The 42681-nt window shown below is 61.7% G+C and carries 36 protein-coding genes and 2 pseudogenes (1 of these 38 running past the window's edge); 19 read left to right on the forward strand and 19 right to left on the reverse strand.

Annotated elements, in window-relative coordinates:
* A protein-coding gene (locus HEP69_RS04260; RefSeq protein ID WP_290557279.1) for a hypothetical protein crosses the window boundary here: on the forward strand, window positions 1–348 show its 3' portion. The gene continues 21 nt to the left of window position 1, outside the view; the window shows 348 of its 369 coding nt (coding positions 22–369); the start codon falls outside the window, past its left edge; its stop codon occupies window positions 346–348.
* Between the two features lie 6 nt (window positions 349–354).
* Here HEP69_RS04260 and HEP69_RS04265 read toward each other — a convergent pair whose 3' ends face one another.
* From HEP69_RS04265 to HEP69_RS04280, 4 genes are read right to left on the reverse strand one after another with little or no spacing between them, the layout of a single operon-like run.
* Window positions 355–1890 carry a Ppx/GppA family phosphatase gene (locus HEP69_RS04265; protein WP_290557280.1) on the reverse strand — a complete coding sequence of 512 codons (1536 nt, stop codon included), beginning with the start codon at window positions 1888–1890 and terminating at the stop codon, window positions 355–357.
* A 54-nt stretch (window positions 1891–1944) separates the two neighbouring features.
* Complete coding sequence (locus tag HEP69_RS04270) at window positions 1945–4119, reverse strand: RNA degradosome polyphosphate kinase (protein WP_290557281.1); 2175 nt, start codon at window positions 4117–4119, stop codon at window positions 1945–1947.
* A 45-nt stretch (window positions 4120–4164) separates the two neighbouring features.
* A complete protein-coding gene (locus tag HEP69_RS04275) occupies window positions 4165–4845 on the reverse strand; it encodes a DnaA/Hda family protein (RefSeq protein ID WP_290557282.1) in 681 nt (226 codons plus the stop codon).
* Entirely contained in the window at window positions 4845–5912 is a 1068-nt protein-coding gene (locus HEP69_RS04280) for an AI-2E family transporter (RefSeq protein ID WP_290557283.1), read from the reverse strand. The genes HEP69_RS04275 and HEP69_RS04280 overlap by 1 nt, the downstream gene beginning before the upstream one ends.
* A gap of 330 nt (window positions 5913–6242) precedes the next feature.
* Between HEP69_RS04280 and pufB the strand changes: the two genes are divergently transcribed.
* From pufB to HEP69_RS04300, 4 genes are all read left to right on the forward strand, one after another.
* On the forward strand, window positions 6243–6401 hold the full coding sequence (gene pufB / locus HEP69_RS04285) for a light-harvesting antenna LH1, beta subunit (RefSeq protein WP_290557284.1): 159 nt from the start codon (window positions 6243–6245) through the stop codon (window positions 6399–6401).
* A 10-nt stretch (window positions 6402–6411) separates the two neighbouring features.
* Complete coding sequence (locus HEP69_RS04290) at window positions 6412–6747, forward strand: light-harvesting protein (RefSeq protein WP_290557285.1); 336 nt, start codon at window positions 6412–6414, stop codon at window positions 6745–6747.
* Window positions 6748–6862: 115 nt separating this feature from the next.
* On the forward strand, window positions 6863–8377 hold the full coding sequence (locus HEP69_RS04295; RefSeq protein ID WP_290557286.1) for a PucC family protein: 1515 nt from the start codon (window positions 6863–6865) through the stop codon (window positions 8375–8377).
* Window positions 8374–8964 (forward strand): hypothetical protein, encoded by a 591-nt coding sequence (locus HEP69_RS04300; RefSeq protein WP_290557287.1) that lies wholly within the window; start codon window positions 8374–8376, stop codon window positions 8962–8964. Before HEP69_RS04295 ends, HEP69_RS04300 begins: the two co-directional genes overlap by 4 nt.
* A 76-nt stretch (window positions 8965–9040) precedes the next feature.
* Here the strand turns inward: HEP69_RS04300 and HEP69_RS04305 are convergent, their stop codons facing one another.
* Window positions 9041–9556, reverse strand: coding sequence for a fasciclin domain-containing protein (locus HEP69_RS04305; RefSeq protein WP_290557288.1), 516 nt, complete (start codon window positions 9554–9556; stop codon window positions 9041–9043).
* Here HEP69_RS04305 and HEP69_RS04310 point away from each other — a divergent pair.
* The 6 genes from HEP69_RS04310 (at window position 9546) to HEP69_RS04335 (ending at window position 15656) form a co-directional block, all read left to right on the forward strand.
* A complete protein-coding gene (locus tag HEP69_RS04310) occupies window positions 9546–9686 on the forward strand; it encodes a hypothetical protein (RefSeq protein ID WP_290557289.1) in 141 nt (46 codons plus the stop codon). The two genes, HEP69_RS04305 and HEP69_RS04310, sit on opposite strands and share 11 nt — an antisense overlap.
* Before the next feature lie 126 nt (window positions 9687–9812).
* Entirely contained in the window at window positions 9813–11210 is a 1398-nt protein-coding gene (proS, locus tag HEP69_RS04315) for a proline--tRNA ligase (RefSeq protein WP_290557290.1), read from the forward strand.
* A gap of 519 nt (window positions 11211–11729) precedes the next feature.
* Window positions 11730–12656 carry a Hint domain-containing protein gene (locus HEP69_RS04320; protein WP_290557291.1) on the forward strand — a complete coding sequence of 309 codons (927 nt, stop codon included), beginning with the start codon at window positions 11730–11732 and terminating at the stop codon, window positions 12654–12656.
* A gap of 55 nt (window positions 12657–12711) precedes the next feature.
* Window positions 12712–13998, forward strand: coding sequence for a lipoprotein-releasing ABC transporter permease subunit (locus HEP69_RS04325; RefSeq protein ID WP_290557292.1), 1287 nt, complete (start codon window positions 12712–12714; stop codon window positions 13996–13998).
* The gene (locus HEP69_RS04330; RefSeq protein ID WP_290557293.1) at window positions 13991–14677 is read left to right on the forward strand and encodes an ABC transporter ATP-binding protein; all 687 of its coding nucleotides are present in this window, start codon (window positions 13991–13993) and stop codon (window positions 14675–14677) included. Before HEP69_RS04325 ends, HEP69_RS04330 begins: the two co-directional genes overlap by 8 nt.
* A 1-nt stretch (window position 14678) precedes the next feature.
* Window positions 14679–15656, forward strand: coding sequence for an Ldh family oxidoreductase (locus HEP69_RS04335; RefSeq protein WP_290557294.1), 978 nt, complete (start codon window positions 14679–14681; stop codon window positions 15654–15656).
* Between the two features lie 58 nt (window positions 15657–15714).
* On the opposite strand, the gene HEP69_RS04340 is transcribed toward HEP69_RS04335, so the two are convergent.
* Both HEP69_RS04340 and rimO read right to left on the reverse strand, forming a co-directional pair.
* Window positions 15715–16992: a hypothetical protein gene (locus HEP69_RS04340; protein ID WP_290557295.1), complete on the reverse strand. Its 1278-nt coding sequence runs from the start codon at window positions 16990–16992 to the stop codon at window positions 15715–15717.
* Window positions 16993–17350: 358 nt separating this feature from the next.
* Window positions 17351–18739 carry a 30S ribosomal protein S12 methylthiotransferase RimO gene (gene rimO / locus HEP69_RS04345; RefSeq protein WP_290557296.1) on the reverse strand — a complete coding sequence of 463 codons (1389 nt, stop codon included), beginning with the start codon at window positions 18737–18739 and terminating at the stop codon, window positions 17351–17353.
* Between the two features lie 107 nt (window positions 18740–18846).
* Between rimO and HEP69_RS04350 the strand changes: the two genes are divergently transcribed.
* Window positions 18847–20784, forward strand: a complete 1938-nt coding sequence (locus HEP69_RS04350) for an AsmA family protein (RefSeq protein WP_290557297.1) — start codon at window positions 18847–18849, stop codon at window positions 20782–20784.
* 154 nt (window positions 20785–20938) lie between these two features.
* Here HEP69_RS04350 and HEP69_RS04355 read toward each other — a convergent pair whose 3' ends face one another.
* The 5 genes from HEP69_RS04355 to HEP69_RS04375 all read right to left on the reverse strand — a co-directional run bounded on the left by HEP69_RS04355 (window position 20939) and on the right by HEP69_RS04375 (window position 27146).
* Window positions 20939–22435, reverse strand: a complete 1497-nt coding sequence (locus HEP69_RS04355; RefSeq protein WP_290557298.1) for a phosphomannomutase/phosphoglucomutase — start codon at window positions 22433–22435, stop codon at window positions 20939–20941.
* A 15-nt stretch (window positions 22436–22450) separates the two neighbouring features.
* The gene (kdsA, locus tag HEP69_RS04360) at window positions 22451–23284 is read right to left on the reverse strand and encodes a 3-deoxy-8-phosphooctulonate synthase (protein WP_290557299.1); all 834 of its coding nucleotides are present in this window, start codon (window positions 23282–23284) and stop codon (window positions 22451–22453) included.
* A complete protein-coding gene (locus tag HEP69_RS04365; RefSeq protein WP_290557300.1) occupies window positions 23285–24997 on the reverse strand; it encodes a capsule biosynthesis protein in 1713 nt (570 codons plus the stop codon).
* Window positions 24954–25634, reverse strand: a complete 681-nt coding sequence (locus HEP69_RS04370) for an ATP-binding cassette domain-containing protein (RefSeq protein ID WP_290557301.1) — start codon at window positions 25632–25634, stop codon at window positions 24954–24956. The genes HEP69_RS04365 and HEP69_RS04370 overlap by 44 nt, the downstream gene beginning before the upstream one ends.
* Before the next feature lie 228 nt (window positions 25635–25862).
* Entirely contained in the window at window positions 25863–27146 is a 1284-nt protein-coding gene (locus HEP69_RS04375) for a Na+/H+ antiporter NhaA (protein ID WP_290557302.1), read from the reverse strand.
* A gap of 192 nt (window positions 27147–27338) precedes the next feature.
* Between HEP69_RS04375 and HEP69_RS04380 the strand changes: the two are divergent.
* Both HEP69_RS04380 and HEP69_RS04385 read left to right on the forward strand, forming a co-directional pair.
* A pseudogene (locus tag HEP69_RS04380) lies at window positions 27339–27617 on the forward strand (uracil-DNA glycosylase family protein); the annotation flags it as partial.
* 50 nt (window positions 27618–27667) lie between these two features.
* A complete protein-coding gene (locus HEP69_RS04385; protein ID WP_290557303.1) occupies window positions 27668–28591 on the forward strand; it encodes an IS1595 family transposase in 924 nt (307 codons plus the stop codon).
* A gap of 281 nt (window positions 28592–28872) precedes the next feature.
* Here the strand turns inward: HEP69_RS04385 and HEP69_RS04390 are convergent, their stop codons facing one another.
* A complete protein-coding gene (locus HEP69_RS04390; RefSeq protein WP_290557304.1) occupies window positions 28873–29370 on the reverse strand; it encodes a hypothetical protein in 498 nt (165 codons plus the stop codon).
* 133 nt (window positions 29371–29503) lie between these two features.
* On the opposite strand from HEP69_RS04390, the pseudogene HEP69_RS04395 reads away from it, so the two are divergent.
* From HEP69_RS04395 to HEP69_RS04410, 4 genes and pseudogenes are all read left to right on the forward strand, one after another.
* A pseudogene (locus HEP69_RS04395) lies at window positions 29504–29824 on the forward strand (uracil-DNA glycosylase family protein); the annotation flags it as partial.
* Window positions 29821–30612, forward strand: a complete 792-nt coding sequence (locus tag HEP69_RS04400) for an SseB family protein (RefSeq protein WP_290557305.1) — start codon at window positions 29821–29823, stop codon at window positions 30610–30612. The pseudogene HEP69_RS04395 and the gene HEP69_RS04400, both read left to right, overlap by 4 nt.
* Before the next feature lie 202 nt (window positions 30613–30814).
* Window positions 30815–31336 carry a YHS domain-containing (seleno)protein gene (locus HEP69_RS04405; RefSeq protein WP_290557306.1) on the forward strand — a complete coding sequence of 174 codons (522 nt, stop codon included), beginning with the start codon at window positions 30815–30817 and terminating at the stop codon, window positions 31334–31336.
* A 1043-nt stretch (window positions 31337–32379) separates the two neighbouring features.
* The gene (locus tag HEP69_RS04410; protein ID WP_290557307.1) at window positions 32380–34989 is read left to right on the forward strand and encodes an HWE histidine kinase domain-containing protein; all 2610 of its coding nucleotides are present in this window, start codon (window positions 32380–32382) and stop codon (window positions 34987–34989) included.
* A gap of 172 nt (window positions 34990–35161) precedes the next feature.
* Here HEP69_RS04410 and HEP69_RS04415 read toward each other — a convergent pair whose 3' ends face one another.
* The 3 genes from HEP69_RS04415 to HEP69_RS04425 all read right to left on the reverse strand — a co-directional run bounded on the left by HEP69_RS04415 (window position 35162) and on the right by HEP69_RS04425 (window position 37547).
* Window positions 35162–36124, reverse strand: coding sequence for an aminoglycoside phosphotransferase family protein (locus HEP69_RS04415; RefSeq protein WP_290557308.1), 963 nt, complete (start codon window positions 36122–36124; stop codon window positions 35162–35164).
* 211 nt (window positions 36125–36335) lie between these two features.
* On the reverse strand, window positions 36336–36959 hold the full coding sequence (locus HEP69_RS04420) for an NUDIX hydrolase (RefSeq protein WP_290557309.1): 624 nt from the start codon (window positions 36957–36959) through the stop codon (window positions 36336–36338).
* An 18-nt stretch (window positions 36960–36977) separates the two neighbouring features.
* Complete coding sequence (locus tag HEP69_RS04425; RefSeq protein ID WP_290557310.1) at window positions 36978–37547, reverse strand: GcrA family cell cycle regulator; 570 nt, start codon at window positions 37545–37547, stop codon at window positions 36978–36980.
* A 131-nt stretch (window positions 37548–37678) separates the two neighbouring features.
* Here HEP69_RS04425 and HEP69_RS04430 point away from each other — a divergent pair, with 131 nt between their 5' ends.
* Window positions 37679–38482: an ABC transporter permease gene (locus tag HEP69_RS04430; protein ID WP_290557311.1), complete on the forward strand. Its 804-nt coding sequence runs from the start codon at window positions 37679–37681 to the stop codon at window positions 38480–38482.
* Here the strand turns inward: HEP69_RS04430 and HEP69_RS04435 are convergent.
* The 3 genes from HEP69_RS04435 to HEP69_RS04445 form a co-directional block, all read right to left on the reverse strand.
* Complete coding sequence (locus HEP69_RS04435; protein WP_290557312.1) at window positions 38472–39362, reverse strand: DMT family transporter; 891 nt, start codon at window positions 39360–39362, stop codon at window positions 38472–38474. The two genes, HEP69_RS04430 and HEP69_RS04435, sit on opposite strands and share 11 nt — an antisense overlap.
* Window positions 39363–39527: 165 nt before the next feature.
* Window positions 39528–40949, reverse strand: a complete 1422-nt coding sequence (locus HEP69_RS04440; protein WP_290557313.1) for an amidase family protein — start codon at window positions 40947–40949, stop codon at window positions 39528–39530.
* Window positions 40950–41050: 101 nt separating this feature from the next.
* A partial coding sequence (locus tag HEP69_RS04445; RefSeq protein ID WP_290557314.1) for an AMP-binding protein occupies window positions 41051–42681 on the reverse strand: 1631 nt, incomplete at its 5' end.

A 42681-nucleotide genomic window follows, 5' to 3' on the forward strand; every position in this document is an offset into this window, starting at 1 on the left:
GTTTGCCTGGCCCTGACCAGTCCCGCCCTTGCCGAAGAGACGGACCCGCCCGGCCTGATGGAGCGGGGCGCGCAGATGTTTCTGGAAGGGTTGATGCAGGAGGTGGAGCCGCGGCTTGACGACCTTCAGGGGTTGGCGGACTCCTTTGGCCCAGCGATGCGCGGGTTTTTTGAGGAGATGGGCCCCGCCCTTGCCGATCTGGTGGAGCAGGTGGAGGATTGGTCTGTCTATCACCCGCCCGAGATTCTGCCCAACGGCGATATCATCATCCGGCGCAAGCAGGCTGCGCCAGAACCTGAGGACACGCCCGGTGAGGATTCCGATCCAAGCGGACCGGTTGAGCTCTGAGCGGTTTCAGGTCGGCATCATCCGCACACGCACCTCCGCCTCCAGCGAGGCGGCGAGTGACATCAGGCGGGCTTCTGCCACCTCTCCGTAAAGTGCGCTGGCGGCTTTGGGAAAGCGGAGCTCCAGCACCTTTTTCTGTGGGAACCACCGGAACTCTCCCATGGGGACATCCGGCTGCATCCAGAACATCGCGCCGAAGCGCATGGCCTTGCCCAGAATCTCGGCCTGCAACTGTTCTTTGTCGCAGACCAGATTATAGAGATCCTCGAACCGCGTCCCCTCGCGCTTGTTGCGATAGCGGTGCAGCAGGGCAAGCCCCAGAAACACCCGTTCGGCATGTTTCAGACCGCCCAGATTGGCGCGGGTGGCATTGTCAAAACACGTCTCCGCCCGGTAGTCGGGATGCGCACGCCAGCTCACGTCGTGCAACAGGCACGCAGCCCGGATCAGCCGCAGCCGCGCGGGTGGGGCAGACCGAAAGAGCGGCAGGACGAAATCGTAAAGCGTCTTGCCGAACCCGGGCAGGCGGGCGTCCTTGGCCTCGGCAAACCGGCAGGCTTCGATCAGCGGATCGCGGTCGCGCAGCCGTTGCGGCATCTGCTCATAGAGCATGCCCTCGCGGATGCCATAGCTTGAGATCGCGATATCCTTGGGCCGGAAGGTGCGCACCAACCGTTTGAGGACTTCGGCGGCGTAGGGCACCAGCGCCATGCGTGTCGATGAAATGCCACAGGCCGCGCGCAGCGTCTCGGGGTCGGAATCGGCGATATACTTGGCCGTAGCCGATACCGAACTGGCCGTCATGCGGTATTCGTGCAGCACATGCAGGGGGTAGCCGCGCCGTTCCATGTCGATCCGGGCAATCGCGCGCCAGGACCCGCCGACCAGAAACAGCCGGTCACGTTGCGGGCCCATGCGATGGGCAAGATCCTCCATCACCTGACGGATATGGGCCTTGCGCCCGGCCTTGCCACCCGCGACCGCCTGAAGCTTCAGCGGGCCGAGGTTGGATGTCACGCGGCGGCCCACCCGACCCTCGCGGATCTCGGCCAATTCCATCGACGAGCCGCCGATATCGCAGACCAGACCGTAAGAACCCGGCCAGCCCAACAGCACGCCCTGGGCCGAAAGCCGGGCCTCTTCCTCTCCGTCGATGACCCATATGCGCAGGCCGGTCTCGCGCTGGACGTCCTCGCGAAAGGCCGGACCGTCTTCGGCATCGCGCACGGCGGCCGTGGCCACGGCCGTGAGCGGCGGCAAGTTCATTCCCTGTGCAAGAAGCTGAAACCGCTTGATCGCGGCCAGCGCCCTTTCGCGTCCACTTGGGTTCAGGCGCCCGGTCTCGGACAGGCCGGCACCCAGACCGCACATGATTTTTTCGTTGTAAAAGTAGGCCGGGCTGCGTGCTGCGCCGTCAAACACCACCAATCGAACCGAATTCGAGCCAACATCAATCACTCCCACGCGCGACAGCGCGCGCGCGGACGGATCGTCGAACAAGGGCCTGCCAAACGGTTCCCACTGATCTGACAAGTCGTTCATTCATCCCCCGGACCTGCACCGCCACCATGCGCATTGCAGGGTGCCCGGTCAATCTTACTCCTCGGTATGCGTCAGTTTGGGCACATCCGATGCTCCCGCCGATCCCCGACCCGACAGCGACGGGTTCTCCATGAAGAACCGGTGGCAGTTAAACGCAAATGCCCCCTCGGGCACTTGTGCGCGGGTGAAACTGCCGTCGGGGTTCATCACCCAGCTTTGCGCGACATCGGCCAGATTGGCAGCCATCACCTGATTGACGATCTGCGCCTTGACCGTTGCATTGGTGGTTTCAACCAGGGTTTCAACCCGCCGGTTGAGGTTGCGGCCCATCCAGTCTGCCGAAGAGATAAAGACCCGCGCCTTTTTCGACGGCAGGCCCGCGCCATTGCCGAAACACACGATGCGGGAATGTTCCAGAAACCGGCCCACGATGGATTTCACGCGGATGTTTTCCGACAGACCCTTGATGCCGGGACGCAACCCGCAGATGCCCCGGATGACCAGGCTGATCTTGACGCCCGCCTGTGAGGCGGCATAAAGCGCGTCGATGACCTCGCTTTCGATCAGCGAGTTCATCTTGGCCCAGATCTCTGCCGGACGCCCGGCCTGCGCATGCTCGATCTCGGCCGCGATCCTCTCCAGGAGGCGCGGTTTGAGCGAGGTCGGCGAAATCGCCAGGTTTTCCAGGCTGTCGGGCTGGGCATAGCCCGACAGATAGTTAAAGACCTTTGTGGCATCGCGCCCCAGGGCGGTATCGCAGGTGAAAAAGCTCAGATCGGTATAGATGCGCGCCGTGATCGGGTGATAATTGCCGGTGCCGTAATGGGTATAGGTGACCAGGTTGTCGCCCTCGCGCCGGACCACGGTTGAGATTTTCGCATGCGTCTTGAGGTCCAAAAACCCATAGACCACATGCGCGCCCGCCCGTTCCAGACGGCGCGACTGGCGGATATTGGCGGCTTCGTCAAAGCGCGCTTTCAACTCCACCAGAGCGGTGACGGATTTGCCATCCTCGGCGGCCTCACACAGCGCCTCGACCACCGGGGAATTCTTCGACGTTCGGTACAGCGTCTGTTTGATCGCCACCACGTCAGGGTCGCGCGCGGCCTGTTGCAAGAACCGGATAACCATGTCGAAGGTCTCGTAAGGATGATGCAGCAGCATGTCCTTTTGGCGGATTGCCGCGAACATATCGCCGTCATGATCCTGCACCCGTTCGGGCACGCGCGGGGTAAAGGGCGGCCAGAGAAGATCGGGGCGCTCGTCCAGCACCAGCTCGCTCAGGTCCGCGACACCGATCATGCCGTCAATCTCAACCAGCTCATCCTCGGTCACGTGGAGCTGATCCATGATCAGGCTTTTGAGCTTGGGCGGTGCGCCCGCAGAATGGGTCATGCGCACCACCTCGCCCCGGCGGCGGCGCTTGAGGGCAACCTCGAACTCGCGCACCAGATCCTCGGCCTCCTCCTCGACCTCCAGATCGCTGTCGCGCAGCACACGAAAGGCAAAGTGGTTTTTGACTTTATAGCCGGGGAACAGATGGTCGATCTTCAACAGCAGCAGATCTTCGAGGGGCAGGAAACGTTGCGTTCCCGGCTCGGACGGCAGGCGCACGAACCGGTTCACCTGTGCCGGGATCGGGAGAAGAGCCTGCAAGGGCCGCTTGTCTCGGATCCGCTCCAGTTGCAGGGCCAGCGAAAAACCGGTGTTGGGCAGGAACGGAAAGGGGTGGGCGGGATCGATCGCAAGCGGCGACAGAACGGCAAACACGCGATTGAGAAACACATCATCAAGGTGCTGGCGATCCGTCTGTGTCAGCGCGTCGCTGTGCAGGATGGAAATCCCCTGCGCCTCCATTTCGGTCTTGAGAGTGGCCAGCACCGCCTGTTGCGACATCAAAAGACGCCGCGCGTCCTCGCTGATCAGCACCAGTTGCTCTGCCGGGGTCAGCCCGTCGGCGGCCGGCGTTATGTTGCCAGCATGGGCCAGTTCGCGCAGGCCCGCCACGCGCACGGTGTAGAACTCATCGAGATTGGTGGCCGAAATCGACAGGAACCGCAGCCGCTCCAGGAGCGGCACACGGGGATTTTCGGCCTCTTCCAGAACGCGCCAGTTGAAGCCGACCCAGCTCAGTTCACGATTGAAGAACCGGCCCGGGCCCGTTGGGTCCAGATCGGCCAGTTCCGCAGGTTCAGGGAACGGGGATTTCAGAAAATCTGCAAGTGTCATAGGCGCTTGATCGCGGGGGGATGTGTCAGGAGCATGACGACGATGTTACGCGGTCTTGTCGGCAGGGCCAAGCACATCCGCAGCAAGTCGCCGCGTGAGAGGCCGCCCCTTGGACAGGCTGGCGTGATCGAGGCGATCAACAACGCTCTGGGCGGCGGCAAAGGACCGTTCCATCCGTTTGACCAGATATGGGATCAGGTCCGGTTTCGGGGCAATCTGGCGATCTGCGAACAGCTTTGCCAAAAGCGCGGACAGCAGCAGATCGTCGGGGGGCTCAAGCGTGACAGACTGTGTCCCCTCCATCCGGCTTTGCAGATCCGGCAGGGTCAGCCCCCAATGGCGCGGTGTGCCTTGCCCGGTCAGCAACAGTGTATGCCCATTGGCCAATATCAGATTGTGAAGGTGAAACAGGGCCTCTTGCGGTCCGTGCTGCCCCGCGAGGGCAGGGATATCCTCGACGCACACGGGCCCCTCGGCCAGCTCTGCGATGTCTGCCTCCGCAAGAGCCGTCGCCGGTACGATCCGGGCATTGGTCTGGGCGGCCCAGACATGGGCCAGATGGGTTTTGCCTGCGCCTTCAGGCCCGCTCAGGATCAGCTTGCCGCTTGACCAGCGCGCACTGTTTTCCACCATCGCGACGGCCAAGGCGTTCGACGGGGCAACAAAGAAATCCTCCCGCCCCAGCGCCGCCTTGCCGGGCAGATCGAAACTCAGCTGTTCGGGCATCAGCTCTTGTCCTGGTCCGAAAGCCCACGGTAAAGACGGCTGTCTTTGTATTGATCCACGGCAAATCGGGTGAGTACACCCAGCGCTGCGGCCACCGGCACCGCGATCAACATCCCGACAAAGCCAAAGAGCGTGCCAAACACGCTGAGCGCCAGAAGCAGCCAGACAGGGTGCAGCCCGACCGAGCTGCCTACCAGCTTGGGGGTCAGCACATTGCCCTCGACCACCTGGCCCAGCATGAAGATGCCCGCCACCAGACCCAGCGAGATCCAGTCCCCCCAGAACTGAAAGAGACCCAGCCCCAGCGCCAGCGCCCCGCCCAAGAGGGCGCCCAGATACGGAATAAACGTGATGAGCCCGGCAACAAATCCAACCACCATCCCGAATTGCAGCCCGACCAGCATCAGCGCGATGGCGTAATACGTGCCCAGGATCAGGCAAACCGTTCCCATCCCACGGATGAACGAGGCCAGGGTATCGTCGATCTCGGCCGCCAGTCTGCGGATCACCGGCGCATGATCGCGCGGCAGCATCTCGTCGATGCGCGCGATCATCCGATCCCAATCCAGCAGCAGGTAAACCGCCACCACCGGCGCCACCACAAGCAAGATCACGACATTCAGCACACCCATCGCCGAACTCAGCAGCGTATTGAGCAACTCACCGCCTCGGGACTGGATCGTCTCACCGATCGAGGTCAGCGTCTGGCGCAGGGTTGACCCTTCGTCCAGCGCGGAGGGAAAGCGCTCACTGACCACGGTGTGCAGATCGCGAAAGAGCTGCGGCGCCGTGTTCACAAGCTGGACCGACTGGCTGACCAATGTCGGGATCACCAAAAGCGCCATGATCACAAAAATCAGCACGCCAACAATGGTGATGACCGCCGTCGCGATCGCGCGCGACAGGCCCATTCGTTCCAGTCGGTCCGCCACCGGATCGAGGAAATAGGCGATTGCTCCGCCGATCACAAAGGGCAGCAGGACATCCCCCAAAAGCCATAACAACAGCACGAAAAGCGCTGTCGCAAGTCCCCAGTATTTCAGCTGATCCCGAACGGGCAGCGCCATGACATATGCTCCTCTTTCCCAAGAGATGACCCAGCCTGCGCGGCGGTGCAACCCGATCCTTGATTCCGTGCGCGGCATAGTGATGTTAGCGTTAAACTCCACCCAGAGCGTCTGAAAAAGGGCTGGGTTTACCGTCCATTACAGCGAATATCGCCGAAACTGTAACGAAATATTGACACATATATATGTCAAGCTAAGCTTACACTAGCGAGATCCGGCCCAACATCGCAGGCTGTCTGTGTTGGCTCGGTGGGGTGTGACGGCGGGAGCGAGACCGATCCAGATACCTGCACATCTGAAGTACAGCCTATGGACACGGAGGATACGAACATGTCCGATAACGATCCCGACAAAGTCTGGCCAACCGGTCTGACGCTGAGGGAAGCTGAGGAGGTTCACAGCTATCTCATTGACGGAACCCGGGTCTTCGGGGTGATTGCGCTTCTGGCGCATGTCCTCGTTGCGGCCACCACACCGTGGCTGGGATAAGGAGAGCGTCATGAACAATTCGAAAATGTGGCTTGTGGTGAAGCCGACCGTTGGCGTTCCGCTGTTTCTGTCGGCAGTGGCCATCGGCTCTTTTGCTGTGCATGTGGCGGTTCTGACGAACACCTCGTGGGTGTCGGATTTCCTGTCCGGCGTGCCGATGGGGACGGGCGATCAGACTGCGGCTCTGGAACGGGATGCGGCAACTGCGCAGGCATCGTTCGATGCCCAGGCGATGGATGGTCAGGCCATTCTGGTCACGCTTCCCGATGGCACCACGGCGCGCGCGGTCATCGAACTGCCCAAGGCTTTGGCCGCGGCACAGTCCGGAACGTTGCCCGACGGGTAACGCGCAGCGGTCTGCGTCAAGATCAGAGCGTCTGACCCGGCGAGAGTGCGTCGGGCCGGGCCTCATCCCTCACATGTGATGTGTTTTTCGCGCGGTGAGGGACGGGGAGGACGGCATGTTTAACTACCGACAATTTGCCTATAATCGCTTGGCGCGGATCGCGCCGCGATACCTTCCTTTTGCCGATGTCGCGACCGAGGATGTGCCGCTGTCGCGGCTTTTGCGTCTGTCGCTGTTTCAGGTCACGGTCGGCATGGCGCTTGTGTTGATGGTGGGTACGCTCAACCGTGTGATGATCGTCGAACTGAATGTCCCGGCCTCTTTGGTGGCGGGGATGATCGCGCTGCCTTTGGTCTTTGCGCCATTTCGCGCGCTGATCGGCTTCAAGTCCGATACCTTTACATCTGCGCTGGGCTGGCGACGGGTGCCGTTCATCTGGAAGGGCTCGATGTGGCAGTTCGGCGGCTTTGCCATCATGCCCTTTGCCCTTCTGGTGCTCTCGGGCTATGGCGAGGCGGTGGATGCGCCGCGCTGGCTGGGTCTGGGATCGGCCGCGCTGTCGTTCCTGCTGGTGGGGGCGGGCATGCACACAGTGCAGACCGTGGGCCTTGCGCTGGCCACCGATCTGGTGCCCGAAGAAGATCAGCCCAAGGTCGTGGGACTGATGTATGTGATGCTCCTTTTGGGGATGGTCGTGTCGGCCTTCGTCTTCGGAGCCTTGTTGGAGAATTACACGCCCGGACGCCTCATTCAGGTCATCCAGGGCTGCGCGGTGGTCACGATCGTGCTCAACGCGATTGCCATGTGGCAGCAGGAGCCGCGCGACCGCGTGCGCGCTCAACAGATGCGCAACCGCACCAGCACCCCGTCCTTTGCCCAAAGCTGGCGTGGCCTGGTGCGGTACGATGGGGCGATGCGGCTGCTGGTGGTGATCGGGCTGGGCACCTTCGCCTATGGCATGGCCGATGTGCTGCTGGAACCCTATGGCGGTCAGGTCCTGGGGATGAGCGTGGCCCAGACCACGAAACTCACCGCCGTTCTGGCGGGGGGCACGCTGATCGGCTTCGCGCTGGCCTCTTACACGCTGGGGCGGGGGGCCAATCCGCTGCGCCTGGCGCGGCTGGGGGCGCTGGTGGGCGTTCCGGGCTTTGTGGCGATCGTGCTGGCGGCGCACAGCGGCGATCTGTCGATCTTTATTCTGGGCACTTTCGCGATCGGGTTCGGCGCGGGGCTTTTCAGCCATGGCACGCTGACGGCCACGATGCGCCGCGCCCCGCGCGACCAGATCGGTCTGGCGCTGGGCGCCTGGGGGGCCGTGCAGGCGACCGCGGCGGGCGTCGGCGTCGCGCTGGGCGGGATCTTGCGCGATATCGTGCTGCATCTGCCCATCGCCGAGGCTGTGGATGCCGCCACGCCCTATATCACTGTCTTTGCGCTGGAGGGGGCGGTGCTGCTGATGGCTCTGATCGCGTCGCTGCGTCTGACTGGCGCCGGGCGCGTCGCATCCGGCCCCGAAGGCACTGTATCAAATTTCGAGTTGCAGCTCGAACCTGCGAGGAGGGGTGAGGGATCACCGCAGGGTCTTAACCGACCTCACACGCAGTCACCGCGACCACAGGAGGTAACATGACCACAGTAATTTCACGCCTTTATGCGGATGAGGCCACCGCGCACGGGGTCGTTGACGCCTTGCGGGCCGAAGGATTTCCGCAAAACACGATCGACACGATCACACAGAAAGACGCGGACGCGATTGCCGCCACCCGGATCAATGCGGATGACGCGGCAATCTACGCCAACCGGATGGAGGCGGGCAATGTCCTCGTCGTGGTCCGCGCGCCGCTCACGCCCTTTGGTGCCGCGCGCCGGGCCATGGCCATCGTCGACGAGGCCCAGAGCATTCCGGCAGGCATAGCCAGCCCCAACCTACATATCACCGAGGCTGCCGATCCGCGCTTGTTCCTGAGCATTCTGCCCGATCATCCAAGGTTCTTGTCGAGCGATGTCGGCCCGGATTCGCCGCGGGTCCGTGGCACCGTTTCGGACGGGCTGGGTTGGCCGCTTCTGAGCAAACATCGCACCAAACGCTCGGCGTCCAGCGGCTGGTTCACCTCAACCAAGCTTTTGCCGTTCCCGCTGCTCTCGGGTCACCGCACGAAACGCTCGGCGATTTCGGGCGGCAAGCGGATGCTCTATAACCCGTCAAAGAGCACCTGATCCGTCCCATCGGCGCAAGAAGAGAGCCGCCTCCGTTCGGGGGCGGCTCTTTGTTTTCTTACACGCGCGGGCGCGATCAGTGGCAGGCAGGCCGCGTGCCGGGCAACAGGACCTTGTCGACCACATGGATCACGCCATTATCGGCCTCGATATTGGCGATCACCACATTGGCGACATCGCCGGTGCCATCTGCGATGGTCACGCCGCTGGCGCCTTTGGTGATGCACAGACGCTCGGACGCGAGGATCGGCTTGAAGAAATTCGAGCCTGCCGGGATCATCTCGGCAGTCAGCTTGCGGTCATCCACATGATACAGCAGTACATTGGTCAGCTGATCCTTGTTTTCGGGCAAAAGCAGCGTCTCGACCGTGCCCTCGGGCAAGGCGGCAAAGGCGTCGTTGACCGGCGCATAGACGGTGAACGGCCCGGGGCCTTGCAGCGTCTCCACCAGACCTGCGGCGCTGACGGCGGCGACCAGGGTCGAGAACCGCTCGTCTCCCGATGCGATGTCGACGATCGAAGCCGCGTTGGCAGCCGTGCCCAGCGTTGCGGCGGTCAGCGCCGCGGCGGCCAGAGTGCGAATGGATGTCATTGTCTTTCTCCCCATGGAAATTATGCCTGCCGAAGTGGCAAGTGATCAGGAATACGGCAGTTGGCCGGGGTTGGACCTGACCGAACACGGTTTCGTCAGACGTCGTGAGACGGCGCTCCTCATTCCGTGATCGCGTCGGATCGGGTCTCGGGTTCGCCTGCGTTGGCTTTCAGATCGCCGATTGCCTGCCTTGCTGGGATGGCTTAGACCGCAAGGACTGTTTCAAGAACGCACACACCGCCAGAAGAGAGAGCCGATGCGCCTGACCCGCTATTTCCTGCCCGTTCTCAAGGAAACTCCGTCCGAGGCACAGATCGTCAGCCACCGGCTGATGCTGCGCGCGGGCATGATCAAACAACAGGCCGCAGGGATCTATTCCTGGCTGCCGATGGGGTTCAAGGTGCTGAAAAACATCGAAAAGATCGTGCATGAGGAACAGATGCGCGCGGGCCATATCCCGATGTTGATGCCGACGCTTCAGCCTGCGGATCTGTGGCAGGAATCAGGCCGCTATGACGCTTATGGTGCCGAATTGCTGCGCGTGCGCGACCGCCATGACCGCGATATGCTTTACGGCCCCACGAACGAGGAAATGATCACCGACATTTTCCGCGCGCATGTGTCGTCCTACAAGGATCTGCCTCTGACGCTCTATCACATCCAGTGGAAATTCCGGGACGAGATCCGGCCCCGTTTCGGTGTGATGCGGGGGCGCGAGTTCTATATGAAAGACGGCTATAATTTCGACCTGACCAAAGAGGACGCGCTGCACGCCTATAACCGCCATCTGGTCACATATCTGCGCACCTACGAACGGATGGGCCTGCAAGCGATCCCGATGCGCGCCGACAGTGGGCCCATCGGCGGCGATAACACGCATGAGTTTCTGGTGCTGGCCGAAACGGGCGAGTCGGAGGTCTTTTATGACAGTGCCGTCACCGATATCCGCCTGGGCGAGCGTGACATCGACTATGACAACGTGGATCAGTGCCGCGCGGTGATGGAGGAGTTCACCTCGCTTTACGCGCGCACCGATGAGACCCATGACGCCGAGGCCTTTGACGCTCTGCCCGAAGACCGCCGCCGCCAGGCCCGTGGGATCGAGGTGGGGCAGATCTTTTACTTCGGCACCAAGTACTCCGAGGCGATGGGCGCCGTGGTTCAAACCGACCAGGGAGATCAGGTGCCCGTCCATATGGGATCGCACGGCATCGGGGTCAGCCGCCTGGTTGGCGCGATTATCGAGGCCAGCCACGACGAAAACGGCATCATCTGGCCCGAAGGGGTGACGCCGTTCCATTGCGGAATTGTGAACCTCAAACAGGGTGATGATCAGGCGGATAAGGCATGCGAGCGCCTTTATGCCGCGATCACCGCGCTGGGGCTGGAACCGCTTTACGACGACCGGAACGAACGGGCCGGTGGCAAATTCGCGACCATGGATCTGATCGGCCTGCCCTGGCGGATCACGGTCGGCCCGCGCGGACTGAAGAACGGTGTGGTTGAACTGACAAGCCGCCGTACCGGACAAAGCGAGGAACTGAGCCCCGAGGACGCGGTAACGAAACTGGCCGCGATCTATGCGCCGCACAGGCCCGGTCAGGACGAGCATCCCGAACCGATGGCCAAGCGCAGCTTTCACACCTGGCTGTAACTCTCGACAGTCACGCTTTCACGCGACCACGCGCGTGAATGACCCGGCCTTTCGCGCAGCTGACGCCTGTGCGTGCGTCCAGAGGGCGCCGCATGGTTCGGTCGGAAAACTGCGGCTGAGCGACGACACAGCCTCTGCCGCCAAGACCGGATGCGACGCCGAAAGGCAGCCCGCCGCGCCCCAGTTGTCGGCTGACCTTGAGCGCGACTATTCGCGCAATCTCCTGGGCTGTGTCATTTTGCAAAATTTGGCGCTCAAACGGTGCGGCCAGAGTTATCCACAGGGTGTCTTGCAAGGCACTTCGGCCACTGCCCTGTGGATAACGGATACCTCTGACACTGATGTCGGGTGCCATGCCTTGGGGCGTTGCCCCAGAGTCGCATCTGCACCGCTCTGCAAACATCGGAACACAAAGGTATTTCACAAACGCCACGCTAACGGCTAGAGTTGTGGATAAATGACGCGAACCGGATCGAAGACAGATCTGGACGCTGGCGAGGCAGATCGAGGAGAAATGGCGTGCCCACGTTCTTTTCTGACATTTTTTTTGTGATTGATCCATCGAGCCCGCCGGCCGACGGGACGTCCCTGACAGCGCAGACCTTTACCATCGAGGACCGCAACGATAACGACTCGATCTCACGGTCCGGTGGGGACAGAATTGACAATGTCGATATTCGCAATGTCTATCCCGGCGACACGGTCACCATCGAAACGGCGGATGGAACCCAGATCACCTATACAGGTGCCACCTTCTATCTGGCGGATGGGCGCGAACTGTTCTCGCCGATTGACGGCCAGACGCTTCAGGATGGCAGCCTGGAAGGTACAACATGGGTGTCGGCCCAACAGGCCGTCACACCCGAACAGCTTGAAGCGGCCCCCTGTTTCACGCCCGGCACTTTGATCAACACACCCGGCGGACCGCGCGCGGTCGAGACGTTGCGCGCAGGCGATCTGGTCACAACCCAGGATCACGGTGCGTGTCCCGTCAGATGGGTCGGCAGGCGTACCGTTGTGGGCCGGGGCGCGCTGACCCCGGTTCGGTTCATGGCCGGAGCGCTGGGCAATGTGCATGACCTCATCGTTTCGCCCCAGCACCGCATGATGCTGAGCGGTTGGCAGGCGGAGCTGCTTTTCGGTCAGGATGAGGTGCTGGTTGCCGCCAAACATTTGATCAACGGCGACACCATCCACAGCGCGCCGTGCCGCTCGGTCGATTACATCCATCTTATGTTTGACCGGCACGAGATCATCTTTGCCGAAGGTGTGCCGACCGAAAGCTTTCATCCCGGTGACTTTTTTCTGGAAACCGACGCCGCGGCCCGTGCCGAAATCCTGTCGATCTTTCCAGATCTGGAGGCCAGGCTGTCATGCTCGTGGCCAACTGCGCGACAGGTTGCCAAAGCACATGAAGCGGCGCTGATCTGGTCTGCGGCCGCTTGACGCCGAGGGGGCAAATCCGCACTGTCCGCCGACCGCGCCCCATCAGGATCTGACCATGGCCAAACAGCCTGCGCCCTTTGCCCCGTTTGAGTGGATGATCGCCTGGCGATACCTGCGCGCCCGACGCGCCGAAGGTGGGGTCAGTGTGATGACCTGGATCAGCCTGATCGGGATCACGCTGGCGGTATTTGCGCTGATCGCGACGCTTGCGGTTCGCTCGGGGTTCCGGGCCGAGTTCGTCGGCACGATCCTGGGGGCCAATGCCCATGTCACGATCTATAACGCCGGTGAAGTGACCGCGCAGGGTGGAATTGACCGGACCATTCGCGAATATGACGCCATGGCTGCCCGCATCGCCGAGGTGCCAGGTGTGACCCGCGTGGCCCCTTTGGTGCGCGGTCAGGTCATGGTCAATCTGCGCAGCCGAAACTCCGGGGTCGAAATCTATGGGATCAAGCCCGAGGATCTGCGCACGCTGCCGGGGATTGCCAACCCCGACACGAGCCAGGGCGATATTGCCCGGTTCGATCAGGGCATCGCACTGGGGTCTGGTGTGGCCCGCGAGATCGGGGCGCAGGTGGGGGACCGGGTACGGCTGATCTCGCCCAACGGTGTGCGAACCGCTTTGGGGACCAGTCCGCGGATCAACGCTTATGAGGTGGTCTATGTCTTCTCCGCGGGCCGATACGATATCGACCGCACGCGCGCTTATCTGCCCTTTTCAGAAGCTCAATTGTTCTTTAATCGCGATGGTGTGGCGGATGAACTTGAAGTGATGGTTGAAGAACCCGAGCGCGTTGACGGGATGATCCTGCCCTTGATCCGCGCGGCAGGTGAGCGGGCCCAGGTCTGGACCTGGCAAGATGCATCGGGCGGCTTCCTGCGTGCGCTGGAGGTTGAGGATAATGTCATGTTCATTATCCTGTCGATCCTGGTTCTGATCGCTGCGATGAATATCGTGTCGGGCCTGATCATGCTGGTCAAGAACAAAGGGCGCGACATTGGCATTCTGCGCACCATTGGCCTGTCGCAAGGGTCGGTCTTGCGGGTGTTCTTTATCTGTGGCGCGTTCACCGGGATCATCGGGACGGTGTGCGGGGTCATTCTGGGTTGCCTGTTCGCGATCTATATCGACCCGATCTTCTCGTTCGTGAACTATGTGATGGGCGGTGGCGTTTGGGACCCGTCAATCCGGGGGCTTTATCAACTGCCCGCGCAGTTGCGGCTCGAGGATGTGCTGTCGGCCGTGGCGCTGTCTTTGGGCCTGTCCTTTGTCGTGACGATTTTCCCCGCGCGCCGGGCGGCACGGCTCAATCCGGTCGAGGCTTTGCGGTATGAGTGAGGCCGCGCTGAGCCTTGCAGGCCTGACAAAGACCTACAACCGCGGCCAGCCCGGCGAGGTCGAGGTATTGCGCGGCGTCGATCTGACCATAGCGGCGGGCGAGGTCGTGGCGCTGGTCGCACCCTCTGGCGCGGGCAAATCCACGCTTTTGCATATCGCCGGATTGCTTGACACGCCGGATGCGGGTGAGGTGGCGATCAGCGGCCAATCCGTTACCGGCCTGCCGGACCGGGCCCGCACGGCGATGCGACGCGCGCAGGTGGGATTTGTCTATCAGTTTCACCACCTGCTTGCCGAATTCACCGCCGCCGAAAACGTGGTTATCCCACAGCTTGCGGATGGGACTTCACGTCGGGATGCGCAGGCTCATGCCGCCGATCTGCTCCGCCGCGTGGGGCTCGAGGATCGCATGGCGCACCGGCCCGCAGCCCTGTCAGGCGGTGAACAGCAGCGCGTCGCCTTTTGCCGGGCGCTGGCCAATCGTCCCCGGCTGCTGCTGGCGGATGAGCCGACGGGCAATCTTGATCCGGCGACCTCGGATCAGGTCTTTGACGCGCTGATGGAACTGGTGTCGGACACCGGATTGTCGGCCCTGATCGCAACCCATAACCCCACGCTTGCGGCGCGCATGGATCGGACCGTGCGGCTGGAGGCAGGACGTCTCACAAATGAGCCATGACATGACAGAGATATCTCAGAACGACATTCACCAGGTAACGGCACGGGCGCTTGAGCGGCACGGGGCTCTGCCCTGGATTGCCGATGCGGTCGCCGCGGCGGTGACCGAAGCCGAAGCAACCGGGAACCGGATTTGCGGCCTCTATTATCTGGAGAGCTATTGCCAGCAGTTGCAGAGCGGGCGCGTGAAGGGGGATGTTGAGCCTGCCGTGACCCGTCCCCGCCCCGGCGTCGTTCAGGTGGACGGGCGGATGGGGTTTGCCCAGGCGGCGTTTCTGAAAGGCCTGCCCGTCGCGTTGGAAGCGGCGCGAGACTGCGGGGCCGTGCAGTTTGCCGTGGGGCACACCCATACCTGCACATCGGTGGGGTTTTTTACCGGGCAGATCGCGCGGGCCGGGATGATCGGGCTGGGTATGACCAACGCCTCGCCGATTGTCGCCCCTCCGGGCGGAAAGACCCGCGTCATCGGCACCAACCCGATCGCCTTTTCAGTGCCCGATGGACATGGCGGGGTGGCGATGCAGTTCGATCAGTCCACCAGCACGGTCGCACTGGGCAAGATCACCATGGCCAAGGCCGCGGGGGAGCCGATCCCCGAAGGCTGGGCCGTGGATGCGCAGGGCCGCCCAACAACCGATCCCGATGCCGCCTTGGCGGGATCGCTGGTTTCGGTGGGGGGGTACAAAGGTTGGGGATTTGGCCTGATGGTCGAGCTTTTGGCAGCCGGAATGACTGGCAGCGTGACATCGCGCGATGTCAGACCGCTTAAGGCGCCGGAAGGGCCGCCGCATGATCTTGGCCAATTCTATCTGTTGATCGATCCAGGCGCGTCGTCGGAGTTCTTTGAGACTGTGACAAAGGTCGCCGAGGCGGTGGCGATTGACGAAGAGGCCCGCATGCCCGGGCAGGGCCGCGTTCTGGCGGATCCGGTGCGCGTTGATCCCGCAGCCTGGGAGCTGGCCCAGAAGCTGGCGGTCTGAGCGTTTTACAGCGCCGAGCATGAGAGTGCGCAGAAACCAAAACCCGGTGCGGCAGGTCTTAAATCACAGAGACACCTGGGCCGGGCCGCTGGTCGATTTGGCGTGCGAGTTGGAAGACCTTTTGCGCCTTGCGCTGGATGATGGCGTTCTTTGCAGGCACGCTGCCTTTTGAGAGCGTGCTCTCAAGCTTGTTCAGACAGCCCTTGATGATTGATTTGGCCAGGGCGACAAGACCGGTTCTGCGCCGCGCATTGAGTTGACGCGAGAGGCGAAGAAGCTCTTCGGTCTTCCATTCAATGACAAGGTCTTTGGCGCCCAGAACACCGATGGTGAGCTTGTCTTGAATGATATGCAATCCGCCTGCGATCTGTGACCGCGTTTCGGGATCCAACAAGGCGTGCCGACTCAGATCGTCAATCTCGTAGACAAGTGCCTGATAGGACGCAGGCAAATCGTCGTCTGGCTCGATACACTCGAACCGCCGACGGATCATGTTCATTGCAAAAAGAAGGTGGGCCTTGGCCGCGTCCGGATCCTTTTGGTAGAGCGCAAAACGGGCCTTGTCGACCCCATGCAGGATGTCGTGAAAGTTGCTGAGATAGTCGGAGATGGTGACTTTGACGCCGTTGTTCAACCGAGGGATCTGCTCGAGGGTAAAGACCTTGGACGCCTTGAGCCCGAGCTGAGTGTTGACGAAATGGATCTCCTGGACGCCGGCCTCGGCGGCCAACTCTTGCGCGCGAAGCAACTGTTCGGGGCTGTCGTTGCAATCAAACAGGATGTACTTCCAGATCGTCTTGATGTGCCGACCTTCATTGGCAGCCCCCTGGCAGAAGGATTTCATGAAAGTGTAAGCCTTCGCAAAATCGCCCCTGACGCGGTTTTGTTCAAAGCTTTGCTGGTCAACGCCATCAATCGCGAACATGACCTCATCAATGCCTGAATGTACCTGACTGGGATCGTACCGCCCATGCGCGTTGGTGCACATTGTGATATTGGCATCCGGGAAATAGGATTTCGCAAGACCCGCCATTTTCCACACGTCCCGGTTGATCAGGGGTTCGCCGTGCCCTTGAAAGTCGATCGTCCGGATCGAGACCCCGTCGGCTTTGAAATCCGAGAGATATTTCTCGAAGATCCCGATATCGAGGTTCCAGGGCGGCCCGTGCCGCGCCTTCCTCACAGCCAGCGTCATGCAGCCGGGGCATTCGAGGCTGCACGCGATAGATGGTTCGATCTGGAAGATCAGGATTTCCTTTTTCTCTGCCCAGAGCGGGTTGAAACACGCTCCGCTCGCCAGAACCATGCAACCCTGGCAATACTGGGGGAATGGCATTTCCCCCTTTCGAAGGCTGTCTCGGATCCCTGAAAAGATCTCCCCAAAAACGACATCCTTGGAATGGTCGATATCAGGCTGAAAGGCCGTCAGGGTCAGCTTGCTGCCAGCATCATCCCAGCAAGCCAACGACCCGTCTGCGCGCAGAAACACGCTGTGGTTGGAATGGCAATCCACTTGTCAGCCCGAGCAGAGTATTGGAGTTGGAGTTGTTCGGTCGATTGCGATCATGTCACGGGCGCTCCGCACTACAAATGAAGCGTGTCCTACCAGAGCACAGCGGTCAAGCGTGGTGAGCGTTCAGCCTGGCGCTTTCGCCGCGTCTTGAGCAGGCGATTTGACGCAAATGTCACACCGTTCAGACCCGCGTACCCCAAAGGTCGTATTCTCCGGCTTCATCCACCTCAACCGTGACGATATCGCCGGGGCGCAACCCTTCGAATCCTTCGTCGACAAAGAGGTTTCCGTCGATCTCGGGCGCATCCGCCTGGGTGCGGCAAGTGGCGGCCTCGTCATCCACCTCGTCCACGATCACCTTGATCCGCTGGCCAACCTTGGCGGCGAGCTTGGCTTCGGAAATGGCCTGCGCCTTGGCCATGAACCGATCCCAGCGGTCCTGTTTGAGGTCCTCGGGCACATGATCGGGTAGCGCGTTTGAGCGCGCTCCGTTCACATTCTCGTATTTGAAGCACCCGACACGGTCGAGTTGCGCTTCATCCATCCAGTCGAGCAGCGTCTGAAACTCGGCTTCGGTTTCGCCCGGATACCCCACGATGAAGGTCGAGCGCAGGGTGATGTCCGGGCAGGTGGCCCGCCAGGCGGCGATCTCGTCCAGGGTACGCTCTGCGGCGGCAGGGCGCGCCATGCGCCGCAGCACATCCGGGTGGGCATGCTGAAACGGGATGTCGAGATAGGGCAGCAGACCATTGTCGGGATCAGCCATCAGCGGCACCAGATCGCGCACATGCGGGTAGGGATAGACATAGTGCAGGCGGATCCAGGCGCCCAACCGTCCCAACTCGCGCGAGAGGTCGAGGATATGGCTCCGCACCTCGCCGTCTTTCCAGGGGGTCTGGTCGTATTTGCGATCCAGCCCATAGGCGGAGGTGTCCTGGCTGATCACCAACAGCTCCCGCACCCCGGCCTCGACCAGCTTTTCGGCCTCGCGCAGGACCGCATGGGCCGGGCGGGAGGCGAGACGACCGCGCATATCCGGGATGATGCAGAACTTGCACTTGTGGTTACAGCCCTCGGAGATCTTGAGATAAGAATAGTGTCGCGGGGTCAAGGACACGCCGGTGGCGGGCAGGAGATCGACGAACGGATCCGGTGCGGGTGGAACAGCGGCATGCACTGCGTCCAGGACCTGTTCATATTGCTGCGGCCCGGTCACGGCCAGCACCTTTGGATGGGCGCCGGTGATGTACTCGGGCTCCGCGCCCAAACAGCCTGTCACGATCACCCGGCCGTTTTCGCTTAGGGCCTCTCCGATCGCATCCAGGCTTTCGGCCTTGGCGCTGTCGAGAAACCCGCAGGTGTTCACGATCACCGCATCGGCCCCGGCATAATCGGGCGACACGCCATAGCCTTCTGCGCGCAGCCGCGTGAGAATGCGCTCGCTATCGACCAGCGCCTTGGGACAGCCCAGAGACACCATCCCGATGCTGGGCTGGCCGGAACGTAAGTCTCTCTCAAGCCGGACGGCGGGAGCGAGATCGGGGCGGAGATTCGGCGGGTTCGTGCTCATCGGTCCGCATATAGGCCAAGTGCCGCGCGCTGCCCAGAGCGGGTTGCCAATTGCACGGACGGCGATCTGCAGGCATCCTTGGCCAAAAGAGCTGGAGGACGGGCGCGATGCGCTGGATTTTTCGATTGTTGGGACTGGTGGTCCTGCTTGCTGTCTTTGCCGTGGGCGCTGTCTTTTTCCTGCCAAAGGAGCGGATCGCGGCCATCGCCGCCGATCAGGTGCGCGCCCAGACCGGGCGCGAACTGGTGCTGACCGGGGACCTGAGCCTGAGCTTTTGGCCGGTTCTGGGGGTGAGCACGGGGCCGATGATCTTGTCAAATGCCGACTGGGCCGGTGCAGAGCCGATGGTGTCGGCCAAGAGCCTTTCGATCGGGGTGGATGCGGCGGCCCTGTTGGGCGGAAATGTCCAGATCAAGCATATCGAGGCCGAAAGCCCGACTGTCCGTCTGGCCACGCGCGCCGACGGGCGCGGCAATTGGGAGTTTGGCGCAGCACCGGTTGCCGCAGAGGCGACCAGCGAAGGATCAACCACCCGGTCCTTTACGCTCGAGAGGATCAGCTTGAGCGATGCGAGCCTGATTTATGTGCCCGCCGAGGGCGATCCGCGGGCCTTTTCCGGGGTGGATGCCGTGCTGAACTGGCCCGTGCCGGAGGGTCCTGCGGCTTTTTCGGGATCTGTGACTTTGGGGACGGCCCCTTTGGAGCTGTCAGGCAGCATCGACAGCTTTGCCGCCTTCCTTGAAGGCGCCGTGGCGCCGCTGCGTCTGGCGGCGGCAACCGAGGGTGGCCGCTTCAGTTTTGACGGACGGGCCAATATGGCGGGCGAGGTGGCCGGCCGTATGGAGATTTCGACAGAGGCAACCGATGCCTTTCTGGCCGGCCTTGGCGCAGGCGGTGCCGCTCCGCCCGAGGGGTTGGGCCGCCGGATGCAAGCCGCGGCGGATGTGACTGTTACTGGCGGAAACAGGATATCGTTGCGGGATCTGTCGCTGGATTTGGATCAAAATCGTCTGGCCGGGGCGGCGGATCTCGTCTTGGGCGATGTCCCGAACGTGACGGCACAACTGACCGCAAGGGCCCTGGACCTCTCCGGGCTGGTCGAGGGCGGCACGGCGGATGGCGCAGCAGAGGCGGGATCCGCGACATCGGGCTGGTCGACCGCGCCGATTGATGCCAGCGCGCTGGGATTGATCAACGGGGACATCAGCCTGGTGGCCCAGAGCATTGATCTGGGACCCCTCGCATTGGGGACTTCACGGCTGGGCCTGACCATCGACCGATCGCGTGCGGTTCTCAACCTCAATCAGATCGAGGTCTTTGACGGGGTGGTGACCGGCCAATTGGTCGCAAATAACCGAAGCGGGCTGTCCGTCGGTGGTGATGTGCAGGCCAGCGAGATCGAGATGGAGCAGATGCTGGGCGATCTGATCGGTGTCACACGGCTTTCCGGCAGGACCGATACCCAGATCGAATTTCTGGGCGTGGGTCAGTCGATGGATGCGATCATGAAATCGCTCTCCGGTCAGGGATCGGTCGCGATGGGGCGGGGCGTGATATCCGGCTTTGACCTTGATCGGTTGATGCGCACCGGTGACGGCTCGGGCGGGACCACAGTCTTTGACAGCCTGACGGCCGGATTTTCGATGCAAGAGGGAAATCTGCTGAATGACGACCTGCTGGTCCTTCTGGCCAATTTCCGGGCCGAGGGCGCGGGTCGGATTGGGCTGGGCAGCCGTGATATCGACTATCTGTTTACACCGATCGCACTGCGCGCCAATTCCGGGCAAGGCCTGGCGATCCCGGTACGGATCCGTGGCCCCTGGTCTGCGCCCCGGATCGTGCCCGATCTCAGCGAGGCGCTGCAATTGGATGTCGATGGCAAGGTCGAGGAGATCAAGCAGGATGCCCGCGATCAGGTTCAGCAAAAGCTGGAGGAGGAGCTGGGCGTGACCCGCCAGGACGGGCAATCGACCGAAGACGCGCTCAAGGACGCCCTGGAAGAGCGGGCACGCGACGGGCTGCGGCGGCTGCTGGGCGGGGAGTGATCCAATTGCCAGATCAAAGGCGGTCCTACGCCCCCCGACTTACCTGTGAAGACGGGATCGGCGGCGGCTTGGCCCTGAAACCGCAGAGATTGGGGTGCACAGGGACATGTGGGACCTCATGCACCGTCTTTGATTGCCGTTCAGCCGCTCCCTCTCAGAGGGTCTGATCGTATTCCCCAACGCCGGGCTCGGTGCGGATGACCGCATCGATATCGGCGAAGATCGCACGCAGCTCGGCCTCGCTTTCGGGGCTTTCGCAGACAACCACCAGATTGGGCGTGTTGGATGAGGCGCGCACAAGGCCCCACCCGCCATTGTCGAGGATCACGCGGGCGCCGTTGACGGTCACAACCTCTTTGATGGCGCGGCCGCCAACGGTTTCGCCTGCATCGTGTTTGGCCACCAGTTTATCGACCAGCCGTTCGAGGATGCCGTATTTCTCGGTGTCGGCGGCATAGGGCGACATCGTGGGGCTGGAATAGGTTTTTGGCAACGCGCGGCGCAGATCGGACATCTTCATGTCCGGGTTGCGGTCCATCAGCTTGCAGATCTCGACCGCAACGCGCATGCCGCAATCATAGCCGCGCCCGATCGGTTCGGCGAGAAAGTAGTGGCCCGATTTTTCGAACCCGGCCAGCGCGCCGATTTCCTTGACGCGGCGCTTCATGTGGCTGTGCCCGGTTTTCCAGTAATCGGCCGTGACCCCATGTTTTTGCAATTCGGGGTCGGAGGCGAAAAGCCCGGTGGATTTCACATCCGCCACAAAGGTCGATCCGGGATAAAGCTTGGCCAGATCGCGGGCCATGATCACGCCTACCTTATCGGCAAAGATCTCTTCGCCCTCGTCATCGACCACGCCGCAGCGGTCGCCATCCCCGTCAAACCCCAGGGCGAAATCGGCGCCGGACGCCTTGACGCTGGCGGCCATGTCATGGAGCATTTCCATCGCTTCGGGGTTGGGGTTGTAGTTGGGAAACGTGTAGTCGAGCATGTTGTGGCTGGGCACGACCTCGACGCCCAGACGCTCGAAGAGCTCAGGCGCAAAGGCCGAGGCGGTGCCGTTCCCGGTGGCGCAGACCACCTTGAGCGGGCGGGACATCCGGAAATCGCCGACCAGATCGTCGAGATAGGCTTCGCGCACACCCTCGACCATCTCATAGCTGCCGCCCGGGCGCGGCTCCCCGCGCCCCTCCAGCACGATATCGCGCAGCTCGGACATCTCATCGGGGCCGTGGGTCAGCGGACGCTCAAAGCCCATCTTGACCCCGGTCCAGCCATTGGGATTGTGCGAGGCCGTGACCATCGCCACCGCAGGCACATCCAGGTGGAACTGGCTGAAATAGGCCATCGGCGACAGGGCAGGGCCGATGTCGCGGACCTGGATACCTGCCTGCATCAGACCGATCACCAGCGCGTTCTTGATCGCCACGGAATAGTCACGGTAATCATTGCCCACAGCGATGACCGGGGCGATGCCGCGTTTGTGCATCTGAGTGCCCAACCCCAGGCCGAGTGCGGTCATGCCGGGCAGATTGATCTCGTCGGGATATTTCCACCGTGCGTCGTATTCGCGAAACCCCGTGGGCGTGATCATCGCATCACGCAGAAACTCCCAGGTGTTCGGCGTGACGGTGGCGGCAGGTTTGGTCATCTTAAATCTCGTTGCTTACAAATGAATGGGGTTTGCCTTGGCAATCTGGTCAAGGCTCATCAAGGTTTCGACCAGCGCGGGCATGTTGTGCAGGTGGATCATGTTCGGCCCGTCGCAGGGGGCCATATCGGGGTCTTCATGGGTTTCGACAAAGACCGCCGCAACGCCGACGGCCACGGCGGCGCGGGCCATCACAGGGGCAAACTCGCGCTGCCCGCCCGAGGAGCCGCCCTGGCCGCCCGGCTGTTGCACCGAATGAGTGGCGTCCATCACCACCGGGTATCCGGTGGCGGCCATCTGGGGCAGGGCGCGCATATCGGCCACCAGCGTGTTATAGCCGAAGGAGGTGCCGCGTTCGGTCAACAGGATGCGTTCATTGCCGGTGCTTTCGATCTTCGAGATCACATTGGGCATGTCCCAGGGCGCCAGAAATTGCCCCTTTTTGACGTTGATCGCGGCCCCTGTCTTGCCAGCCGCAACCAGCATATCGGTCTGACGGCTGAGAAAGGCGGGGATTTGCAGGATATCCACAGCCTCGGCCGCGGGGACGCATTGGCTTTCCTTATGGACATCCGTGAGGACCGGCACCTCCATCACCTTGCGCAGATCCGACAGGATCGCGAGACCCTGATCGATGCCGGGGCCGCGACTGGACAGGACCGAGGTGCGGTTGGCCTTGTCGAAGGAGGCCTTGAAGACATATTGCGCGCCCGCTTTGGCACAGATCTCCTTCATCCGGCCGGCGATCATCTGGGCGTGATCCGCGCTTTCCAACTGGCACGGGCCTGCGATCACCGTCAGCGGGCAATCATTGCCAATCGTCAGATCGGCGACGGATACCTGTTTCATTTATGAACTTACCTGTTCCCGAAGAATGGACGCTGTCAGAGACACAAGCAGGTAAATGCCGCCAAAGACCATGAATGCCAAGAGCGTATTCTCGAATGCGCGGGGATAGGACGGTTCTTCGCTTGAGACCGGCTCAACCGAGATGGTCAGATAGCGAACTTGGCGGTTGGCTTCGGTGCGCGTGCTCTCGACCGCCTGAAGGGCGGATTGCAGCAACATATCCCGCGTCACCAGATCGGCCTGGGCCATCTGGATGCGCACGGCAAGCTGGGCCAGCGAGTTTTCGCCCTGGCTGACATCGGTCATGCGGGCATTCAGCTCGGCCAAGAGCGTCTCCAGCCGGCGGATATCGCCTTGGGTCCCATCGACCCGCGACTGGTTGGGCCGCGCATTGTCCATCAGCGCGGCAAGTTGCAGCCGCTTTTCCTGAAGCTGCACTTCGAGATTGTTGATCTGGGTTCGGATCGAGGCAATCACCGCCTCGGGGTCCAGAATGGAGCCTTGCACCTGAAGATCGACAAGCTGTTGCTGGGCGGTGCGGCGTTCGGCCTGGGCCTCTTCAAAGCTGATCAGTGCTTCGCGCATCTGATCAGAGCGTTTCTGCTCGCTCAGGCTGTTTACGCGTTCCTCGGCATAGGAGATGAGCTTGCGCGAAAACGCCGTCGCGATCAGCGGATCGGCGGCAATCACCTCCATACGGATCACGCCTTCGGTCGGATCGTAGCCGATTTTTACGTTCTTCTTAAAGGTCTTATAGGCCTCTTCATTGGTGGGGTCGGGAGACAGACGCTGGATCGGGTCAATCTCATCTTGGGTGAAATGCGCCTTGAAGCCGGCATCGTCGTTCAGCCGCAGCATCGCATCCTTGGATTGCAGATAGGATTGCACCGCGATGGAATCCTGATTTGTGGCAAACTGCGTGCCCGACAGCAGCCCGCCCATGCCGCCTGCCGCCCCACCATCGGCTTGAAGGATGAGAAATTCCGACTTGGTCGAATACATCGGGGTGGCGACAGAGAAAAAATAGTATCCCGCGATGACCGTGGGCAAGAACACAAAAAACGAGAGCCGCGCCAGCAACAGGCCCATCCGGCGACGGCGGCGCTTGGCCAGGTCCCGCTGGATCTTGCTGATCTCATCCTCGCGCGCGCGCGCCGGGCTGAAATCGGTGGAGGGCACGTAGGTTGGATGCACCGGAACGGTCTGGGGCAGTTGCGTCTGGTCGCCTTCGGTCTTGGCCGGGACCTGCGCATCATCTTTCTTGGGCACCACCAGTTCCAGCATATTGGCGCGCTGGAACGGGTCGATCCCTTTCTGGCGCAACAGACGGACCGCGTCGAAATCAGAGGTGGCGGGCAGGCCGTGGCGCTGCGCGACACGGCGGGCCATGCGCAACTGACGCCCCGTGAGCCCTTCGCGGCGAATGGCCTCGATATCGGTGTCGGAGGCGGTTTCGCGCGCCGAGGAGACCTGTCCGGTCATCCCTTGTGCGGGTGCAGCGGTTGGACCCGCTGTCGCGGCCCGTGGCGGCTGGCCCGCGGCGGCCTTGGGTTGGGCGGCAGCGGACGGCGCCGGGCTTGGCACGGCGCGCGGAACAGGCGGTGTCTGCCCGCTATTGGATGGCGCGCCGGTCGACGCGGCGGATGTCGCCGCAACGCCGGATGTTCCGCTACGCTTGATGCGGAAACGCTTGGCCTTTGGTTTCGTAGTCATAAAGCTGCTTGGCCTCTTCCAGAGAGTCGAACATGTGCAGTTTGCCGTTCATCAGAACGCCTGCTTTTTGGACGAATTGTTCCAGGATGCGCGGGCTGTGCGAGACGATGACCAGAGTGGTGGTTCTGAGCTTCTCTTGCAAAAGCGCGCCTGCGCGTTTGTTGAATGCCGCGTCGGTGGAGCCGGGCATGCCCTCGTCCACAAGGTAAATGTCGAAATCGAGCGCCAGCATCAGCGCAAAGGAAAACCGCGCGCGCATGCCCGAGGAATAGGTGCCGAGCGGTTGCTCGAAATACTCGCCCAGATCGCAGAGCCAGCGGCAAAAGCTTTCGACATAATCGGGGTCCAGCCCATAAAGCCTCGCGATATAGCGGCTGTTTTCCACGGCCGAGACCCGGCTGACAACGCCCCCCATGAATCCCAGCGGGAAGGAGGTTTTGCTGTCGCGGATGATTTCGCCCTCATCGGGCTTTTCAAGGCCCGCGATCATGTTGATCAGAGTTGTCTTGCCGGTTCCGTTCGGGGCCAGAATACCCAAGGACGTTCCGATATCCACGCGGAACGACGCGCGATCCAGAATCACCTTGCGCTGAGAGCCGGTCCAAAAGGATTTGCTGACGTTTCTGAATTCAATCATTCCTAGATCCGGATCTGCCCAATCCGGCCCTCGCTACGATCACACGACTGCCCTTATACGCCTCGCTCCTGACGTTATTGTTGTTTCTATTAACTGATTTTGGCCACATTATGTCTAAATGTGAAACAAAATCTCTTAATTGGCCCGACTGGGGCCAATTCGGATCCGCCGGGGCGGATGGTGCCTGTCACTATGGCGCGCCACGCGTCCCTGATCGGCACGCGCGGGTCAGAGCGTCTGTTTCTCGACCTTCAGCAGTTTGCCCGCCACGATGGCGATGAGTGCGGCGCCAAAACTAAAGAGCGCGCCCATCTTGGCGGCATCCTGAACCGGACCGCCCTCGAACGCGACGGACGCAACAAAGAGAGACACGGTAAACCCGATTGCCGCGACAAAGCCAATCACGATCAGGTCAATGAGCCGCATGCCCGACGGTATCCCCAGCCCCAGCGGCACCGCCGCCAGCCAGCCAAACAGGAAGATGCCCACCGGTTTGCCGATCAAAAGACCCGCTAGAACCAGCCATGTCGCGTCCCCCATGGAGCTGAACTCGACCCCGGCATTGAGCAGGCCGAAGAAGAAAAGCACGATCTCGACCGGTGTCTTGAGCGCATGTTCGATTTGATTGAGCAGATCATGCAGGTATTTTTCGGCATCTGCAAAGATCCCAAAGGCCCGGTCGGCATGCGGGATGGTGGGCACGATGGGCAACAGGCCCAGCGCCGGGTGCAAGCCCGACATCATAAAGCCGTACCAGCTGGCGCAGCCTGCCACCAGATAGGGCAGGAAATGCAGGTTCTGGCGCACCCAGGTCGAGTTTGGCCGCGCCTGATTGCCCCGGTCCAGATAGCGCGGCAACCAGTTGAAGAGGACAAACACGCCCACCGCCGCGCCCAGAGACAGCAAGAGCCAGACCGGCGCCAGTTCGGCGGAAGGGTAGAAGATCGCCAGAATGATCAGCCCCGCCGCATCGTCGGCAATCGCCAAGAGCAGCAGGAACCGCACCGCCGGGTGGCCCGCACCAAAGACGATCCGCCCCACCAGATAGGAAAAGGCGATATCGGTGGCCGTCGGGATCGCCCAGCCATTGGCCACCGCGTCATATGTGTCGGACCCCAAGATGGCAGCCAGGCCCAGATAAACGGCGATGGGGCCGAACATGCCGCCCGCAGTCGCAAAGAGCGGTGTCGCGGCCCGGCGCCCCCGCAGCGAGCCATTCTTGAGGATCACGGCCTCCCACACTTCCTTGGCGGCAATCGCGAAAAAGAGCGCCATAAGGACGTCATTGACCAGATAATGCAGCGTGAGCGTGCGGTGGCCGTCATGGTAGTGACCGATGGGCGCATGGTCCCAGATCACAAACTCGACAAAATGGTGGTAGCTTTCCGCCCAGTAATGCGGCTGCCCCGCGACCGGGGCAAGCGCATCGAGATTGGCCCATATCAGGGCCGTCAGTGCGCCGAAAATCAACAAGAGCGAATAACTGGTGAGAATATTCCAAACGCGATACATCTATCATCGGTCCTTGAACGTCATATTCCTGGATGCCTATGCGATTTGTGCAGGCGGGGCAATTGCCGCAATTGCCGCGCGGCTTCTCCGCCGTGTTCGACCAAAGGCCGCGGGGCAGGGAGCCCTTGCGCCGCAGGTTGCCAGCAGCCCGCCGCTCTGGTCTGAGCTGCGCAAGTGTGGCAGGCAGGGCGGATGAGCGAGGCAAACACATTAGCCCAGGACATTCGCGGTTGCCGGATTTGCGCCGACCGTTTCGCGGCCACGGGGACACGCCACGCGCCCCGCCCGGTGGTCTGGTTCCGGCCAGGTGCGCGTATTTTGATCGCGGGACAGGCGCCAGGTGCGCGGGTGCACCAGTCCGGCAAGCCCTTTACCGACCCCTCCGGTGATCGGTTGCGCGATTGGCTGGGGATGGATGAGGCCTCTTTTTATGATCAGAGCCGGGTGGCGATCATTCCCATGGCATTTTGTTTGGGGTGTATCCCCTTGACGCAAGTAGTCTGAATTGCTATCTATGATGCATGGAAAAGAGCAAATCAGCATCCCCCGACTTTAGCGTCCGCGACTTCTTCAAGCGCTTCCCGAATGATGAAGCTTGCCTTGAGCACATCTTTAACGTCCGCTTTGGTGAGCGTCACGAGTGCCGCGCTTGCGGTGTTGAAAGCACCTTTCACCGGATCGGATCGGCAGATAAGCGCAATAAAGAAGGCAATGCACGCCGTGCATGGGCTTGCGCCGCTTGCGGGGATCACGTCTACCCCACTGCTGGCACGATCTTTCAAGACACTCGCACACCGCTGCAATCGTGGTTTTATGCGATCTATCTCTTTGTCACGACGCGCCACGGCGTTTCTGCGAAAGAACTGCAGCGCCAACTTGGCGTGACTTACAAAACCGCTTGGCGGATCGGCCACAAAGTCCGTGAACAAATGGACAAGAACGAACTCAAAGCGATGCTGCAAGGCCACGTTGAGATTGATGAAGCCTACGTTGGCGGCAAGCGCCCCGGTAAGCGTGGTCGCGGTGCTGCTGGCAAAACCATCGTCATGGGCTTCAAAGAGCGCGGCGGTCGTCTTGTGACGGAGATCATCCCCAACGTGAAGCTGGCAACCCTGCGCGCAGAGACGCTCAAGACTGTTGAGGCAGGCACAACCGTTTCGACAGACGAACTCTACAGCTATCGCTTACTGAAAGAGTACGGATATTCGCACGTTGCGGTTAAGCACGGTGCGAAGGAGTGGGCGGTTTACGATGCTGAAACCGATACGCTGCACCACACAAACCACGTTGAAAGCTTCTGGCGTCACTTCAAGCACTCGATCCGTGGCACTCACGTTTCGATCAGTCAGCAACACATGCGTAAGTATCTAGATGAGTTCACTTTCCGCGCGAACCATCGCGGCGAGGTGAACCAGATGTTTGATCGTCTGATTGCCGCGTTTTGATGACAGCAGAGGCAATTTCATTGAACTCTCCCTCATTTATCGGGCCTACTCCACGGGCTTCCTCCTGAGCGATAAACTCTTGTAAACGCCCGCTTTCCATGGCTTCGCGCAAAGATAACATGCTGGATTCGCTCCGAGATTCTTGACTTGTAATCGATTGTAGCATAGAAAAATCGGGAAGGCACCGCAGCGCCAACCCGATCCGCCTTTCGGCTTCAGCCGGATTTCTTGATCAACGGCCCTGGCGTATTAAGACGGCTTGCCACATAGGGATGCTCCTTTCATTGCCCGTCACGGCTTGGTTGGAGATTTAGAAAGTCCGGTTCGCCGCCAGCGAACCGGACTTTCGCTTCTTCAAAACCTGCGGGTTCTGAATTCTCGTGTTGAGGCGTTGCGGACGGCAACCCATCGCCTGCCCCAGAATGCTTTGCAGAGCGCCAAGTCTTGGTTGACATATCAAGACTAACAACCCCGTCAGATTTTGCTCTCGACAACTGAGACGACATACTTGCTTGAGAAATTTCTACGTCAAACCTTGCGTTCACCCACTCTATTACCTTATCAGACGTGCCGCCCTCCGGGCGATCATCAAGCACGGCGACGATCATATCGCGGTGGGTGATGCGGCTTGATGGTGCGCGTTGCGCACCCGCTGCGGAAGTACCGTCAATGGCAGATTTAGCGGCGCGGAGTTCGCGCAACTCATCATTCAGCGCTTTGATCGACGCCCTAACCTCGCTTTCGCGAGCACTAATAAAATCTCTCAGGGTTTGCGACATAACGAATCTTGCCTATTCAGCTTGGGCCTCGTTGTGCCTTGATTGAAAAGATGCGTCAAGCGCAAGCGGGCGGGGTTGACGCAATCAATCAATCCGGAACAATCATGAAACTTGCGTCAAGGGGATATACCCCTTTTGTTTTCCGGGCTATGACGCGCGCAAGGCCGATCTGCCACCGCCCGCGATTTGCGCTCAGACCTGGCACCGGCGTGTGATGGCGGCTCTGGGCGAGGTTGCGCTGGTGGTGCTGGTGGGCGGCCATGCACATCGCTGGCATCTGGGCCAGAACGGCAGTGTGACCCAGACTGTGCAGGGGTGGCGGGCGCATGCGCCGCGCGTCTTTCCCTTGCCTCACCCTTCCTGGCGGAATACGGGCTGGCTGAAGAAAAACCCATGGTTCGAGGCCGAGCTGGTGCCGGTCTTGCGCACCCGGGTCAAGGAGGTGTCGAGGTGACCGACGAGACCGCCCTGGATAGGGCGCATGCCGCGATGGAGGCGGCGCCCGATCAGGATGCCGCGCGGCTGCGGTTTTATGAGCGGCTGGCCGATAGTGAGTTGTTCCTGCTGCTGACCGGAGAGCCGGAGGGTGATCAACTTGCGCCCGAGATGTTCGAGCTGGCCGATGGCCGGTTCGTGCTGGCCTTTGACCGGGAGGCGCGGCTGGCGGCGTTTGTCGGGCGCACGGCGGCTTACGCCGCGCTTTCGGGCCGGGTGATCGCGGCGATGCTGGCGCGCGAAGGGATCGGGCTGGGCGTGAACCTGGAGGTTGCGCCCTCGTCGATCCTGATCCCGGCCGAGGCCGTCGCATGGCTCGATAGAACCCTGGGCCATGGCCCCGAGGAGGTCGAGGCGCGGATGGAGGCATTTTTGCCCCCCGCCGGTCTGCCCGAGGTGCTGCTTGGCGCGCTCGATACCAAACTGGCCACTGCGCGCGGGCTGGCACAGGCGGCCTATCTGGTCGGCGTGACCTATGCAGGTGGCGGGCGAGGCCATCTTTTGGGATTTGTCGGCGCGTTGCCCGAGGCCCATGGCGCGCTGGCGCGTGCGGTGAGCGAGGCGCTGACCTTTTCGGGGATAGAGGCGGGCGCGCTCGATGTCGGGTTCTTCTCCGCCACCGATCCTGTGGCCGCGCGGATGGCACAGGCCGGGCTGCGGTTCGATCTGCCGGAGCTGAATGTTGAAGATCGGGCAGCACCGGTGGCACCGGGCAGCGATCCCGACGCCCCGCCGCGCCTGCGTTGAGGGGGACATGCGAGGCTCTGCCTCGCGCTCCGGGAATACTTTTGGCCAGAAGAAGCCGGGGGGGCGGTAACGCCATCTTCACGCGCGGTCCTGTTTCATCACATCGGGGAGAGGGGGGCTTTGGTTTGGGCTGACGTTGGGACAAGTATCAGGGCAGGCGCCGTCGCGCCGTGACCAAAAAAACCGCATCAAGGAATGTCAGATGTTCAAGAGACTTGCCGTGGCGACCGTCGCCTCTTTCGTTTTCGCAACCACCGCTTTTGCCGGCGATCAGTATATCGACGAGACCGGCTTTGCCGTCTCGGGCTATGACGTGGTGGCGTATCGCACGCTTGCTCAGTCGCCCGTTGGGACAGCGCAGCCCCAGGCGGTGCCTGGCCGCGCCGACATCACGGCGGATTTCAACGGCGCGACCTTTGCCTTTGCCACAAGCGAGAACCGCGACCGGTTTGTGCAGAACCCTGAGTTCTACGCTCCGCAATATGATGGTCACTGTGCCTATGGCGTGTCCAAGGGCGGCAAGGTCCCGGGCAATCCCAACCTGTGGCGGATCGTGGACGATCGCCTGTATCTCAACATCACGGCCAATGTGGTCGGGTTCTGGGAGGAGGATATTCCCGGCAATATCGACCTGGCCGAGGGCAACTGGACCGGGATTGAGCAGAACGCCGCATCCGACAGCACCATCCCCAATTTCTCATCGCCCGCACCTGTGACCAATTAGGGCGCGCGCGCAAACAGACGGGTGCGGCGGATCTGGCGCCGCCGCACCCATGCGGTGTTTCTTTGGCTTGTCTTGCCACGCGATGGCCCGTCGGTCCGCGATCCGCAACGGGTGCGCAAATATCCACCCCTGTGACAGCTGCGCTGGATCCATCCAAGGGTAGTTGGCCCTTTCGGGGATCTTGCCGACCGGGGTAATGCGCAAGACAGGTGGACCGGCCGCGGTGGCTTTGCGAAGGTCTTTGGTCAAGGAAGGATCGGTGCATATCGGAGGGCGCCAACGGAACCGACAGCCGACTTGAATGACAAAGGCTCCGTACCGCACGCACGCGTCGATGAAAATCCGGTCCTTAGGTGAGGTAAGTGTTTCCTGGTCTGGGCTGGTTCGGCGCGGCCGCGGATTGTTCTGGGTGCTAGACGCTTTGTTAATCGGCATGCGCTAAAGCTGTGATTTCTGCATACCTTTTGGCGGCCTGATTGCGAGCGAGCGAACCGTGTTTCTACGAGAGCGACTCAGACCTGAAATACGATCATCACATGATCCGGTGGGCGCTCTGAAGCGCGCGTCTGCCATCGCGGACACACGGGAAGATCATGGGGTTCTGGCGGCCCATTCCCGGCCGCTGGACAAGGTTGCGCAAGCGACCGGTCCGGCCCCGCCAGCTGACCTTGAGATGGATCGTGCGGAACCGTCGCCTCGCGTCCGCAGTGATTTTGAAACATTGGCACATGAGGCGCCGTGTCTTCCGGCACCCCCAGAAGCATCGCATCGCCTCGACCCGGCGCGATATGGGATGTCGGTATCCCGGATCGGCATGCCGCGCCTTCACATGGTTTGGGCAGGTCGAGCAGAGGATGAGGTTCGCCTGGCCGGGCAGGCTCTGGCCTTTCCGGCCGATTGCCGAGGTTGGCGGTCCCTTTGCGACAGGCCCAAGGCGCTTGCCGGGCCGGAGCGGGTCGTCAGGGACACCAGGGCTGTCCTGGCGGCTGACCCGGTCGCCGCGGCTCAGGCCGCACCGGGTGCCCTTGCGGTGGATGGTCAGCATGGCGTCAGCTGAAGCCACCGATCCGATCGACAGCACGTCCTGTGACCGGGAACCCATCCACCTGCTGGGTCACGTTCAATCCTTTGGCTGCCTTCTGTCCGTCTCTGACGACTGGATCATCACACACGCGTCCGAGAACACATCCGACATCCTGGGGTTCACGGCGCGAGACAAGATCGGAACCCGGTTCTGCGCGCTCTTTGACGAACCCGTGTCGCATATGTTGCGCGGCAAGAGCCAGCTGTTGCAATCGGGTGTGACAACCAGCCGGGCCTTTGGGGTCGAACTGTTTGAAGATGGGCGGCACTTTGATATCTCCGTCCATCCCTCCGGCGAAGGGTTTATCTATGAGTTCGAGCGCAAGGTGGAAGGGGCCCATCGCAACGATATCGATCTTGTGCAAAACCTGATGGCGCAGCTGCGCGTGCAGCCCGATGTCAAGGCGCTGACCGATCAGGCCGCCACTGCGCTGCGTGGCCTGTGCGGATTTGACCGTGTCATGGTGTATCAATTCGAAGATGACGGATCGGGCCACGTCCTTTCAGAAGCAATCGACACGGACATGGAGAGTTTTCTGGGACTGCATTACCCCGCCAGCGATATTCCCAGGCAGGCCCGGGCGCTTTACACCAAGAACCCCTTGCGCCTGATCGCCGATGTCGACGGGCCGGTCTTTCCCATCCTTCCCGCCCAGGGCGCTGGCGCGGCTCCGATCGATCTGTCCTTTGCGGTCACGCGCGCCGTTTCGCCGATACATCTCCAGTATCTGCGCAACATGGGCACGGCTGCGTCGATGTCGATATCCATTCTGAAAGATGGCCAGCTTTGGGGCCTGCTTTCATGCCACCATCGCACTCCGATTTATGTGGATTATGAACGCCGAACAGCTGTCGAGCTGTTTGGGCTTCTCTTTTCGTGTGAGCTGTCGGATCGGCTGAACGCGGTGGCGCGCATTCAGGAGAGAGAGGCCAAGGCCCTCCATGATCGCATTTTGACCCGCGTATCAAGGGGTCTTGGTCTGTTCGAGGATTTCAATGCCTTTGCCGCAGAGGTTTGGGATGTCATCGATTTTGACGGCATCGGGGTCTATTCCGATGGCAGCTATATCTCGTTGGGTGCCGCCCCCAACGAAGCGGAGTTCCGGGGTCTCGCGCGGTTTCTCAACAAGACGACCGGAGGAGAGGTGTTTGCGACCGAAAACCTCTCTGCCCGATACGACAGAACGTCCGAGATCGCCGATCGGGTTGCCGGGATTCTGGTCTTGCCGATCTCGCGCGATCCGAAAGACTACCTCGTCCTGTTTCGCAAGGAGATCGCCAGATCGAAGACCTGGGCCGGCAAGCCGTCAAAGATCATATCCCCAAGGAGCACAGCAACGCAGCTGTCGCCGCGAACCAGCTTTGAGGCCTGGCAGCAAGAGATCCGAGGCCATTGCTCACCCTGGAGCGAGGCAGACATAACCTTTGCGCAGGCGTTGCGGCTGGCATTGCTGGAGATTGTCCTGGAGGTGACCGATGCCGCCGGTCGTGAGGCCGCGAAAAACAGACAAAAGCAAGAGATTTTGATCGCGGAGCTGAACCATCGCGTCCGTAACATTCTGAACCTTATCAGCGGACTTGTGGATCAAAGCTCGCAATCGGGATCGAGCTTGCAGGAATACACCAGCGACCTGAATGGCCGTATTCAATCCATGGCGCGCGCGCACGATCTGCTCACCAGAGAGAATTGGGGGCCTGCGTCGCTCTCGGAACTCGTTACAGGTAGTTTCGAGGCCTACCAAGCCTCGGGCGCGGCGCCTTTGTGGATCGATGGAGAGGATTTTCAGCTTGAACCCAACGCCTTTTCAACGATGGCGCTGGTGATCCATGAACTGACCACCAACTCCGCCAAATACGGCGCCTTGCGCAACGAGGTCGGAACCGTCCACGTGGCCCTTGATGCCAATGATGAGGGGATGTTGCAGATTGTCTGGCGCGAGACGGGCGGCCCCCCCGTCAACCCGCCGACACGCCAGGGGTTTGGGACCACCATTATCGAGAATTCCGTTCCATTCGATCTTAACGGGCGCTCGCGGATCGAATACAAACTGACCGGCATCGAGGTCACATTCGAGATACCGCCGGAATGTTTCAGGAAGGCGGCAAAACAACCGCTGACCTTTGCCAGAGATGCGCAGAAACTCAAGCCGTCATTCTCGCTCCCGCTGGGGCGCGTTCTGCTTCTTGAGGATAATCTGGTGATCGCAATGGACACCGGATCCAAGCTCAAAAAGCTGGGCGCGACCGATACCTGTCTGGCCAGTACGGTCCAACGTGCAAGACGGCTGGTCGCCGACAGGGATATCGACTTCGCCGTTCTTGACGTCAATCTGAACAACGAGACATCGGTCGATATCGCCCAAGAGCTTCATGCTGCAGGGATCCCCTTCGTTCTTGCGACGGGCTATGGCGCGGACAACAAAGTGCTTGCTGATTTCCCCGACTGCAAGGTGTTGAAGAAACCCTATGATCTGGACACCATGTCCGCCGTGATCTCCTCGGTCCTGCAAGACGCGGGCCGGGTGGGCAGCACGGCGGTACCTGACAGCGTCTCAAGCGGAGCCGGTTAGCGCGCCGGGTTCGGGCAGGTTCAGGACATCGGGAACCATCGACACAGCGTGCAGTTGAGGTCAGCCGAAACAGGGCGCTCAGGTCGGGGGCGTGACGGTAATCGCCTGTCACACACAAGGCGCCTGTCCCAGGCGCGCCTCACCGGGGGCCAATCCGCAGTCAGGTCCGAGGTCAAGCGGCAAATGCGATTTCCAAACGCCGTCGCAGACGGTCGTATTTCTCTCTCTGAAACGCGCTTTTGTGATAGCGGGAGGTAGAGATGTTCAGCCAATCGATCAGCAACCGGCCCCGCAGGCATAAATCGAGGATCTCCATATCGATCGGATGCCGATAAAGCTTGAAGAACATCGTCTTGCAATCCCGGCTCACGCCGCTGCGATCTATTCCTGCCCCCGCATCGTCGCGATAGATATCGAGTTTGAGAAAGTCGGCGATATCGTAAATGGCAAGCTTTTCGGAGACTTCAGTGAAATCAAAGCCATGCGTGCCCTCACGGTTCAGAATTAGGTTTGTCGCGTGGAAATCGCCATGGCAAAACACCTTTAGATCCGACCGGCCTCTCATCGCCCGCGTTTGGGACCGAAAGCTGTCGCGCATCCGACCATAGTCGGCGGGCTTTGCCTGGGGCCCCGCGATGATCGCCTCATCAACCGCCTCGACCATCCAATTGGGCCAGAACCTGGCCTGTGAACCGTTCTTGTATTTATGCAAGGCATTCAACCAATGCCCGGCGCGTCGGAACACCTGCCCCGTGGATTTCGCGTTCTTGGTCTCGCGCACCGCCAGCGTGGCGGTTCTGCCGGGCAGGTAACGCATCACGAAAAAGGCCCCATTCGGCGACAGATAGAGAGGGGCGGGCGCTGTGAGCTTTTCAAAGGCCTGAAAATGGCGGTGCAACTCTCCGAGGATCGCGAATTCCTGTTGTAGCCGCCCCGTCCTGGGAGAGGCGAGATCGACCTTCATGGCATAGATCTCCGCGCCGATGGTCACTTTAAAGACCTGCCGATCTTTGCCATAGTCAACAGAGCGGTAGATGCGTTCACGGTCGATGTCGCCGTTCAACTCCAGGGCGGACGCGAATTCTCGGATCATCCGGTCAATCCGCAAGGCGTTGACATTCAGGTAACTCAGCACAGGCAACACCCTCGAAGCATAAGAGATCTCATAGGTGATCCTGCGGCGCGCCGTCCAGCCCACTCACGTCCGCCCCGGGCCAATCGGCAGGCTTGCGCAGAGTGCGCTGTCCGCGCGCCGCCAGGGTGGAAGGGTGCGTCATGCGATCGCGTTCCGTCCTGCCGATGCACGGAGCGCGCGGATGTTCGCGCGACCTGTCGAGCCGCGCGGCTCAGTCGAACCGGGTCGCTGTTCCGGCCTCGCGCAGCGCTGTAAAAGCGGTCGTGATGTCGTCGGGCAGTGTTCGGTCGAGCGACAGGGGCGGTAACGCGTCCGGGGCAAAGAACGCGGCTTCCATCGTCTCGCTCCCTGGCTCAGGGGCCGTGCGTTCGCGCCGGTCGCATAGAAAGTGGAGCTTGTAGAAATCGCGCGTGTCGGCCGGATACCGGTGCCGTGCCTTGTGACGCACGTCATAGAGATGGCGCGCGGTGACGACGATCCCGGCTTCTTCGGCGATTTCCTTGACGATGTTTTCTGCTGGGGACCGGCCCACATCGGCAAACCCGCCGGGCAGGGCCCAGTTGCCATCGGTCTTTTCGCGCACCAACAGGACGCGCCCGTCTTCAATCACCGCGCCGCGCACATCGACGCGGGGCGTGGCATAGCCCTTGGCAAAATCCGGGACCAGCCCTTCGATGCGTGAGACCGGCACATTGCCCAAGTCCGACAGCATCTCATTGGCCAGCGCTGCAAGTTCCTCGTACCGTTCGCGGTCATAGGCCACGTCGGTGTAATGCAAACCACAGGAGGCAATGGCCTGGATCCGCTTGGCACGGTTGAGCCAGATGTTTTCCATCACCGGCCCGCCCGGCGCTTATCTGCGCCGGTCGCGACGGGCGCTCATCGGCTGAAAGGCGACGCCGACATGGGCCTCGCAATAGGGTTTGCCGGCCTGAACGGGCAGGCCGCAGAACCAGAAATCTTCGGTCGCGGGGTCGCCGACGGGCCATTTGCACGTCCGCTCGGTCAGCTCCATCAAGCTGAGCTTCTTGGCCTTTTTCTCGATCTCGTTGACTTTGGCCAGTGCCTCGGGGCTGATCTCATTGGCCGAAGGCTGGGGGGGCAGGGGTTGGCCCGCGGGAATGATCTGGCGCCGGGCCGGTGTGGCGGGCTTGGCCTCGGCCTCCGATGCCACGACGGTCGGACGCGCAGGCTCGGTCTTGGGCGCCGGTTTGAGCTTGGCTTCCGGTTTGGGCGCGGGCTTGGCCTTGGCCTCGGTCTTGGGGGCAGACCCTGTGGCGCGGTTCGACAGGCCCAAACGGTGCACCTTGCCGATGACCGCATTGCGGGTGACGCCGCCCAGTTCCTTGGCGATCTGGCTGGCCGACTGACCCTCGCCCCACATTTTCTTCAAGAGTTCGACCCGCTCGTCGGTCCAGGACATGGGTGAGCCTTTCCAGCTAAAAGGGCGGCCCGGTTAAGGCCGCCGCAAAAGAAATTCAGTGCAGTCCCCTATTTTAATCACCCACGGCTGAGATACAAGGCGTCTCGCAGCGCGCAAGGAAGGGGAGAGAGATGGAACAGGACGTGGCTTTGGGTGTGCGCCGGTTTGGGCGGGTGAACTGGTTGGGCCTTTACACGCTGGCCGCGCGCGAGGTGATGCGGTTTGCTGCCGTGTGGACGCAGACCTTGCTGGCCCCTTTGGTGACGGCGGCCTTGTTCTTGATGATCTTCAACCTCGCCATCGGGCCGCGCCGGGGCGATGTGATGGGGGTGCCGTTTCTGACTTTTCTGGCACCGGGCATTCTGATGATGACGGTGATCCAGAACGCTTTTGCCAATACCTCATCCTCGGTGGTGATTTCCAAGGTGCAGGGCAACATCGTGGATACGTTGATGCCGCCCTTGTCCGCGCTTGAGATGGTGCTGGGCTATCTCGCCGGGGCGGTGGCGCGCGGTGTCGCCGTGGCCTTGACGATTGCGCTGGGTCTATGGCTGGCATTGGGGCTGATGCCGTATGCGCCGGGACTGGCTTTGGTCTTTGTCGTTCTGGGCGCGGCCTTCATGGGCGCGCTGGGCATGGTGGCGGGGATCTATGCCAACAAATTCGACCAGATGGCCGCGATCACCAATTTCATCGTCACGCCCTTGGCGTTTCTTTCGGGGACGTTCTATTCCGTGCAGGCGCTGCCGCCGGTTCTGAACACGATCACCCATTGGAACCCGATTTTTTATCTGATCGACGGTCTGCGGTGGAGCATGATCGGGGTGTCCGACAGCAGCCCTTGGCTGGGCCTGGCCGTGTGCGCGGCGGCCACATTCGCGGTGGGACTGGTGGCGTGGATCATGATCAAAACCGGTTACCGCCTCAAGGCCTGATCGGTTTTTGCAGCGCTTCACGCCACGCCAGAATGGCCGCACCTGTCAGAATGATCAGCGCGCCCAGCAGGCTGACCCAGTCGGGGCGCACGCCGAACCAGCCGAAGTCGTAGAGCGTCGCAAAGACCAGCGTGGCATAGCTGAACGGCGCCACATAGCTTGCATCGGCGCGCGCCATACCATTGACGAAACAGGCCTGCGCGCAGGCCATGGCGACCCCGATCCCAACAAGTGCGAGCCATTGGCCGGGCGTGGGCGCCTGCCAAAAGGCAAGCACCGCCAGCCCGGCGATCACCACACCGATCGCGTTGTTTACAAAGAGGATTTGCGAGGGCCCTTCGCGACCTGAGAGTTTCTTTATAAAGATCAGTTCCATCCCCATCACCATCGCGGCCCCCAGGGCCAGCAGGGCGGCTGGCTGGAAGTTTTCGGGCGTGGGGCGTAGCAGCACCATGGCACCGATCAGCGCGATACCGGCGGCACTCCAGCGCCAGCGGCCGACCTTTTCGCCCAAGAGCGGGATCGCCAGCACCATCGCGAAGACCGGGTTGAGAAAGCTGATCGCGGTCGCGTCCGTCAGCGGGATATAGGCGACAGAGGCGAACATCAGCGTCACCCCCAGCCAGCCGAAGGTGGTGCGCCCGATATGAAGCCCCAGGTGAATCCGGGTAAAGCGTGGACGCAGGACCGCGATCGCCGCCGAGATCGCCAAAAACGCGAAAAGAAAGCGGCCAAAGCTGATCTGGAACGGATGCAGCGGCGGTCCCAGCGTGTCTGTGCCCAGCGACTTGGCAAGCAGCGTGGTTGCCGCGATAAAAGCGGTGGCGGCAAGGATCAGGCTTGCTGCGAGGGCCGGATTCTGGGCGCTGGGTTTGAACATGCGCCTTCAGTGCCTCGCGCGGGGCGGGGCGGCAAGCGGCAAGCTGGGGGCGCTGCCCCCGCCGCGCGTGCCGCGCGCCTCCCCCGGGAATATTTCTGGCCAGAAGAAGCCTGGGCGTGTGTCAGGTGCCGCGGTCTTTGATCCGTGTCGCGGGTTGGGGGCCATTCAGCCCATGCGGTCCCAAAGCGAGGTGCACATTGGGCCGATCCGCGCCTCGATCGCGGCCATCGCATCGACGATCAGGTCTTCGCGCCAACGCCGCCCCCCGATCTGGATGCCGATGGGCTGTGGGCCGGTATCGAGCTGCGCGACATGCGTTGGAATGTTGCCCGCCGGCAACCCGGTGAAATTGAAAAGAAACGACCAGAGTGAATGGCCAAGCGCGTCACGCACCCCGTCCGCGCCTTGTGCATCGCGATTCGCGGCGAAGAAGGGTTTGAGCAGGAACGGTGTCAGCACGAGGGGATAGTCTTCAAGAAAGAGCGACCACTGGCGGGCGTAGTGCGTGCGCTGGGCCATCTTTTCTAGCTGTTCGCGGCCCGTGTATGGGGGGAATTGACGATAGTATTCGTCAAAGATCGCATTCAACGTGTCAGAGCCATGCGCCCGGATATCAGGGCCCATGAGCTCTTTGACCTCGCCCATCAGCGCGCGGTAGCCGACCTCCGCCGCCTCACCTGCCAGTGGTGTCTTCACGTCTTGAACGGCATAGCCCGCGTCCGAAAGAGCGTCGACCGCCGCATCAAGAGCTGTGGCGACATCCGGGTGTAGACCAAAGCCGAAATCATCGCGGGTAAAGGCCACTTTGATCGGGCCGTCCAGCGGCGCGCCGCGCCAGGGCAACGGGACGTGAAAGGGATCGCGGGGATCGGGTGCGATGGCCGCGGGCATCGCCAGGTGCAGGTCAGCGGCATGGCGGGTCATCAGCCCCTGAACGGACATGGCCTGCGCCAGCATGCCGCGTTCGGCGGTCTGGCTTGGGTTGAAGGCCGCGACCCTGCCCAGGCCGGGTTTCACTGTAACCGCGCCATTGGCCGAGGCGGGAAAGCGCAGGCTGCCGCCAATATCGTTGCCATGGGCGAGCGGCCCCATACCGGCCATCACCGCCGATCCCGCGCCGCCCGAGGACCCCCCGGGAGACAGATGCTTGCCCCACGGGTTGTGGGTGCGCCCGTGCAACGGGTTGTCGGTATCGGCGCGAAACGAGAATTCCGGCGTATTGGTGCGCCCGATCACGACGGCGCCCGCGGATTTCAGATTGCGCACGATGGGCGCGTCATCTTCGGCGATGTTGTCTTTGAGGGCGGTCACACCATTGGTTGTGGCATGGCCTGCCTGATCGACATTCACCTTGATGGTGAGCGGGACGCCGTGCAGAGGTCCTTTGGGTGCGTCGCTGGCATCGAGCGCGGCGGCCTGGGCGCGGGCCTCATCGGCCAGGCTTTCGACAACCGCGTTCAGCGCGGGATTTGTTGCCTCCATCCGCGCGATGGCCGCGTCGGTTGCGTCGCTTGCACTGATCCGGCCTGATGTGGTTGCCGCGGCGATCTCTGTCGCGCTCCATTGCCAAAGGGGTTTTTGGGACATGTCTTCGCTCTCTGGGTTTTCGTCACCTTACTTCAAGGCAGTGCGCTTGCAAGGAACAGTCATGCGTTAGCCAGTGGCCGTAGGGCGGGACTTGTCCCGCCCTACTGGGCGTAGCCGATGGATTGCAGCGCGGTTTTGATCTCATCGAGGATGGCGGGATCATCGATGGTGGCGGGCATCTTGAACGCCTCGCCATCGGCGATCTTGACCATCGTGGCGCGCAGGATCTTGCCTGACCGGGTTTTGGGCAACCTATCCACCACCACCGCCAGCTTGAATGCCGCTACGGGGCCGATTTTCTCGCGTACCAGCTTGACGACCTCTCTCGTGACCTCTTCATGCGGGCGATTCACGCCGTTTGAGAGGCACAAAAATCCCACCGGCATCTGGCCCTTGAGGGTATCGGTCACGCCGATCACTGCACATTCGGCCACATCCGGGTGCGCGGCCAGCACCTCTTCCATCCCGCCTGTTGACAGGCGATGACCCGCCACGTTGATCACGTCATCGGTGCGCGCCATGATATAGAGGTACCCGTCCTCGTCGATCATGCCTGCATCGCCGGTCTCATAAAACCCTGGGAACGCGTTGAGGTAGGATGTCTGAAACCGGTCTTCCGCATTCCAGAGCGTGGGCAGCGTGCCCGGGGGCAAAGGCAGCTTGACGACGATGGCACCTAATTCTCCGGCGGGCAGGGGATGGCCCGCATCGTCAAGGATCTGAACATCGTAACCGGGCATCGGCACCGAGGGTGATCCGATCTTGACTGGCAAGGCCTCGATCCCCGCGGGCATGCCTGCGATCGTCCAGCCGGTTTCGGTCTGCCACCAGTGGTCATAGACCGGCACGCCCAGGGCGTTGCCCGCCCATTCGATCGTGTCGGGATCGGCGCGTTCGCCCGCCAGATAGAGCGCGCGCAGCGACGAAAGATCGTATTTGCCGATATGCGCGCCCTTGGGATCTTCCCGCTTGACCGCGCGGATGGCCGTGGGAGCGGTGAAAAAACTGGTCACCTTATGTTCAGCAATCACCCGCCAGAAGGTGCCGGGATCGGGAGTGCCCACTGGCTTGCCCTCGAACACGATGGTGGTGTTGCCGTGGATCAGCGGCCCGTAGCAGATATAGGAATGGCCCACGACCCAGCCCACGTCCGAAGCGGCCCAGAAGACCTCTCCCGGTTCGACGTTGTAGATGTTCTTCATCGTCCAGTTGAGCGCCACCAGATGGCCGCCGGTATGGCGCACAACGCCTTTGGGCGCGCCCGTCGTGCCCGACGTATACAGGATATAGGCCGGGTGATTGCCCGGCACCGGCACGCATTCGGCGGGCGCCACACCGGCCTGAAACCCGTGCCAATCGACGTCCCGCCCGGGGGTGAGATGCGCAACTTCTTGTTCGCGCTGGAAGATCACGCAGAATTCGGGCTGATGCGTGGCAAGGTCTATGGCGCCATCCAGAAGCGGTTTGTAATGGACCACGCGCCCCGGCTCCAGCCCGCAGGAGGCCGCGATGATCGCCTTGGGTGTGCAATCGTCGATGCGCACGGCCAGTTCATTGGCCGCAAACCCGCCAAAGACCACAGAATGAATGGCGCCGATCCGCGCGCAGGCCAGCATTGCCTCCAGCGCCTCCGGGCCCATGGGACATGTAGATTTGACCCGGTCACCGGCCCCCGGGACCCCCCTGCGCCCAGGGGCCCCGCCACGAGGGGGAACCCGGGGAATACCCACAA

This window comes from Aestuariivita sp. (genome assembly GCF_021404545.1).
In the GTDB taxonomy this organism is placed as follows: domain Bacteria; phylum Pseudomonadota; class Alphaproteobacteria; order Rhodobacterales; family Rhodobacteraceae; genus Aestuariivita.

Bases quoted from the DNA above. Each gene is read 5' to 3' on its own strand.
- HEP69_RS04435 (WP_290557312.1), bottom strand. From the start codon at position 39,362: ATGTTCAAACCCAGCGCCCAGAATCCGGCCCTCGCAGCAAGCCTGATC.
- HEP69_RS04295 (WP_290557286.1), top strand. From the start codon at position 6,863: ATGTTTAACTACCGACAATTTGCCTATAATCGCTTGGCGCGGATCGCG.
- HEP69_RS04430 (WP_290557311.1), top strand. From the start codon at position 37,679: ATGGAACAGGACGTGGCTTTGGGTGTGCGCCGGTTTGGGCGGGTGAAC.
- HEP69_RS04340 (WP_290557295.1), bottom strand. From the start codon at position 16,992: ATGCCATTCCCCCAGTATTGCCAGGGTTGCATGGTTCTGGCGAGCGGA.
- HEP69_RS04370 (WP_290557301.1), bottom strand. From the start codon at position 25,634: ATGATTGAATTCAGAAACGTCAGCAAATCCTTTTGGACCGGCTCTCAG.
- HEP69_RS04385 (WP_290557303.1), top strand. From the start codon at position 27,668: ATGGAAAAGAGCAAATCAGCATCCCCCGACTTTAGCGTCCGCGACTTC.
- HEP69_RS04410 (WP_290557307.1), top strand. From the start codon at position 32,380: ATGGCGTCAGCTGAAGCCACCGATCCGATCGACAGCACGTCCTGTGAC.
- HEP69_RS04265 (WP_290557280.1), bottom strand. From the start codon at position 1,890: ATGAACGACTTGTCAGATCAGTGGGAACCGTTTGGCAGGCCCTTGTTC.
- HEP69_RS04305 (WP_290557288.1), bottom strand. From the start codon at position 9,556: ATGACATCCATTCGCACTCTGGCCGCCGCGGCGCTGACCGCCGCAACG.
- rimO (WP_290557296.1), bottom strand. From the start codon at position 18,739: ATGAGCACGAACCCGCCGAATCTCCGCCCCGATCTCGCTCCCGCCGTC.
- HEP69_RS04365 (WP_290557300.1), bottom strand. From the start codon at position 24,997: ATGACTACGAAACCAAAGGCCAAGCGTTTCCGCATCAAGCGTAGCGGA.
- HEP69_RS04425 (WP_290557310.1), bottom strand. From the start codon at position 37,547: ATGTCCTGGACCGACGAGCGGGTCGAACTCTTGAAGAAAATGTGGGGC.
- HEP69_RS04300 (WP_290557287.1), top strand. From the start codon at position 8,374: ATGACCACAGTAATTTCACGCCTTTATGCGGATGAGGCCACCGCGCAC.
- HEP69_RS04335 (WP_290557294.1), top strand. From the start codon at position 14,679: ATGACAGAGATATCTCAGAACGACATTCACCAGGTAACGGCACGGGCG.
- HEP69_RS04375 (WP_290557302.1), bottom strand. From the start codon at position 27,146: ATGTATCGCGTTTGGAATATTCTCACCAGTTATTCGCTCTTGTTGATT.
- kdsA (WP_290557299.1), bottom strand. From the start codon at position 23,284: ATGAAACAGGTATCCGTCGCCGATCTGACGATTGGCAATGATTGCCCG.
- HEP69_RS04280 (WP_290557283.1), bottom strand. From the start codon at position 5,912: ATGGCGCTGCCCGTTCGGGATCAGCTGAAATACTGGGGACTTGCGACA.
- HEP69_RS04310 (WP_290557289.1), top strand. From the start codon at position 9,546: ATGGATGTCATTGTCTTTCTCCCCATGGAAATTATGCCTGCCGAAGTG.
- pufB (WP_290557284.1), top strand. From the start codon at position 6,243: ATGTCCGATAACGATCCCGACAAAGTCTGGCCAACCGGTCTGACGCTG.
- HEP69_RS04405 (WP_290557306.1), top strand. From the start codon at position 30,815: ATGTTCAAGAGACTTGCCGTGGCGACCGTCGCCTCTTTCGTTTTCGCA.
- HEP69_RS04290 (WP_290557285.1), top strand. From the start codon at position 6,412: ATGAACAATTCGAAAATGTGGCTTGTGGTGAAGCCGACCGTTGGCGTT.
- HEP69_RS04330 (WP_290557293.1), top strand. From the start codon at position 13,991: ATGAGTGAGGCCGCGCTGAGCCTTGCAGGCCTGACAAAGACCTACAAC.
- HEP69_RS04270 (WP_290557281.1), bottom strand. From the start codon at position 4,119: ATGACACTTGCAGATTTTCTGAAATCCCCGTTCCCTGAACCTGCGGAA.
- HEP69_RS04275 (WP_290557282.1), bottom strand. From the start codon at position 4,845: ATGCCCGAACAGCTGAGTTTCGATCTGCCCGGCAAGGCGGCGCTGGGG.
- HEP69_RS04420 (WP_290557309.1), bottom strand. From the start codon at position 36,959: ATGGAAAACATCTGGCTCAACCGTGCCAAGCGGATCCAGGCCATTGCC.
- HEP69_RS04325 (WP_290557292.1), top strand. From the start codon at position 12,712: ATGGCCAAACAGCCTGCGCCCTTTGCCCCGTTTGAGTGGATGATCGCC.
- proS (WP_290557290.1), top strand. From the start codon at position 9,813: ATGCGCCTGACCCGCTATTTCCTGCCCGTTCTCAAGGAAACTCCGTCC.
- HEP69_RS04440 (WP_290557313.1), bottom strand. From the start codon at position 40,949: ATGTCCCAAAAACCCCTTTGGCAATGGAGCGCGACAGAGATCGCCGCG.
- HEP69_RS04355 (WP_290557298.1), bottom strand. From the start codon at position 22,435: ATGACCAAACCTGCCGCCACCGTCACGCCGAACACCTGGGAGTTTCTG.
- HEP69_RS04390 (WP_290557304.1), bottom strand. From the start codon at position 29,370: ATGTCGCAAACCCTGAGAGATTTTATTAGTGCTCGCGAAAGCGAGGTT.
- HEP69_RS04350 (WP_290557297.1), top strand. From the start codon at position 18,847: ATGCGCTGGATTTTTCGATTGTTGGGACTGGTGGTCCTGCTTGCTGTC.